This window comes from Candidatus Binatus sp., assembly GCF_030646925.1.
Classification (GTDB): domain Bacteria; phylum Desulfobacterota; class Binatia; order Binatales; family Binataceae; genus Binatus.
The window spans coordinates 56,730-99,980 of the sequence record NZ_JAUSKL010000021.1 but is presented as its reverse complement, the minus strand read 5'-3'; the positions used below and the strand labels follow the sequence as shown (position 1 = coordinate 99,980).

Below are 43,251 nucleotides of genomic sequence, written 5' to 3'. Positions count from 1 at the left end.
ATCCTGGAGCCGGCCAGCGAAGCCCGGGAATTTCTGACCCTTGCTGCTCTTGAAGCAAATCCCACCGTCGCATTGGCCAAAGGCTACCGGCGCGATCACCCCGCTTCCCGCGTCATCCGATCCGGGACAGGTATAGACGGCCGCGGGACCACCTTTCTTCACATCATCCGGAAGGCTGAAAGTGCTCACCATATAGCCATTCTTCTTGCCCTGCCGGTTCACATCACAGACATTTTGCTCGCCGGCGGTGCTCGAGTAGCTGAGCTGGAGACTGATGCTGTCGCCTTTCAGGATATCGCACTTGCAATAGGCGACTCCGTCATAAACGAAGCAACTCGCCGCGGCGCAGAGCGCGTACCGCTGATTTTTGCAAATCACGAAGGGCGGCTCTGTATCGAGAGACGGATCCAGGTGGAAGCCGAATGCTGATACCGCGGTAAAAAGTTGGACTACCACTATGAAAGACGTAGCTTTAAGGTACCAACGGATGATCCAGGATTTCATTTGTGAATCCTGATAGCAGATTGTGTAGGCGCGGCACCAGTCCGAGGGCGGTACGAAGCGCTCCGATCCTGCAGACCGCGGATCCGCACCAACGGTGCGCTTTGCGCTCGCGTCAAATTTTAAGACGCGACCGGCGCTGCCGGAGAATTTCGACGCGGGGTGGTGATTCGCGCCTGCGCGATGCAATCGCGAGTTCGCGATCGCGCGCGTGTTCGGCGATCCGCGCGGCCGCTTCGCGATGCGCAGCATGTACTCTCGCGAGCATCACGATGTCGCGATAGACCGCGACGGCCACGTCCAGCTGCTTCACACCGTCCGTGATCGGCTGGTGAAACGCCTCTGTCGCGAAATGCTGATTGCTATCGGCACGCGCTGAGAAAACGACGTCGGCGTGCTCGGAAAGCGGCTGCGCGCTCTCTGGCTCGAACTAGCCGGCCGCCGGTCGTTTTTGGCCGAGGAGGCGGACCTGCATCTGACCGACGAAGTTCTCGCGCAGCTTGAGGAGAGGAGGCAGGCGTATATCTGTTCGGTGATGACGATTTGGAACATAAGCCTACGGCGCAAGAGCTTGCTGAGGCGAGCGATGACGATCCCGTTCTGTGCATCGCATGCGAGGGGGTCATCCTGCAACTCTATTTTGAAGCGATCATCAGTCAAGTATCTTCGCGCCGGCATGTTGTTTGTCACCCTACTCGGGTTTGCGAATAAAACCTTCCCGCGTTAACACTCCACGCACCTTTTCGCTGACCGTCATGATATTTCCTTGCGGAAATGGAATTTGCACCAAACCTGCGATGTTTGAGAATTCCTGGCAACCCTCTTCGCGCAGTATGATCGCCTTCTTGAAGCCTAGTCGGCCTTGAAAAAGTCCAGCCTCGTGAATGACATTCTCGCGCGCGTAGAGTTTTTCGTCTGCCTGCTTTGAGCGGCGGCTACATTGGTGAAAACGTCATCCGAATATAGAATGAACCGCGCGCGGGCTAGACAGAATTTGAATCCGTCCATTTCTAAAGTTCGAAATGGGTAAACGATCATACAATAGCTTCGTCGTAGCTACGCGAAGCTCGACCGAGGGCTCTCGAAGCTCATCTCGGGAAGAGAAAACCGTCAAACCTTGAATCTATTGGCGTCCCCGACGGGATTTGAACCCGTGTTACCGACGTGAAAGGCATGTGTCCTAGGCCGAGCTAGACGACGGGGACGTTGAGGCCGAAAATACGAACGCGCGCGATGCGCGCGCCGGACAGCCGAACTGACCCGGAGCGTCAGGAAGAAGGGCGCCGGCAAAGAGGCCAAACTCTGTTACACCGAGAGCGTGCTGATGGAGAATCGCAACGGCATCATGATCGATCTGCGCGTGGGTCAGGCCAGCGGCCGGGCCGAATGCGAGCAGGGGCTGGCGATGCTGCAAGCGGTTCGCGGCGCGCGCCGGATCACGGTGGCGGGCGACAAGGGCTACGACACTGCGGCGTTCGTGGCGAGCTGCCGCGCGCTCAATGTCACTCCACACCTGGCGCGCAATGAGCGGCGGCCGGGTGGCTCGGCGCTCGACCATCGCACCACCAGTTGGCCGGGCTACGCGCTCAGCCAACGAGTGCGCAAGCGGGTCGAGGAGATCTTCGGCTGGATCAAGACGGTCGGCAACTTCCGCCGCACCCGCTATCGGGGCGTGGCGCGGACCAGCTTCGCCGCCTACCTGGTCGGCGCCGCCTACAACCTGCTGCGAATCGCAAAGCTCTGTCCCAGCGGATGAATCGAGTTGCCAGCGAGCCGCACCTGCCATGGCCAACCCGGTAACTACCCGGCTCGCGACCTCAATCCTCACTTCCCACCGTCATCAGACCAAGCCCAGCTCGTGATTCTGCCCTTTCATCAACAGCCTGCTAGAGATTGGCCGGCCGGTGTTTGATTCGATAATCGACGGGACCTAGTTAGGACGCAGGAAAATGGCTTTACCTAGGAAATCTTGGCTGCCCGTAGGACCTCGTGGGGCATTGGATAGACGTCTTGTTGAGTCACGATCTCGGCGGTGCCGCCCTTCGACAATTGTAAGTCAAATCGACGGCCTATATCGCCGCTTGAGCTGCGGAGTCGTCGACAAACGAGGTCCGCTAACGCAGGATCTTCAACAGCAACGATCACCTGGCGGTTTGCCTTTCGAATAGCAGCTAAAATCTCAACGAGATTCAGCGCCCGATAATCGTCGACGTGTTGAACCGGATCGTCGAGTAGCAATGACCGCCAGTGACACCACGGCCTAGATAGGTGGATAGAGAGAAGGAACGCTAGACCGGCAGCTCGTCGTTGCCCACTACTAAATAAGAATTGCGGGTTGTGTCCATCGCCTACTACGAAATTGAGAGACGCCCGCACTCGTCCGCCGAAGTCAACTCCAATTTCTGTCCATTCTGCATGAGGCCTTAAGCGCCGATACAATTCTTTCAGCAGCGGCATGACCGTATCGAATTGCTCGGTCAGGATCTCGTTAGCTACGGTCTTAGCAGCTGTTTCGATTTGCCGGGCAGCTTCGAGCGCTTTTTCGGTCTCGGTAAGTTTCGCAACTTCCCGCTCCAGCTGTTCGCGCAACGTCGCGATTCGTGCTTCCTGCGTTCTCACACGGTCTACGGCACTGGAGGCCTCCAGAATAAAAAGAGCATGTTCCAGTTGGGCGAGTTTTTCTTGGTCCCCTAAGATTAAACTCTGAGCGCTTGCGGGATCACCAGGGGGACCACTGAAGCCATGCCGTTCATAGGTCTCCCGTACGAATGCGATCTCTCGTTCCATTGCAGAACGACGGCTATTTACTTCGGCAACACGGTTTTGGGCGCCGATCAGGGCGCCGTCAGCAGCAGCTGCGGCGGAGCGAGTCCGCGCTAGAGTGGCCGTCGTGGCACTCAGCTTTTGCCCGCGAACAGTCAGGAGTTGCCCAATGGCCGACAAAGCAGCGGAAAATTCGTCTGCTGTACGCGGAGCCTTGCAGAGTGGGCAGCATCCATCTTGGAGACCGAGCGCCGATCCATGTTCCAGAAGTGCCGCCAAGTGTGCCGCATATTGGTCATTTTGGCGTTCCGTGGCATCTAGTTGAGCCGCTTGGAGTAGCAGCTGATCGCTTAACTGTTTTTCGCTGGAGGCTTTCGCTAATGCTGCTTGGGCGGCCTCAACGTCGGTCGCAGCATCGGGGGAACGAAAATGCTGCAGCTCCGGCAAAAGAGCCTTGGCCCGCTGGAGGGCTGTTTCGATTTCTTGCAACGCTGTCTTTCTCGTTGCGATGAAATTTCTGACGGCCTCGGTGCGTTCCTTAAGGGCCGGCGGGAAAGAAACGCCTATCGAGTCTAAGACCTTAAGAGCGTCAGAGACATTTGACGAGGAGCGTTCAACTATGCTTCGTGTCTCAGTAAGTGCTTCCAGCGCTCTTCCCAATTCGCCTCTAACATTCGCGACCCGCTGGTCCTGTCGCTCCTTCGCCATCTTGGCCGCGTTGAAAATGGCGGTCGTCCGTGCTGAGTAGTCCGGTCCGGTTATACCGGCAATCGCAGTCCTCACCGCAGTGAAGCGAGCCTGCTCCGGCAGATCGAGACTTAACGCCGAAATTAACTCGTCCCGAATGAGCGTAGTTTGCAATAAGTCTACCAGGGAGACATTTGCAAAGGGTTTAGAGAGTCGCGCCACGATTTCCTCGGGCGCAGGGCTGCCACCTTGCTCGCGAGTACGAGTCACTTCGAATGGTTCCGCATTGTCATCGATGAAGCCCACAGACACGTAGTGCTTCACTGCCTTGCCAGCGCCTACCCACCAAATATGCTCGTCGAGACCGCCGTCGCGTGCATCTCGCACCCTAAACTTATTGATTGTGCCTGTCAGAGCGAAGTCGATGGCGTCGAGGACGGTGCTCTTGCCGGCACCATTACGACCAGTCAGCACGGCGAAGCCAGATGGCAAGTCAAATCGGACCTTATCTCGGAAGCCTCTGAATCCAGCAATTTCGACGTACTGGAGTTTCATTTGGATGCCGTAAGTAAAGGCACAACTTCCGCTGGCTTAAATCGATCGTCCAGTGCAGCCTCTGTCGCGGCAGGAGCGATTGTCGCTATGCGCTTCCGGAGGCGCTCAGTTAGATCCTCCATTCTCAGCATAGGCTGCTGTTGAAGCGGAAGTATTGGCAGCAAGGCTGTTACCAAATCTTCGCGGCCCGGCAAATCACAAGCCGCGATCTTGCGGGTGCGCTCGAGGTTCTCTGCAATCCATTGAACCTCTCTGCGCTCACTGTCGCTAGGGGCTGAGGAGCAAAGGAAAATGGAGTAAAAATTCCACGCTTTGTCCCCAGCCTCTCGAAGATGTGGAGCATACTGAGTCAAGAGTGCTGTCTCTACATTTCGCCAACGCGCGAGAAGGGTTGCAACGTCGTCGAATACACAGGCGAACCCCATAACCACTTGATCCTCAAAACAAACAGCAGAGACGCTTGAAACTAGCCAGGTTTGGTAGCCAGCCTCCTGCAGTATGCTCTGCACCATTTCTTTGATGTCGGTCATAACCCCAGCTCACTACGTGCCTGATCAAGCGTAAGCCACGCCGACCCGCCGCCAGATGGTGTTCGCACAATACTATGGCCGCGCCCCGCGGCAACAATCTTCGCAGGAACCGCCAAATCTATCGCCCCGGCGCATACAGTGATGTCCGCTTGAGAAACAACAGGGGATTCTTTGTAGCGTTCTCGCACTGTCGCCAAGTCTTGCCCCGCGCCATGCACGATTCGAATAGTCTTGCCTCCGTAAACGTACCACGAGCCGTCTCTTGTGGCACTGGCATGGATCAGCAAGAGATGGAAGAAGGCAGCTTGTGCCGCCTCGGGCGGGGGCTCCTTTTTTTGGGCCGCTCGGTAATAGGGATGGCCCTCTACATCGCGGCGGAGGTTGTAAAGAGCGTCACCCCCCATTTCTATATGGGGCTGGACAGATGACGCAGAGTAGCTACCGCCGCTGCCCTGGAACAATGGCTTTCCCAACTCGTAGAATCTTTTTACCCATGTCTTCGAGAAGGCGGTACGCAGCTCCTCGAGAGCTTTCCCACCATCAGCTTGTATATGCTTGAATTTGATGCCGGCGCCCGTCAGCCTAGTCCAGAGCATTGGCGCTTTGGCTTGTAAGTCGGTGGAGCTTAGCGGATCGATAACTGTGACGGAACCAAACGGCGTGGTCGCCATAGCGTCCGCAAGGACATCATTGAGATAACCCCAATCCGTCCAGAATCCGACGAGCAACAAATCTTTTCCCGGCAGGTTCAGCTTCATCCAGTCCGAACATGACTTAACCCGCTGCTTGACAGGGTCCAGTGACAGTTGACCTTGCGTCCAGAGTGTCTGTTCGCGAAATCGCGTGAGGCATCCATGGAATTTCAGCAAAGGCGCACTTTCAGCAAAGTATATAGCGTCCTGAGCCGTAAGCGCGCCCCGCATCGCGACCTTTCGCGAGCACGCCCAATTCTCAATCAGAGGATCAAAATTTGCTGACAAAGCGGCTGCTGCTGCGCGACAGATGAGAAAATCGGCCACTGCCGCATGACCTGTATTTGGTTCTCCGACTAGTTCATTCCACGGAACGAGACTACCAACAAAAACGCTCTCGAATTGCCCGGTCCCGAAAAAGTGCCCGGCCAACAAATCGACATCGTCCCGCAAATTCGCCGGAAGTTCCTCTATGCTCTTGTACTTGTCGTAGCAGTGCCGCGAGACCTTAACTGCTGACATCAGATTGCTCGGGTCGGGAATTGATAGACCGGCACCACAAAACAGAACTAAGCGGTCAGCCTCGATGCTCCCGAGCAAGTATTTCAGAGTGTTCGCGTTCAAAATCATGTTGCCCAAGTTCCCAAAACCCCTCGAGCTTGAACAAACCCCTGGTAGCGGCCTTGGCGCTGTTCCGCTCTAGCCACCACCGCTTCCGAGCTGAATGGTAGCACTCTATGGACTGCGTGTCACCGTTTTTGCGTTCATGATGTACGGCTTAGTTGTCGGCTGCAGCAGTGTGTGGCACTTCGGTTTCTGCGACGATGGGAGTCAAAAGACTCTCAATGCGGTGCACTGTCGTGGTTATTCTGGCACGGATTCCGCGTCCGCTGCGTTTTCTGCCGCTCCAGGCGACTCCTCGCCCGGTTTCTCCACGAAGACGCCTTGGAGGAATGCCCGCAATTGCCCATGACCTGTGAAAAAGGGGTCAGAAATATGCGTGCGAACCGTAAGCGAGCGCCCTTGTTCGCTGTTCTGCTGACAGTATTCCTGCTATGTAGTCGGTCGACGACCACCGCTTCAGATTGGGGTAGCTGTGCCAGCGATCTCGACGACATTCATTCGGCTTCGGACGCTGCCGCTGATGCAGTTCGTGAAGCCGAACAGGCACAGGACGACGTGGAATCGAAACGGTCGGACACTCCTTTCAATATCCCCGCGTTGTCGAGGAGAGGGAAATGTTGACTGGCTTCACAATACGACATCATGATCGCGAAGCAGATGCCCGACGGCGAAGCCGGAGTCCCCGTGGTGCTTCATCGGGCCCACGAGTGAAGTGCCGCGACCGCATCCAGGAGAAAGCAATCTACGACTCTCACAAGACGCAATCACTATAATCCGCAGATGCTGTCGCGTCGGTTCGCTGACGAGGACGGCGCACTTTTTTTCTTCGACAAAGCCAACCCTCAAAAAGGCGTCCAGTTTACTCGACCGTCGAACTTGTTTGTGAAGCGGCATCTTTACAGCTCTGAGAGAAAAGATGGGAGCAAGGACGCGTCGCTCGAGTCAGAGTTCAGGGATTTAGAAGGTCTGACGGACCAAATCATTAGAAAAATAATCGAGGCGGCCAGGAGAGGACAGTTGCCAGCTTTGAGTTCCGAGGAGCGGCGGACATGGGATTTGTTCTTCTACTATCAATTGAAGAGGTCTCCAGAGGCGATTGAAGCACTTTTAGGCGACTTTGATTTCGATTCCGCAGTCCGGGAAAAGTTCGAGCTCTATGAAAAATACTTCGGTCGTCCCATAAGTCAAAAGATGCGCGACGATGTTCAAAGTCCGGCGGCGCTGAAACGGCTGAGGCAATCTGTGATTGTGCAGGTAATGCGCTATCAAAGCCCGCGGGTGTTAAAAGCCTTGGGCGAAAAAGGACTGGGAATCGTAATCATCAAGAAGGCTAGAAAGAGCTTCGTTCTGGGGAGTCACGCTATGGTTAAGCTCACTCCCCCAGAGAAGACTCCGCTTTCCGATCCGCGTATCGAGTGGTGGCTTCCAATTGCGTCCGACGTCACGGTCTCGATCATGGCTTCGCCGCCGCCAGAAAAGCTAGTCGATAGTCCGGATGATCGGCATATTCGGTCACTGAACAAATTGGTTTTCAAGCAAAGCCGAATCATCGCCGGCCGGTCGAGGGCATTGATCGCTTCCTTGGCGGGGTGCGACTAACGGAGGAAGCGCAAAGCCTGTTCACGGTCCAGCTATTTGGCTGGCTTCACGCCAGACTCGAACTACTGTGTCCGCTTCTTTGACAAATCTCTCAACTTCGGACTCGGTCAGTTTCGACAATTTCACGATAGGTTGCGCTGCGTGAAGGAACTTCGAGGAATCGAATCCTGGAAGTTTTGAGACGGCAGAACGGAACGCTTGGACAGCATCAACTGGAGCGCCGTTTTCTAAGTTGACGTTAAATGCACCTTGCAGATCTCCGCGCGAGGCCCAGAATATTGAGCGCTTCGTGCCATTCACGTCAGCCCTGAAAGCCAGGCCCACTTGACCCGGCCTAACTTCATGGCCTAGTTCAACCAATAAATCGATCAACAATTTGAACAATTGACGACTATGCTCATCCGGACAGTTCGCAAGTGCTTCTTCAATCGTGACACTTGCAGGAGCAGCTGCCGTGGATGTCTGTACAAACTCACCATGACGCTGCGGTGCTAGTATCTCCAAGTCTCCCAATTTGTAAGTGCGAAGTTCCAGTGCTTGAAGTTTCAGCCCAGGTCCGCGGCTTGAAACATATGCGATTATTTTTTCTAATTGCTCATTCATCTCATCAACAGCGATGAACAGATTGAAGATGCCGGATCTCAAGTTCGCTGTCACTATTTCACGGAACCCGTCGGGCAGCGGCTCGGAAGTTTTGAGGCGCCATAGCTCGGCGATGGGTTTACCTTCCTTCGCCAGGAAAAGAGCGTCTAGCTGGTCGTACGAGATCGTCCACAAGTAAGCCGCATACTCTAGAATTTGTCCAATTACCTTACGCCGCACTTCCGGATTTTTAGCGAGTTTAGTTTCCACGATCAAAACGTTGCCTTCGATATCGACACCCAGCAAATCGGTATAGCCGGAGCCGGGGTTTGTCTGTGCTTCCCCAGACGCGCCAGAAGAAAGCTCAGGGCCGCGTTCCACACGGTAACGCTCCTCGGAGGTTAGAGACGCAATGAGCCAGAGCCGTCTCTCGCGTTTCGGGCTCCAGTGAACGGATCCCCTCTGCCCTCCAACTGATGCATTTTTGCGCCGGCGGAGTAAAACGCCGGTATTTCGCGCCCTCGTGCGGAGAGTGCGAAAAGGGGTTTCAGATAGGGGGAAAGCGCACCGGGTGAACGGCGGGCGGAGAGGAACCCGACGACATCCGCGACGACACGGGCGATTGGCGATTCTCCAGTCCCCTTTGAATGCGATGAAGCCGCGCACACGCGCCAATTTCGCGCACTCCGGCGGAGAATGCTCAACCTCGAGGACTGGGTGGCGGAGAGGGGGGGATTCGAACCCCCGAGACCCTTTCGAGCCTACACGCGTTCCAGGCGTGCGCCTTAAGCCGGGCTCGGCCACCTCTCCGCGCGCGACAGATTATGCATCAGCGATTCGTGCGTGACCACCCGGCCCATCTGGCGCGCCAATCGCGATCGAATCGGCCCCCGGCAACGCGATTGCGCGATCGGCGACCAGAACATCGAAGAGACCGCGCATGTCCGATCCGCCGATTCGTAAAATCGCGCTTGATTGCTTTCAGCAGGGCAGTCTATAGAAAGCATCGGAGGCTAGTCGCCAAGACAGCTCACCACGAGGAGAATCAAGCCGATGCTGCATACGCCGATCTGCGATTATTTTGGAATCAAGTACCCGATTCTGCTGGCCGGAATGGGCGGAGTCGCGATGCATAAGCTGGTCGCCGCCGTCTCCAACGCCGGCGGATTGGGCGTGATTGGCGCCGCCTCGCTCGGACCGGAAGAACTCCGCGCCGAGATTCGCGCCACCCGCGCGCTGACCGACAAACCGTTCGCCGTCGATTTGCTCGCGCCGATTCCCGACATGATGCGCCCGCACGTGCCGGTCATGATCGAGGAGAAGGTCAAGGTCTTTGTCGCGGGACTTTCGGTACCCCAGGAATTCGTCAAGACGATGCACGACGCGGGCATGAAGATCGTCGTGATGTGCGGCAAGGTTCATCACGGGATCAAGTCGCAGGACGCGGGCGCCGACGTGGTCGTCGCGCAGGGCACCGAGGCCGGCGGCCATACCGGGGAAATCGGGATGCTGTCGCTGGTGCCGCAGATGATCGACGCGGTGCGGCTGCCGGTGCTGGCGGCCGGCGGAATCGCCGACGGGCGGCAAATCGCGGCGGCGCTCACGGTCGGCGCGCTGGGCGTCGTAATCGGCACGCGCTTTATCGCGACGCCGGAGGCGCAGGCGGCGCAGGGCTATCGCGAAGCGATTCTCAAGGCGCACGAAGACTCGACGCTTCGCACGCGCGCCTACACGGGCAAGACATGCCGCGTGATCCGCACCGAGTATGCGCTCGAATGGGAGAAGGATCCGTCGAAGATTCAGCCGTTCCCCGCGCAGGCGCAGACCTCGACGCGCAACGGCGTGATGAACTATACCGGGGTCGGGCGCGGCGACATCGACCCGAAACGCACCTTCATGCCGACCGGCCAGGGCGCGGGATTGATCCGCGAGATCAAGCCGGCGGCGGAAGTCTTCGCCGATCTGCTGCGCGAGACCGAGGCGGCATTGCGCAAGGCGCAGGAATTGATCACCGGCGATCCTTCGCGCCAGCATTCGGCTGCGCCGCCGAGATGAAGTTCAGGATGCGGGCTTGGTCGCGAATCGCGACCGTACGCGGGACCGACGGCGAAGGTGAAGATGACAGAAGGGCGGTGACAACATTCAGTGATCAATCGGTCGACCCGGCACCCTCACCTACCCGCCGCCGAGCGGCGGGCCTCCTCTCCCGTAACGTAACGGGAGAGGTAAAGGACGGCGGCCTCCGCTCAGGGTTTGTGAAGATCTGTCGGGCGGCCGATCTCACCACCGTCGTCATTCTGAGGCGAAGGCTGCGCAGCCGAAGAATCCCGAATCTTTTTCTTTGGCTGGCATTGCTTCGATGATCGTTCGACTCCGGCAGCCTCCCCCGTTCGACTTCGCTCAGGGCTTCGGCTCAGATGGCGGGAGGGAAGCGACGGCGCGTGCGGCCAGGGAGAATGATCAGCTCTGGCTGTTTTTCAGAAATTCCACAGGCTAAAGCCTGTTGCCACAATGAAACGGCCGCGGGCGGCCTCCGCTCAGGATGACGGCGGGGCCAGCGCTTAGGTTGAGGAGCCCGGGTGATCCGCACCCTCACCTACCCGCCGCAAAGCGGCGGGCCTCCTCTCCCGTAAAGTAACGGGAGAGGTAAAGGACAGCGGCCTCCGCTCAGAGTTTTTGAATTTTTCGTAGATGAGTGAGAGCGCTCGCCTACAAAAATTCACAGACTCTCAGGATGAAGCAAAATAGGCGCGCCATTGGATCGTTGACTCGGGACGGAAACGGCTCGGGCCTCCGACGCGGTCGTCATCGAAGAGGTAGTCATCGGAGCGGCACCTTTCTTTCCGCAAAGGGTGTCGTTCACGTCGCACTGGGGCGTGATACCTACAGTGCGCTGGCGCGCATTCAGGTCGAAGATAGCTGTGTTGGTCTTGTCATTCGGCGCACATCCACATAGCTGACTCGCGCAGCAACTGCATCCGACGGCAGCTTCCAGCTTAGCTATCGCCAAGATACCTTTGGCCGGGCAGCTAGTCAGGCCAGAGCAGGCTACCGAAGTAAGATTGCGGTCGTTGCATTGGCCGGTGCATAGAGTGGCGTCGCAAGTGTAGGCCGATTCGATCCCGCCTTTGCCTTTGCAGCTATAAGCGTCGCAGATCGCCTTACAATCCGTGCCGGCCGGCACTGTCATCGTGTCATTGAATAGCGGACACCCGTTGGCGCCTGGCGCGTCAGGAATGCAAGCCGTCAAAGGCGGGGTAGTAGCTCCATCTGGATTAAAGGCTGCGGACCATACCAGGTCGCCGCCGAGAGTGCATTCAGTAGCAGGATCGTCGAGAGTCGTGCCTACCTGATAAAGGCCGTCGTAAACCGGACAGGAGCATTGCACGATACCTTTGGCGCCGGTCTTCTTGCACGGCGCGGTCATGCAGCCGGCGTAAGGAGCCTGCCCGCAATTCGTCAGGCCGAGCCCATTTGAAGGTACGCAGTCGAGGCTGAAGGTCGAGATCAAGTCGGCGCCGGGAATCAGCTTCTTTTGATTGATCGCCTGGCAGACAGGCGCCTTGTTGACGTTCGCCGCGCCGGAGCATCCACTCCCGTCAGCGCCGCAGGTCTTAACCGTGGCCTTGTACACCTTGTAATTGAGGATCGCGTTGATATCTACAAAGTAGGCGCCCCATGGGACCTCGAAGCAGTTGCAGTTAGCATAGCGACCGTCGGGGGTGAGCGTACAGGATAAGTCCTCGGAGCCGGTGCTGGGACCTGAGTAATAGCAGAGCGCATACGGTCCTCCTTTGCACCAGACGAAGTTCGTAGGCTCCACCAGGATGTCTCCATAGGCTGGGATCGGAACGCAATTGGCTGCACCGGGAGTGCATGAGCAGTTCGTCCCAGTGCATCCTGCGGTCAAGTAAGTCGTGGCGCGCTTCGGATTGCTCCAGAACTTGTACGAGTTGGGAATGAAATGGATTCTGCCGACTGAGCAGTCGGGTTTGACTGCAGCGGGCACGGTAACCGCATCGAGCGCTGCCAAGGTGCTACTGTTGAGCGCGTAAGTAGCGGGCAGGTCCTCTGACATTGCTTTCGATGACAGCGTTGCGAGAAGGCAGACAACGAGAATCCAGGCGCGAAGAATAATCGACACAGCTATTCCCCCTTGCGGCTTCGTGAGTATCGCTCGATGCTAGCAGCGCTTCGCGATGCTCGCTATTTAATTGCAGTCAGACGAAGGATCTCCGCTGTCATCTTTCGCTCCGGATTGCTTTCCGGAATCTATTGCGGGCATCCTGCGCTCGAAATGACGGAGAAGAGTTCGATGAAGCGGCTGCACCCTCACCTGCCTCATCGCTCGGAACGGAGGGACGCGAAGTAGCGGGCGATCCGGCACCCTCACCTACCTCGTCGCTGGGGCGACTCGGCCTCCTCTCCCGTAAAGGAACGGGCGAGGGATAGGAAAAAAACGGCCGGCATCTTGCGATGCCGACCGTACTATAATTTCAGCAAAGATCGGGATTCTTCGCTTCGCTCAGAATGACAACCCGTTCAACCGATCTGGTTCCCTACCACCGAGACGAAGCTGACGCATCGACCCGGCGCGCCGCCGAGATTGTGCGTCAGTCCGAGTTTGGGATTGTTGAGTTGCCGCGGACCGGCCTCGCCGCGAAACTGCAGCCACATCTCGTACATCATGCGCAGTCCCGACGCGCCGATCGGATGCCCGAACGACTTGAGCCCGCCATCCGGATTGACCGGCAGTTTGCCCTCGAGATCGAAGAAGCCTTCCATCACGTCCTGCCATGCCGTGCCGCGCGGACTGAAGCCGAGATCCTCGCACAGCACCAGCTCGGTCGGCGTAAAGCAATCATGCACTTCGGCCATGCTGAGCTGCTGGCGAGGATTGGTGATGCCGGCCTGCGCGTAGGCATCCCTGGCGGTCGCGACGACTTCGGGGAAAGTGGTGAAATCGTATTCCTGCGACAGCGGCCCTTCCGCCGGTCCTGCGATGAACGACAGCGCCTTGATGTAGATGGGATTCTTGCAGTATTTGTGCGCATCCTCGGCCCGCACTACGATCGCCGCCGCCGAGCCGTCCGAGACGCCCGAGCAATCCATGATTCCGAGTGGGTCCGCGATTTTGGGCGAGTTGCGGATCGTCTCCATCGAGACTTCTTTCTGGAACTGAGCCTTGGGATTTTTCGCGCCGTTCTTGTGATTCTTCCACGCGATGCGCGAGAGCACTTCCTTGCCCTTGTCGGCGTCGAGGCCGTACTTCTTGAAGTACGCCGGCGCGAGCAAGGAGAACGAGGCCGGCGCAGTCATCGTGCCGTGCGTGCCGTCGTTGGGCGGAGCGTTCGACACCAGGCCGGAGTAGCCCGAGTCCTTGAGCTTCTCGACTCCGATCGCCATCGCGATATCGAACGCGCCCGACGCGACTGCATAGCAGGCCTGCCGCAATGCCTCCGAACCGGTCGCGCACATATTCTCGACGCGCGTCACCGGCTTGTACTGAATTTTGAGCGGCTCGGATAGCGTGAGCCCCGAGACGCCCGACGCCATCGTGCCGAGCCAGTACGCATCCACGTCCTTCGGCTCGAGTCCGGCCGACTCGTACGCCTGGTAGGCGGCATCGACCAGCAAATCTTCGGTGCCCTTGTCCCAATGCTCACCGAACTTGGTGCATCCCATTCCGATAATCGCGACGCGGTCTTTAATTCCTCTGCTTGCCATGAACGATCCTCCTGGATCCTTAGCCTGCTGGGGCCTAACGCGTAGGGCGTGCCTTCCAGAAATAGTTGTTAACGCCGTCGGCAGTAAAGAGCCGGCGAAAAGTCATTTCGACCCGATCGCCGATTGCGACCTTATCCGGCTCGCAGTCGGTCATCTCGCACAGAAAGCGGCCACCGCCGTCAAAGTCTATCACCACGTTAACAGTCGGCGGGTTGAGAGAATAGGCGAGCCGATCGATCGCGTAGGTGGCGATTTTGCCGGTCCGATCGGCGAACGCATACGGCTCCATCTTGCGCGACTGGCATTTCACGCAGACCAGTTGCGGCGGCAATTGGGGCGTCCCGCAAGCGGTGCATCGCGAGCCGATAAATCCAAACTTCCATTTCTCCGAGCGCATCATCGGCGGTCCCGCGGGACGGTCGGGATCGGGCCGCCGCGGCGGTTCGGTCGGCAGAATCTCACGCCACTTCAGGTAGGCGGCGTAAGTCACATCGCCCTTCGATTCGATCATGCGGCCCACTGAATGGACCGGCTTGAAGCTCGCCGCCGCGGGCGTCACCCGCAGCAGGATCGCGTCGGCGCCGTCGGCCACCGTCGCAACCAGGATCAAGTCGCCGGCCTTGGCCAGTGGCAGCACGCTCGCAAGCATCAGTCCCGGATGAGCCGCGCCGGTCTGTCCGACGGTCAACGCCAACGAATCGGCAAACCTGGCGGGATCGAGTTTGAGCGCGCGCGAGATTTCATCAGCCGCACGCGGATTGGGAGCATCGAGGATAATTTTCGCGATATCGCCGGCGGCGACCTTCGCCTTCTCGAGGATATTCTTGATCACGTTGCTGAGCAGCGGCGAGTAGGCCTGCGTCAGCGCGAATCGCTCCTCCCACGAATGCGAGAAGCGTTCGCCCGGCGCCCGCCACGAATCCAGGAATTCGCGGGTGAGCGAGGTGCTCGCGACGATTTCCGCGAGCAAGTTATCGTTGCCGAGCACGAAGGCCGCGGCCCCGTCGCCAGTGGTTTGCTCGGCTTTGCCTTCGGGCGCGGCGAGCCGGCAATCGCCCATCGTGACCAGCACGCGCTTGGCGCCGCCACTGACCGCGTCGGCGCCTTGCATCAGCGCGGAGATTCCTGCGCGCACCGAGCCGGTCGAATCCGAGGCGCGAATCTCACCGGGCAGCCGGGTCGCGGCGCCGATAATCGCAGCGTTGAGTTTTTCCGCATACGGCGGCGTCGAAGTCGCAAAGAACAGCGCCTCGACGTTGCCGCCCGGCGCCGCCTTGAGCGCATCGCGCGCCGCCTCGACCGCCATCGAGACGCTATCTTCGTCGAAGCTCGCGATTGCGCGCTCCCCTTTGCCAGCAGCCGTGCCGAGGACTTGCGCGATCGCCGAGCGCTTCAACCGCCGATACGGAATGTAGGTACCGTAAGAGACAATTCCAGCCATGATGCGCACTTTAAGTCCGATATGCCGATGCGGTCAACCGAGCCGCATCGACGCATCGAAGTTCTCTGGCAATGGATCTAATCCCGCCGGCCTTAGAGCGGCTTGCGCGGTCGTCTTAGTTGAGTGGCGTCTTCGGTGAAATAGGGTCCTCGGCCTGGGCGCCGCGAAGACCACAATCCTGTGTTCGTCCCGCAGCTAATCCCGCTTGCGCGCGTTCGCGATCCAGGCAGTGAGCGCATCGACGGTGGTCGGGAAGGCCAGTTCGCTCCATGGGATTTCGTCGGGCGCGAAGAACTGAACTTCGGTGGCCTCCTCGGACGTCATCGCAGGGTAGTCGAGCGGCCGCGCGAGATAAACGACCAGCGTCAGCGACGGATTCGCGGTGTCGCCTAAAACGCCGAGCACGGACCCGAGTTCGACGCGCATCCCGACTTCCTCGCGCGTCTCGCGAAGCGCCGCGTCGGCCGCATTCTCGCCTAAATCGACGTAACCGCCAGGGAAGGTCCACTTGCCGCGCGCCGGTTCGATGCCGCGCCGCAGCAAGAGAACTTTGCCGTGGTCGATCACCAGGCATCCCGCGACCAGCTTCGGACCTGGAAAATGTACGAAGCCGCAGGCGTCGCAGACTTTGCGCGTGACGTTGTCGGGCAGGATGAGTCGCGGCGCCATCGATCCGCCGCAGAGCGGGCAAAAGCGCACCTTGGCCGGATAGTCGCGCTGCAAGCGATGATTGGGATGAACCGGCGCCTTACTCATTGCCTATAGCCACATCGATACTCACGCGGTGAGGCGTCTGACCAGCGCTTCGCCGATCAGCAGGATCATCGCCGCGATGATCAAAAATCGATTCACCGATTCGCGGCGCTCGACCGTGGGGCGCGCCATCGCGACTTCCGCCGCAGTTGGATTCAGCCGTCCGCCGGTCGCCGACGCCAGATGCTCGAGCAGTCCGTAGTTCGGCTCCGGCCGCGGCAATTCCGCATTCACCGCCGGACTCACGGTGTAGGCAAGCGGCGGAAATTTCTTGTCCTTGCCGATCGGCGAGCGAACTTCGAAATAGTAATTGCCGGGCATCGGCGCGTCGATCGATCCGGCAAATTCGCCCGGCACCTGTTCGGTCAGCGCGGATTCCGATTTGCTGTTGTCCGGCCGAATCACGAGCACCGTCGCCAGATGCGACGCGCTGGCGGCCTCGGCGCCGTAGTCAGTCAGCTTGATGTTGATGCGACCGGCCTGGTAGCCGAGCGCGACGTCGATTTTGGGCTCGGCGACGGTCTGCGGCGTCATCCATCCCAGCAGGCGGTTCCACACCGGCTGAAAAACGTTGCCGCTCACCCACGTCCCCGACCATCGCCCGCTCGCGTCGGTAGTGACCGCGAGCGCTTTGCCCGCGCCGTATTTCCAGCTTGCGATCAGCGGCTCCTGCGTGCCCGCGCGATCGACGAACATGCTCATCGTGGCGCGCGGCTTGATCTCGGTCGAGACGTAGCCCTTCAGCGGCGGCATCTGCTGTCCCGCGAGGTCCTTCAGGATTGGATCGGGCTTCTCGGTGCGCGGCGTGAATTCCTTTTCGACCATGGTGACCTCGCCGCCGTGCGCGCGAAAATCCTGGACGAACAACTGCGGCAGATTCTTCGGACTGTCGGTCTGGTAGTATGCGCCGCCGCCGTACTTGGCGATCGATTGCAGCAAATCGACGTTGGCTTCGCGCCCGACCGCGACGGTCGAAATCGTTGCGCCCAAATCGTGATGCATCCGCGAAACCAGGTCGTAGTACATCTCGGCCGTGCCGCCGGTCTCGCCGTCGGTGAGGATCACGACGTGCTTGGATTGCGCGCCGCTGCCGCCGAGCGTGCGCTCGGTCTCGCGCAGCGCCGGAATCAGAAAAGTGGTGCCGTGCGCCGAAAGCCGGCTGACCATCTGGTCGAAGACGGCGCGATTTTTCCCCATCGATTGCAATGGCACCACGACGAACGGCTGCGAATCGAAGCCGATCACGCCGATCAAATCCGAGTCCTTGATCGATTTGGTGACGGTGAGCGCGGCGGCTTTCGCGTAGGTCAATTTGTCGTTGCGGCCCATCGAGCCCGATTTGTCGATCAGCAAAATCAAAGCGCGCTCTTTTTCCTTATGCTGCGGTGGTTTCATCGTGACCGGCATCACCGCGGCGAGCGGGCTGGTCGCGTATCCGCCGAGGCCAAAACTCGAATCGCCGCCGATCATCGCGAGCGAACCGCCGCGATCGACGTACGCCGCGAGCGCGTTCTGTGCGGCCGGCGCGATTCGTTCGCTCGGCACATTGTTGATCAGGATCGCATCGTAGCCCGCGAGACTGCCGTTCCACTCCCCGCTCGCGAGCGGTACGATCGTCGGCTCGAGTCCGCTGCGTTGCACCACCGTGCTCAGATAATTCGCGTCCTTCGCGCTACCGGTGAGAATCAGGATTTTGCGGCGCGCGCCCACGCCCACCCATCCCTTCAGCGAGTCGTCCTGAAAGTACGCGTCGAAAGCTGCGTTGTCGGGCTTGAACGCGGCGCTGTAGGAAGCGAGGCCGGCGGTTTCGGTCCGCACCGGAAAATCAAGCCGCTCCGAGCCCGGATGCAGGGTCACCTTGCGCTCGGCGATCGGCGCGCCGTCGCGAGAGATCGTCACCTTTCCGGTCACCGGCGCGTCGTTGAGATTCTCCATCGTCACGCCCAACTCGAACGGCTCGGCTTTTTCGAGCGCGGGCGGCAACGCAAGCTCGGTCATCACGACGTTGGGAATCGAGCGCGCGCCAGGCGGCGTGAAGATGTCGAGGCGGATTTCGGCAGACAGAATCGCGCTGATCGCGCGCTCTGCATCGCCACGATTTTGCCATCCGTCGGTCACCAGCACGGCCGGCCCGCCGTGCGCGTCGGGGTCCGACGCGAGGCGATAGAGCGCGGTCTCGAGATTGGTCGCGGTGGGCTCGCACGCATTGCATCCCGCGCCGCGCACCAATGCGTTCTCGACCGACGATATCGAATCGTGCGCGACGGTGTTGGCAAACATGAAGGCGGGATCGCCGCCGCGAAGTCCAAGCTGGTCGCGCAGCAGCGTGACCGTCCACGCGCGCATCGCCGGCGTGATACTCGCGCTCGCATCGACCACCGCCGGCCGCGCCGCGCCCTCGCTCCGCGTCACGCGTTCGGGACTCGCGAACGCGAGCACGAAGAGCGCGAGGACGATCGCGCGAATCAGCGGTGCGAAGATGCGCCGAAGCTCGCGCGCGTTGACAAGCCCCCACGCGAGCACGATCGCCGGCAGCGCCAGCAGGTACAGCGCCTGCGGATGCGCGAGCGTGAGATCGTGCGGTAGCCAGGCCGGCGTCAACTGCTATGCCTCCAGCATCCGGCGCCGCCGCCGATACACGACGATGGCTTCCAGAGCGGCCAGCGCGATTATCGCCGCCAGCACGTATCCGGTCAGCGGAGATTTTTCCATCACCGGCGCCGGCGATGATGACGCGCTCGCCGATTCGACTTTCAGCGCAGGCGTGCTGGCGAGATCGGACACGGCGAGATCGTCGAGGTTAACCGCGCGCGGAGTTTTGGCCGCGCCCGGCCCGATCATCTCGTACACACCCTGCTCCGAAACTTCGGTGAAGAGCGTGCCCGGCTTGGCCGCAACTTTTTTTCCCGATGGCAAAATCACTTGCTCGACGCCGGCCGGAACCAGCCACGGCTGTCCGGTGCGATTCTCGACGCTGCTGCCGCCGAGGCCCGCGAGGTAGCCGATCGCATTGAGCGTCAGGATCGACATCGGCAGGTTGCGCTTGCCGAGATACGGGAACGGATTGAAGCCGGTCGCGACGAAGCGGTGCCCGCCGCGCTCACCCTTCAGCATCAAGGCGCCGCCGTCGCCCGCGATCACTCCGCTCATCCACGGATGCGCCCCGAAATATTCGCCGCCGCGGAGACTTAAGAGCCGGAAGTTCACCGAATCCGTCAGCGGGCCGGTCTTGCCCCATCCTGCGATCGCCACTTGCGCGGCCGGCGTTACCGCGAGTCCGAAGATCGGGTCGCCAGGCGGCGGCATCACGATCATCGCGTTGACTGCGGGCAATTCCTTGGGCGTGGCGTATTCGAAAATTGCCAGATCGACCGTCGCCAGATCGTCGGGGATGTACGCGTCGGGCGTGCGCGCGGTGGCCGCGACTCCGGGAATCGAATTCAATCCGTTCGCGTCGGCCGGGGTCGGACTGATGAACAGAATCGAAACTGCCTTGATCGATCCGCCGACGGCGTATGCGACGTTGTCGAGTGGCAGCGCGTCGGCTGGCATGAGATGGGCTTCGTATACCCTAGCCGGCGGCAGACTCTGAAACTCGAGCATCCCGGTTTCGCGCGCACCGAGCGTTTCTTTCGCGCGCGCGATTTCCTTGCCGTCCCCATTCAGCACAATTTCGAGGTGGCGCGTCTCGGGACCGAAATTCGCCGCCGTGAGACTCGCATGAAGTGCTTCTGCGCCAAGCGCTTCGCGCCGCAGCGTAAACGATCCGATCGCGAGATTCGCCACCGCGTCGCCCACCGCGATCGCGTGGATTCGCGGCGGCACAGGGGCTTCGAGCGCGTTGGCGCCGGCGAAGATAACTTTGGACACGTGCGATTCCGCCGCGAGGTTCGCGAGAAAACTCGCGAGCGTGGTCTGATCGTTGGGTGAGTCCACCGGCTTGATCCGCGTGAGCGCGCGCTTCGCTTCAAGCAGCGATTTGTAAGCGGGCGCGATTCGCCGCGGCTGCGGCGCGGTGACGTAGATTGAAATTTCGCCGCCGCCATCTTCAGCCGCGAGCGCCTGGTAGAGTTTTTCGCGCGCGATGTAGAAGCGAGTCCGGCCGGCCGGCGTCATCGCCTGCATCGCCGCCGAGTTGTCGATTACGATCGCGATTGGATTGCTCCGATGCCACACGAACGGACCCGCGAGCGCGAGCACCGCGAGCATCAGGATGAAAGCCTCGACGAAGAACATCCAGTCGAGCCGCGGCCATCCACCGAAGCGCTCGCGGCGAAAGCCGCGCAATGCACGAAACGCGAGCACACTCGATACGGTCACGCGCGACGGCCGCTCCTTGGCGAGGTACGCGAGAATCAGCGCCGGCACCAGCGCGAGAAATACCAGCGCGCCCGGATAAAGCAGTCCCATCGCAATTACCCGCTAATGCGCAAGGCCGAGATCGCTCGCCGCGCGGAGAAAAAATTGCTGAAAGTCGGCGTCGGTGGTGTAAAGCGAGTAGTGCAAGCCGCGCTTGAAGCAGAACGATTTGATCTCGCGCGTGAGCCGCAGCATCGTCTCGCGATACTGGTTGCGCTCGCGCTCACCGATCGAGACGCGGAGCCGCTCGCCCGATTCCGAATCGACAATTTCGACGTCGCCGTCGAGTCCCTGGCCGTTGATTTCGCGGCCGCCGAGAATCTGCACCGCCGTCAGATCCATCGAAGCCGCGTTGAAGAGTCCAAGCCCGCGCGTGATCGAATTGAGCAGCATCAGGAAGTCCGAAATGACGAACACCTTGCCCGCGCGGCGGATCGCCACCAGCTCGTGTGCGAGCGCGGTCGCGAAATCAAACTGTCCGCCCGGCTTCAAACCATGCACCCGCCGCGCAAGCTCGACGATCCGATGCTGCCCGTAGACGAACGACGGATTGACCGGAGCGCCAGTGCCGCCCAACACCCGCAGCATCACCCGATCGCCGCTGGCGAGCGCAACGTACGCGACCGATAGCGCGGTCAGAATCGCGGATTCGAATTTGCGATCGCCGGCGGGAAATCCCATCGACGCGCTCGCGTCGAGGAACACATAGGTCAGCAGATCCTCTTCTTCCTGGAACAGCTTGATGTAGAGTTTGTCGGTGCGCCCGTAGAGGCCCCAATCGATATAGCGGAAGTCGTCGCCGGGCGAGTACTGGCGGAAATCGCTGAACTCGAGCGACGAGCCGCGCTTGGGCGACAGATGCATCCCGCGGCCCATCCCGGCGTATTGCTGGCGGGTCCGAATTCTGAGCTTCTCGAGCCGGGCGAGAAAGCTCGGCGTCAACTCGTCTGGCAATCCGAACATCGGCTACGCGCGCGGCTTGCGGAGCCGCTTCATCACCTGTTCGAGGATCGATTCGGAACTGACGTTTTCCGCTTCAGCCTGGAAGTTGCGCAACAATCGATGGCGCAGGCACGGCACGATCGCATCGTCGATATCCTCGTAGCTGACGCTCACGCGCCCCGCGAGCAGCGCGTTCACTTTGGCGCACAGGATCAGCGCCTGCGCGCCGCGCGGACTCGGTCCGAAGCGCAGGTACTGCGATACTTCGGGAATCGCGCCCGGCCCGCCCGGCGTGCATCCGCCGATCACGCCGATGATGTAGCGCTCGAGCGGCTCCGCGACCATCACCTCGCGCACGAGGCCCTTCAGTTCCTCGATCGCACCGGGCGCGGTGTTCGCATCGAATATTGGTTGAATCTGGCTGTGCGTAGTTCCCGTAGTCCGCGCGAGAATTTCACGCAACTCTTCGGGCTTGGGCGAGCCCATCACGACTTTGAAAATAAATCGATCCATCTGCGCTTCAGGCAGCGGATAGGTGCCTTCAAGCTCGATCGGATTCTGCGTCGCCAGCACGATATACGGCGCCTCGAGCGGATAGGTGGTGCCGAAGACGGTCACCTGATGCTCTTCCATTGCCTCGAGCACCGCCGACTGCGTTTTGGGCGTCGCGCGATTGATCTCGTCGCCCAGCACCACGTGCGCGAAGATCGGTCCCGGCTTGAACTGGAATTCGCGATGCCCCTCGACTTCGGTCAGCACCTGCGTGCCAATGATGTCCGACGGCATCAGGTCGGGCGTGAACTGGATTCGCTTAAAGCTTAAGCCCAGCGTTTCGCTCGCCGCCTTGACGAGCAGGGTCTTGCCGAGTCCCGGCACGCCTTCAATCAGAATATGACCGCCGCAAAAGAGCGCCGTCAGCAGCTTGCGGATGACATCCTGATGACCGACGATCACGCGCGAGATTTGCGCCTCAGCGTGCGAAAAGACCTTGCGGAACTGTGCGACCCGCTGATCGGGCGATACTTGTTGAGCAACCGCTCCCATCCGTTCTCCTTTACCCGTTAACGAATCATGTCGCGATAGCGCGGCGGCACCAACTGGCGCTCGTCCGGCGGCGCGTTGTCACTGCTCGGCGCGAGCGGCGCGTTGACGTAGGCGGTCGAGGCCCGCGGCCGTTCGGTATCGAGCACGGTTTTGCCGCCGTCGCCGGAGGCGGGCGCGCCCGGCAAGCGGAACATCACGTAGCGCGCATCCTTGATATCGACCGTCGCGCCTTTCTCACCCGGCTTCAGATATTTCTGATAGTTCCCGGCCGCCGGCATCTCGCCGAGATGAGTATCGCCGAGATTCGAGCCGCGATCGCGGTTGTCCTTGTTGTCCTTGGGATTGCCCGCGCTCGCGACGTTGCGATCGCCGTTGGCGCCCGGCTTCGGGACATCGCCCGGCTTGTTTGGATCGGGCTGGCCGCCGCCTGGTCGATTTTGATTGTCGCCGGGCTTGTTGGCGTTGCCTTTGTTCTTGTCCTCGCCGGGTTGATTGTCCGGCCCAAGATTCTTCGCGTTGGCAGTTTCGATCTGCGCGTCGGCCTTGGCGAGATTGTTCTGCAGCTCGATACTCTGCTGATCGCGTTTGTCGTTTTTCCCGTTCTGATTATTTTTGCCGGCGCCTTGCCCCTTGTCGTTCTTCGCCGATTCGGATTTGCCTTCGCCCTTGCCGCCGCCCGTCCCGGATTGTCCCTTGCCGGCTTCGCTCTTGCCTTCTCCAGTCTCGCTTTTACCTTCGCCGCTGCCGCCGCTCGCTTTGCTCTGGCTTTGATCTTTGCCGTTGCCTTTAGCGGACTGCGATTTGGATTGGCCGGTACCCTGGTCCTTGCCGTTTTGACTATTGTGGCGCTTCTCGTCGGCGTGCGCCGCCTGCTGCATCGCTTCCTGGATGCGCTTCTTTTTCTCTTCGGGTGGCAGCTTGGGATTCTCGAGCGCGTCGGCCGCTTCGCGAATTTTCTCCGCCAACGCCGAGTCGTCCGTAGATGTGGCGGTGCGCGCGATCTCTTCTGCAAGACCGCGCAGCGTGCCCGCAAGATGCTGCTCCGGCGACGGCGCGCGTACGAGTCCGAGCGTCGCGAGCATCATCGCGAGCGCAACCACGCCCGCCAGCATCGATGATCGCTTGAGCGGCTCGCCGACTTCGAGCTTGAACTCGCGCGCAGGATCGAAGCCCTCGAAATACATGATCGCGCGCCGCCACAGAACCGGGAACAGCGGGGTGCGCCGCGCTCGCCCGCTCTCCATCGCGGCGGGGTTGGCGAGGTTCGCGAGCGTGGTGATCTGTTCCTTGCCGGCGAGGCGAAGATCGAGCTCAGCCGCGGTGGCGATAAAATCGTCGGCCTTCCGATACGCGCGATAGGCCATCGCGGCGCCGGCCAACAGCGCCGCGATTCCCGCGAGCACGAACGCGGCCCTAAGCGCCTCTTCGCGATCGGGCGACAGTGCGTAACCATAGCGCGCCCACGTCAAATGCCCGATCGCGCCGAGCAGCAGGCCGATCGCGATCGCAGCGATCGCGGGCCCCAGCGCCGCCAGCATCGTCCGAATCGCGGCGAGGCGCGCAATCCGGCGACTGCTCTCGCCGATTATCTCGACCGGATTCGCCACGTGGATAAAGTTATATCGAAGCTGGCGCGAACGCGACTGGCTTATCGACGCTCGACAGCGCCGGACTGTGCTGAAGCCTTCCTGATACTCGCAATCGCGCGGCGATGCTGATCGAATGACTTCGAGAATTCGTGCGTGCCATCGTCGCGCGCGACAAAATACAAAAAATCGGTCTGCTGCGGATGCAGCGCCGCCTCGATCGACTTGAGTCCCGGATTCGCGATCGGCCCCGGCGGCAAGCCGGCAAAATCGTACGTGTTGAACGCCGACTCCGTATGCACCGCGCTCACCGCCGAATCGCTCTCGTCGCCGCTCAAGCGGTACTCAGCCGTCGGATCGGACTGGAGCGGCATCTTGAGCCGCAGCCGGTTGTAGAACACGCCCGCGATCACCGGCCGCTCCTCGGGCGCCTTCGCCTCCTTCTCGACGATCGACGCCATCGTCACCAGCTCGCGCGGAGTCAAATCCAGCTCGAACATCCGCTCCTCGACCGCCGGCGTCAGCACCCGGTAGAACCGCGTGAGCATCGCGGCCAGCACCTGGTCGATGGTCGCGTGCGGCGAGAATCGGTACGTCGCGGGGAAGAGATACCCTTCCGCGCCGAGCGGCCTGAGACCGAGCGCGCGCACCAGTTTTCCGTCGCGGGCCGCCCGCTCGAATTCCTCCTGGCAGACCAGTCCAGCGCCTGCGACCTTCTCGGCAATCTGATGCACCGTCAGGCCCTCCGGAATCGTCACCGTAACGATCATGAAGTCGCCACGCACCAAATGCCCCATCACGTCGGAGATTCGCTCGCCGCCCTTGAATGCGTAGTCGCCCGGCTTGATGCGCCGCGCGGTGCCGCTCAGATGCCCGTAGAGTTTGAGCGCCCACGCGCTCCTGACCACGCCCGCGTCGGCCAGCTTGCGCGATATCCGCGCGAATGGCTCGCCCTTTTCAATCGAGACTTCTCGTTGTGTTGCGAATCGCTCGGTCGGACTCCACCAGCAGTATGAGACGATCGCGAAGCCGGCGAGCGCGACCAGCGCCGTCGCCGCTACCAGGGTCTTCCTGCTGGATAGTGTGAGCATCGCGATGCACTCGGAGTTGTCGCGCCGACTCGTCGAAGTCGAGCGCCACCGCCAGATTCCATGCTAGCACGGAAATTCAATCGACCCTCGCTCACGATTTCTTCGCGGCGCGCGCCTGCAGCCATCCCTCGAGGATCACCGTCGCCGCAATTGCGTCGATCGCCGCCCGCTTCGAGCCTCGCCTGATCGGCATCGTTTTGAGGCGCTCCTCGGCCTCGAAGCTGGTCAGGCGCTCGTCGAACATCTCGACCTTCACCCCGAGCGCTCCGGCAATCCGTTCGCCATAGGCCCGCGCCGAGCGCGCCGCCTCGTTTTCGCTACCGTCCATGCTGAGCGGCAGCCCGACGACGACCGCGTCCACCGCGCGCCCCGCGAGCATCGCCACCAGCGCGTCAAGATCGCGCTTGAACGAACTCCGGTCGATGGTGCCTAGTGGATACGCACCGTTGCCGTCCGTCTCCGCTATCGCGACTCCGATTCGCCGTCGTCCCAGGTCAAGCCCGATCACCATCGGATGCTCAAATTTGGACACGACTGCTTATCATAACTTTCCATATAACACTCAAACAGTTGCCTCGTGCTCTGGATAACCGGCTGTGCATCGAAATGATTCGGAAGTGTTGCGTTGACTATCCAAATGACTTAACTTCGCCTGCGTGTATTCTCGGGGGAGAATCGAACCGGCCGTGCCTCGTGCAATAACGGCCATTATCGTGGCTTTGCTCGCTACGATTGCCTCTGTGCATCTTTTTTTCCAGGCAAATCCTCAATCTATTTCGCCTCCGCTCGACCGGATGGAGGCTGGCCGCGACTACGCCGACAGCTACGAAGACTCCGAGTACGTCGATCCCGCCCCGCCTTCCATCACGATTAGCACGACGCTCGAGCGGACCGCGCCGATCGAGAGTTATCTCCGCGAAGCCGGCCTGGAGCGGGACGAAATCCGCGAATGGTCCGCTCCCTTCAAGCGCGCCAGCCAGAATAGCCTGTTTCAGAAGGGCCATCCCCTGACTATTTATAAGGATCCCGAGTCGGGCGAAATGCGCGGCCTGAAATACGACCTCGACGACCGGATGGCCGTCACCGAGGCCAGCCTCGGTGCAGGCATCATCAAGGCGACCGTCCAGCCGATTCAGTACATCACCAAGCCCATCAACCTGACCTTCGCCGTGAAGGATAGTTTCCGTCGCGCCGCCGCCGAAAATGGGATTCCCGCGCCGATTATCGAGTCGCTCGAGGATGCTTTCGCCGACCGCCACGACCTGGCCCGTCTCGCCCCCGGCGCGGCCGTCAAGCTGATCTATCATGAGAAGGTCAGCCGCGACGGCACCTACACCCAGGCGCAGGAGGTCGAGGCGGCGCAGATTCGCTTCGGCAGCCGCACGCTGATGGCAATCTCGTTTCGCGACGAGCACGGCCGCCCACATCTATACGATGAAAAGGGGCGCGTCCTCGGGCCGCAGTTCCTGCGCTTCCCGGTCAATTTCAAGTACATTTCGTCCGGCTTCAGCTTCCACCGTTACCATCCGGTGCTGCACGCTTTCAGGCCGCATGTCGGCGTCGATCTGGTCGCGCAGCTCGGCGAGCCGGTCAAGGCGGTCGCGGACGGCAAGATCGAAAGCGCCGGATGGGCGGGTGAGCTTGGCAACTGCGTTCGAATCGGGCACGCGCACGATATGGTGAGCATCTATGGCCACCTTTCGAAGATCAGCCCGGGCCTGAAACCCGACAGCTACGTTCACGTCGGTCAGGTCATCGGCTTTGTCGGCTCGACTGGACTCTCGACCGGTCCGCATCTGCATTTCGCGATGGAGAAGCGGGGCGAGTACGTCAATCCGCTGAACGAGAAGATAGGTGAGAATCACCCCGTTTCGCCTCGGATGCAGGCGCTCTTCAACAACATCAAGGGCCGCTACCAGTCGATGCTCGCCAAGCTGCCCGACCTCGGCAGCCGTGACGTCTCGGCGGACAGCCGCAAGCCCGCGATTTCCAAGTTTGGCGACCTTTATCACGTGTCGATAAAGCGCCTGAAGAATCGGCGTTCGTCGCGCTCGTCGGCCCGCGCCGAGGCTCGTCGCTCGGTTCGCAATGTATCCGACGTCGAATTCGAGGGCGCCCTCTAATACCGGTACCCCACGCGGCAACCTCGCCGATCCGGTTAACGCAATTGGCCGCCTCAAGTGGCGCTCATTCGCTTCGATCCAGGCCTTGCCAACGTGAATACCGACTTCTTCGCGAGTCCGACGCCGCGGGCGATTGGGCATCGTGGCAGCGCGGGTACCCACCCCGAGAACACCCTCGTCTCTTTTCGCGCCGCGATCGATGCGGGCGCGCCGTACATCGAGTTCGACATTCACATGACCCGCGACGGCGAAGTGGCCGTCAGCCACGACGACAATCTAATGCGCATGGGCGGCGACGATCGCTTTATACGCGCGATGACTTACACCGAGCTTGCAAAAGTCGACGCCGGAAAGAATTTCTCGCTCGACGGCGCGAGGTTTCCTTTCCGGAACCAGGGCGTGCAGGTACCCCGCCTCGAGGAGGTGCTCGCGACCTTCCCACAGATCTGCGCCATCGTAGAGGTCAAGCAGGTGGCGCCGAGCCTGGTCGAGCCAATGCTGGCGGTGATCGATAGCGCCGGGATGCGCCGACGGGTGCTGGTCGCGAGCGAGCATCAGGAGCCGCTCGACGAGATTCGCCGCCTCGCGCCCGATATCCCGACCAACTTTTCCTACTTCGAGTCGGGATTCTTTCTGCAGGCGATGGCGTCGCGCGACCCCAACTACCGTCCGCCCGGCGCCGCCCTGCAGATTCCGCGTCGTTACGAGTCGTGGGATCTGGTCACCGCCGAGAGCGTCGCGTTCGCGCACAGCCTCGGCCTCGAGGTCCACGTCTGGACCGTCAATGACCCGGCCGAAATGCGCGAACTGCTCGACCTCGGCGCCGATGGACTCATCTCGGATTATCCACGCCGCGTGCTCGACGTGATTCAGAGCCGCGTCCGTCCGCGCTGACGGCGTTCGCGCGACGCTTTCCCGCCCCGCATCCGCTTTGTTAGCATCGGGGCGCCGCATCGCGAAAATATTGGAGTGAAAATCGTATGAAACTCGACACTGGTCTCTCGACCCGCCATTTGCGCGAAGTTCCAGCCGCCGCCCGCGCCGCCGAAGACGCAGGCTTCGACGCGTTGTGGATTCCCGAAGCCGGCAACGACGCCTTTCTGGCGTCGGCGATCGCCGCCGAACACACCAAGAGCATCAAAGTCGGCACCTCGGTCGCGATCGCGTTCCCGCGAAGCCCGATGATCACTGCCGCCAGCGCGTGGGACCTGGCCGGGCTTTCGGAAGGCCGCTTCATCGTCGGCCTTGGCACTCAAGTGAAAGGCCACATCGAGCGCCGCTACAGCACCAAGTGGGAAGCGCCGGTGCCGAAATTGCGCGAATACCTCCAGTCGATGCGCGCGATTTTCAAGTGCTGGTCGGAAGGCGGCGCGAAGCTGTCCTACCAGGGCAAGTTCTACCACTTCTCGCTGATGACGCCGTTCTTCACGCCGGCCAAGCATACCTTCACGAACATCCCGATCCATATCGCCGGCGTGAACGAGCACATCATTCGGCTCGCCGGCGAATTGTGCGACGGCCTGCACGCGCATCCGTTCAACTCGCCCAAGTATCTGCGCGAATACGTGCTGCCTAACGTCGAGAAGGGACTCGCGAAATCCGGCCGCTCGCGCAACGACTTCACGATACAGACGACCGCCTTCGTGATCGTCGGCCGCAATCAGGACGAAATCAAAAAGAACCGCGAAGCGGTGCGGCAGCAAATTTCGTTTTACGCATCGACGCGCACCTACAAGATCGTGCTCGATATGCACGGATGGGGCGACGTGGCGCAGCGCCTCAATGAGAAAGCGGCCAAGGGCGAATGGGCCGCGATGGCCAAAGAGATCACCGACGAGATGCTCGACGTGTACACCGTGTCCGGCACCTTCGACGACATCCATGACAAGGTGATGGCGCGCTACGACGGATTGCTTGACCGCCTCGCTTTTTATATTCCCTATCGCCCGGGTACCGACGACGCCGAATGGCGCAAACTCGCCAAACGTTTCAATGGATAAGGTTCGCGGCGCGCGCCGACACCATGTATCGTCTTCCTGAACAAGGAGATCTCTCGATGAGCAAATTGATCCTCAAGAAAATGGCGCTGCTTGCGAGCGTTGGAATATTCATGCTGGCCGGCGCGGTTCGAACCATCGCCGCCGACGCGCCGCCCGCCGCCGGGGCCACCACCGCCACGATGGAAGAGCCCGGCACCAAGGCCTTTACGATAGTTTCGGTAGAAGCCAATGACGTCAAATTCTGGCTGCCCAGCACGATCACCGTCGATCAGGGCGACAAGGTAAAGCTCACGCTCAAGAACCAGGTGCCGGGCTCGTCGAATCAGCACGGCTTCACGATCCCCGGCTACAACATCACGGAAGTCGTGGCTCGCGGCACGCCCAAGACGATCACGTTCGTCGCGGACAAAACTGGCGTCTTTCCGTACTCATGCCAGTTGCATCCGGCGCACGTCGGCGGCCAATTCGTCGTGAACGCCAAGAAGTAATCCGGGATTTCTCACTGCGTTCGAAATGACGGATGGCGAGCCGAGGTCACGGGCGGCGCTCGAGATCGAGAAAATCGCGGGCGCGATAGAGTGCGGCGATCGATTTCGCATCGACGATGTCGCCGCGGCGAATCATCTCGAATGTTTCGGTAAAGGGCACTTTGCTCACCCGAATCACTTCGTCGTGATCGAGCACGCCCACGCCCGCGGATAGTTCGCGCGCGAGATAAACTTCGATCCGCTCGTCGCAAAAACTCGGGATCGTGACGATCGAGCCAAGGCGATCCCAGCGCGCCGCGGCGACGCCGGCCTCTTCGCCCAATTCGCGTTGCGCACAGGCGAAAAAATCCTCGCCCGGATTGCGGCATCCGGCGGGAATCTCCCACATCCACGCGTCGATCGCGTAGCGATATTGACTCAGTGTCGCGATATTCATGTCGTCGTCGAGCGCGACGATCGCAGCAGCGCCCGGATGCCGAATCACGGCCAGATCGACTTGCACGCCGTTGGGCAGCGACGCGCTTTCGACGCCAAGATCGACCACGCCTAGTTTCAGAATCGGACGACGTTTCGAATTCATCGTGCGATCAGGATGTGGGAGCCATCGAGTTCGCGCAAGCACCGAGCCTGATGATGCCGCCCCTCTTTGTCATTCTGAGCGCAGCGAAGAATCCCGGATCCTTTGCTCCGCTCGGTCCCATCGACCTCGCTGGCATTGAGATCCTTCGACTCCGGCAGCCTTCGCTCGGGATGACGGAAGAGAGGGCAACATCGCTTGGAATGTGGAGGGGAGAGTGTCTTGCCGCAATCGCGCGGCTTGATTGCGAGTGCTTCGCAAACGCGCCACTATCGCGCTGAATCAAAGGCGCGCGCTCATCATTCGATCAGCATGACGACAGCACTGGTGCGGATACCAATATACTTCGACTACGCATCGACGCTCTGCTACATCGCGTGGCGAATCGTGCGCGAACTCGAAGGCGAGCTTGGTTTCGAGGCGCTCTGGAAAGGCGTGCCGATCGCGATGCGGGATCATCGCGCGAAGCCGGGGCGCGTGCTCGGCGATCGCGAGCGCGAGAAGGTGCTGATGGTCGCGGCTGAGACGGGTATTGCCGTGGCGCCGCCGAAGAGCTGGATCGATTCGAGCGCGGCGCTGCAAGGTTCCGAAATCGCGCGCGACGCCGGCGTGTTTCGCAAATATCACGAGGCGGTGTTCCGCGCGGCCTTCGAGCAAGGAGTGGACATCGCTAATGCGGACGTGCTCGACACGATCGCGGAGCGGGCCGGGATGAATCGAGCACGGTTTCGCGCGACAATTTCGAGCGGCGCGATGACTCCGCGCATCGAATCGCACAAGCGCGAGGCTGACGAATTCTCGGCGCTCGGCTATCCAACTTTCATCCTCGGCGAATTCCCGTTGATTGGGATTCAGCCGATCGAATCGATGCGCCTGCTCATCGGGCGATTCCTCCGCCAGCGGAGCCAGGAACCGCAGGCGTAGCGTAGGCAGCCGCCGGTCGGGCGAAGGCTCGCGCAATTGAAAAATCCCGAACGGCTCGCGCTCGCGTATCTCAAATTTTTCGGCACGCCGATGTGCATCGCGGCGATAGTAGCGGCGCTGGTCGCGTTCACGCGCGCGCGAGCGGGGCGATGGGAAGAAGCGGCGCTCGCCGGACTGATCGCGATCGCGTGCGGCGCCGCCGGATTCGGAATCATCTGGTGGGTGCGATTCGCCGCTCATCCGCCGGACGCTAACGAACAATTGCGCGCGCAGCATCCTAACGAACCGTGGATGTGGCGCGAGGACTGGGCTGCCGGCGCGATGCGCACTTCGAATCGCCGCGACGCGCGCCGCTTCCTGATCTTCGCCGCGGCCTGGTGCCTCGCGACATTTCCGCTGTTCGCCATCGTTCCTCATCAAGCGATTCGCACTCACGGCTATCCGCCAATGCTCGCCCTGATATTTCCGGTCGCCGGAGTCGTGATGCTCGCATGGGCGATGCGCCTCGCGCGCCGGGCGCGCGAATATGGGGAAGCAACATTTACGATGGCGTCGATACCCGCGCAGATCGGCGGCTCGCTGCTCGGGAAAATCGACGCTGAGCGGCCGTTATCCGCGGGTCGCGCCGCGATGCTCGAGCTCGCGTGCGTCGCGCGCACGATGCGCGGCACTTTTCACCACCTCACTATCTGGGATCGAGTATTGTGGCGCGCCGAGCTCAGTACGATCAGCGACTCGGCGGGAGCGATTCCGGTCGCTTTCATCATCCCGCCGGATTGCCTCGCGAGCGACGATCTGAATCCGCGCCGCAGGATCGTCTGGCGTCTGAGCGCCCGCGCGCCCGGACCCTATGGCGGCTTCCGCGCCGAATTCGAGGTGCCGGTCTTCAAAATCGGGGAGAACTACGCCTCGGCCAGCGCCTCCCGAATCGAGCGATGAAACTGTTCGAGCGCAGTTTCGTAGCGCCCGTACATCACGCCGTCGATCGCGCCGATTCGAAGTTGCGCTGAATGCCTTCGCCGATTTCGAAATCCCGCGCGACCACGCCGAGCACATCTCCATCGTGCGCGCCCAATTTAGGGGACTGATATACTTGACACACAACGGTTGTGTGTGTAGTATCTAACATATGAAGACGCCAAGGACATTGATTGAAGCGATTCGATACTTCGTGGATGGGGAAGTTTGCCGTAACTATCTGGCCGAATGTCGCTGGCCGGATGGCGTAAGCTGCCCGCGCAAAGATTGTGGATCAAAAGAAGTGTGGTTCATCCGCACGCGCGCAATCTGGCGCTGCAAATCATGTCGCAAACAGTTTTCGGTCAAGGTGGGGAGCATCTTTGAGGATTCCCCTATCACATTGGATAAGTGGCTCCCTGCCGTCTGGCTACTCACTTGCTCGACAAAGGGCTATAGCTCCCATCGGCTGGCAAAGGCTTTGGGAGTCACACAGAAGACCGCATGGTTCATGCTTCATCGTATCCGGCTTGCGTTGCGGGCGGGTAGCTTCGAGACGCCCATGTCAGGGCCGGTTGAAGGGGATACTACTGGCATCGGCGGACTAGAAAAGAACAAGCATCGTAGCAAGCGACTACATCGCGGAACGGGCAATGTCGGAAAGGCGGTTGTCTTTGGCTTGCTCGCACGGCATGGGCAGATTCGAGCGAAGACCGTAGCGAATGAGCGAGCCGAAACGCTTCAAGATATAATTCGCTATAACGTCGAGTCGGGCGCGATTATCTATACCGATGAGGCGGCGGCATTTCGTGGCCTGAATGCGGACTACGCGCACCAAGTAATCAACCACTCCGAGGAGTACGTTCGTGGCGCGGTCCATACCAATGGGATCGAAAGCTTCTGGGCGAATTTTAAGCGGACGATTTACGGTACGCATCATTTCGTGATGCCATGGCAGCTTGATCGTTATCTGGACGACGCAACATTTCGTTTCAATCAACGCACGGTTAGCGATGGTGAGCGCTTCATGGTCGCTCTGGCACAATCCGATGGGCGTAGGCTGACCTACAAAGAGTTAATAGGCAAAGAGGGATAAGCAAATGGTAGAAACAGAAGTCAACGGTCACACCTCCGACAACGGACCGCGAGTCGAGGGTGAAGCTGATGTCATAGAAATGCTGGGGACATACGAAGATCAGCAAGTCACAGGCGAACTTTACGATTTTGGCTCGCAATTGGTGCGCGATGCTCTTGATCGTGTGAACTGGCTAGATACGAAAGCGGGCATTTTCGCAGGCTTTAGTGGAGCGATGATCGTCGTGGTTGTCTCAACGTTTGCAAGTTGGAGAGACTTAGTAAAAGACTGGCCTATCGCACCGATTTTTTTGTTCCTTGGAATCGTCCTCTTGCTTCTCGCGGCGGGTTCGGCACTTTGGGGACTGCGCGTGCGAACCTTTGAGGGATTCCATGAGAAAAAGCTGTGGTTTGCAAGCGAGTACTTTCAGCATCCCGATCAGTTGCGACGCTACTATCTGATCGGAATGTACCGAACGGTTGTTTCGCATAATAGAATCAATGAACAAAAAGCAACCGCGCTCAGAGTTACGGAGCGACTAGTAATTGCGGGAGCCTTCTTCTTGGCACTCCCGCTACTACTCGAAACCTGGCAGTTGGGGGTGGGAAAAGAATTAGCCTCCCTTCTTAATTATCCTCGGGGGTGGCGGCTTTAGGGGTGGCTTTTGAGTATTGATTGATTTGTTCTCATGCCTAGGGGGTGGAGGCTTCAACGGCGGCGGCAACGGTTTTTCTGCCATGGGAAAGGGTTCTCCGATGAGAAAATCGAGACTTATTTCAATGCCCAAACTTAGGGATGCGCTCCGTAAAATTGCGTCCGTTCCCAAAAGCGAGATCGATCACAGGCTTGCCGAGGAACGAAAAGCCAAGAAGTTGCGGCCAAAACACTAAGGTGCGTCATCGTGAGTGCAACGTATCATGAGAAAGTCTTGTGCGTCAACTATATCAATCCCCAATTTAGCGAGTACGTCGCGCTCCCGCGCCGCGTGCTCAGATGACGTGTAGGCCGACGGGACGTTGCGCGTGAATCGCTCCGCCATCGGCGGAACGCCGCGATCATGGACAACTATCGACTGGCGCGATGCATGGAATTGGGCATGTGCAGACGCGCGCCTGCGCGTGATCGACGGCCGCGCGCGCCTTCTCGAACTCGATGAGCATAGACGTGCCGCGAAAGAGGAAACACGGCAGCTCTTTCACGACGTGGTCAGGATGCGAACACCCCTGACTCTCAAAGCGCGCATCACTCGGCGGGTTGACGCTGCTTTACAAATGCTTCTTACGGCCATCCGCAGGATCGGTAAAGGCTCTGGCAAGAGTGCTTCTCGTCTTCGCAGGGGTGCGCGCACCGCCTTGCAATCATCTTATGCTGCAGTTCCCTGCTGGATCATGCCAACTTGGCGGATCGTCATGACCCCGATCTTGGTTTCATATCAGCATCACAGCCAGAGGGTGCAGCGGTGCTCGGGGCTCAAGAGGATGAGGAAGTCGAATTTGAACTCAGCGGTAAGCCGACTCGCTGGATGATTGTCAAAATCGAGAAGGTGAACGGAGTTCCTCATGCGGCCAGCTGACCACGAGGTGAACCGTCGAGCGCACAGAATGCTTTTTCCTACAGTGCTCCATAGCGTTGGGGAACAGTGTCCGGATCAGGCGTTACTCGCACATTGTGCCGGAGCCCTGCAACTCGGGCGGCAGCTATGCGGCAAGACGAGCAATACGCGGGCTCGTCTGTCAAGCGAATCAGCGAGTTCATCGGCGGCGCCGCGCCTGGCCGGATGGTTCCAAGCGGGCATCGTCAGCAGCTTTTCCATACTGGTGAAGTCGAGTATGAGTCGGAATGAGGCAAATCAAAAAACATGAAACGCAGCAGCAAGCGAATTCTCACCACGCATACCGGCAGTCTGCCGCGACCCGCAGGGTTGCTCGGGTTGCTGATGGCGAAAGAAGCGGGCGAACCTCTCGATCGCGCGGTGTTCGACGAGGCGGTGCGTGAGGCGGTGGCGGAAGTCATCCGCAAGCAAACGGATGCGGGCGTCGATGTAATCAACGACGGGGAGATGAGCAAGCCCGGCTACTCGACCTACGTCAAGGACCGGCTGAGCGGTTTCGAGGGAGTGAATCCGGGGATGCTCGCGGGGACCCTCGGCGACATCAAGGAGTTTCCGGAGTTCGGCGCGCGGATGTTTGCGCAGAGCCCGGTGGCGAGCATGAAGATGCCGGCGTGCGATGGGCCGATTCGATACCGCGACACGCGCGACCTCGATACTGACATCGCGAATCTCAAGCAAGCGGCGACCGGCGCGAAGGCCCAGGAGCTTTTCATGAGCGCGGCATCGCCGGGAGTGATCTCGGTGTTCCTGCCGAATCAGCATTACGGGAGCCATGAGGCGTATCTCGCGGCGCTGGCGGATGCGATGAAGACCGAGTACGACGCGATTTATCGCGCGGGGCTGTTGCTGCAAATCGATTGCCCTGACCTGGCGATGAACCGCCATATCCAATTCGCCGACCGCAAGACGTCGGAGTTTCGCAAGAGCGCGGCGATGCACGTCGAGGCGTTGAACCATGCGCTGGCCGACGTTCCCGCCGAGGCGGCGCGGTTGCATCTCTGCTGGGGCAACTACGAAGGACCGCATCATCGCGATGTGCCGCTGAACGAAATCGTGGACATCGTGTTGAAGGCGAAGCCTGCTGGAATTTCGTTCGAAGCATCGAATCCTCGGCACGAGCATGAATGGAAGGTGTGGCAGAACGTTAAGCTGCCGGCGGGCAAGGTGCTTATCCCCGGCGTGCTCGATTCCTCGACTAACTTCATCGAGCATCCGGAACTGGTTGCGGAACGCATCGTCAGGTTCGCGAAAGTGGTCGGCCGGGAGAACGTGATCGCAGGGAGCGACTGCGGATTCTCGACGTTCGCGGGGTTCACGGCGGTGGAGCCGGCAATCACGTGGGCCAAGTTGAGATCGATGGCGGAAGGCGCGCGGATTGCATCGCGCGAGCTCTGGCGAACGCCGCGCGGGGCGGCCTCTACTGCCAAATCAAGGAAGCGCGCGGCGCCGAAGCGGACGAAATCCCCTGCGCGACGCGGCAAGTGAGTATCGTCGGGTAGCCCGAGATGTATCGATACGTAATCGCAGCACTTATCGTCCTGGCGCTGCTCGGGCTGATCGGATGGGAGCGCTATCGGCAGGAAGCGGCGGAGCAGCGCGAGCAGGCGCGCATCGCCGAGCTCAGCGAACAGGTTCGCAAACTGCGGGAGGAGAACTCGCAACTAAAAGCCTCGCTGGAGAAGGTGCAGTCCGAGGAGGCCCGCCTGGTCACCGCGAACGATCTGCTCACCAAGACCATCGAGCAGGCGCGGGTGAGCGGCAAGATGCCGGAAAAGATCCCCTACCCGCCGAAGTAGGCAGCGCGCTTTTGACTTCGCGAAACCGCCTGCGCTAGAGATACCAGCAGTCCGCGATCGAATCTCCGATCGCCTGCAAGCGCAAGCGGGAGTCTTCATATGCGCACACTCGAAGGGAAAGTAGCGGCGGTAACCGGAGCCGGGCGCGGAATCGGTCGCGGCGTCGCGAAGGCGTTGGCCGCGGAAGGTGCGGCGGTCGTCGTCAATGACGCTGGAGTGACGGTTGACGGCCGCAAGGAGCCGTCCTCGCCTGCCGAGCAGGTGGTCAGCGAGATCATGGACAGCGGTGGAGTTGCAGCGGCAAATACATCGGATATCGCGACCGTGCAGGGCGGCGAGGGTCTGGTCGAGCAGGCGATTCGCGAGTTCGGCAAGCTGGACATTCTGGTTAACGTCGCCGGCATCCTCAGAGACAAGATGATCTTCAACATGACCGAAGAAGAATGGGACGAGGTCATCCGCGTTCATCTGAAGGGCCATTACTGCACGATGCGGCCGGGCTCGGCGCATATGCGCGAGCGCAAGCAGGGACGCATCATCAACTTCTCATCGGGTGCGGCGCTGGGCGCTCCGGGCCAGCCCAACTATGCCGCCGCCAAAGCTGCGATCCTGGGTTTGACCTATAGCAGTGCTGTTGCGCTGGCCAAGTACAACATCACCGTCAACGCGATCATGCCGGGCGCCTCGACCCGCATGACCGATTCGATCCCGCAGGGACGAATACCGGGGATGAGCTTTCCGCAGAGCAAGGACGCAGCCCACACTATTCACGATCCTGCCAACGTGGCGCCAGTTGTAGCGTTCCTCGCGAGTGACGAGGCGCAGTACGTCAACGGACAATGCATCGGCGCGATGGGCTATCGCATCACGCGCTACTCGCACATCGTGCCGGAGCGCGTGCTCATCGGCGACGGACCGTGGACGGTCGAGCGCCTGTCGAAAATGTTCAAGTCGGCGCTCGGCAGCGATCTGCAGATGCCGCGGATGCTGTAGCTCGCCGGCCTAGTCGAACATCAGGACGGTGCGGGCGACTTCGCCACGCTTCATCGCGGCGAATGCGTCGTTGACGTCCTCGAGTTTCGCGCGCTTGGTAACCATGTCGTCGAGATTGAGGCGCCCCTGCAAGTAGAAGTCGATGTAGCGCGGCATGTCGATCCGAAATCGATTGCTACCCATCATCGAGCCTTTTAAAGTGCGCTCGGTGAGCAGGCGCGGCCCGTCGATTTCGACTTTCTGCCCGACCGGGATCATGCCGATGATGACCGCGGTACCGCCGACCTTGGTCGAATCGAAGCATTGCTCGGCGAGTTTCTTCAGTCCTACCGCCTCGAACGCGTAGTCAACGCCGCCGCCCGTCATCTTGCGGATTTCCTTGAGCGCGTCGGTGTGCGACGCGTCGATGGTATCGGTCGCGCCGAAACGCCTGGCCATCGCAAGCTTGTTCTCGAATTGATCGATCGCGATGATGCGGCGCGCGCCGCCGATCTTCGCGCCCTGGATCGCCGAGATGCCGACGCCGCCGCACCCGAAGACCGCCACCGTGCAACCCGGCTCGATCTTCGCGGTATTCAGCACGGCGCCGACGCCGGTGGTCACGCCGCATCCGATCAGCGCGGCGCGATCGAGCGGCATCTCGTCAATGATCTTCACCAGCGCGTTCTCATGCACCAGCATTTTTTCCGCATAGGTCGAGAGATCGCTGAACTGGCGCACCGGATTGCCGTTTTGCGAGAGTCGCGGCTTGGCATCCGCCGCGCGCTGCGTTGCCTGCCGATTCGTGCATCGATTGGGATGCCCCGACATGCACTCCTCGCAGTAGCCGCAGAACACCGACGGACATGAGATGACGTGGTCGCCCGCCTTGAGATAGCTCACCGACTTGCCGACCTTCTCGACGACGCCGGCGGCCTCGTGGCCGAGGATCGCGGGCGCAGCATGCGGATAAAGCCCCTCGACGAAATGCAGATCGCTATGGCATACGCCGGTCGCGGCGGTGCGCATGAGGACCTCGTGATCCTGCGGATCGTCGATATCGACCTGCTCGATCGTGAGCGGCTGGTGGGGACCATGAAATACGGCGGCCTTCATCGGTAATCTAGCTCCTTTCGCAATGGCGCGATCGCATCCTCTCTAATGCTACTTTCCGCCGTGCGTTTGCAAACGCAGACTCTGACTTCTCTTCTATCTCGGGATGACGGGCAGCAGGAGGAAGGACGTCATATCGGCTCGATGAAACACGGTCTGGCGCGCCGGGATTCCTTTCGTGCCTTCGCCGAATGCCTCGCCGGTGTTGAGGTTCCGGTCGAACCGCGGGAAGTTGCTGGAGCTGATTTCGACCCGAATGCGATGACCCGGCAGGAAGACGTTGCTGGTGGCCCACAAATCGATCGTGAAGAGGTACGGCTTGTCAGCTTTCATCATCTTTGGCGCGCTCGCGGATTCCCGATAACGCGCGCGAATGATGCCATCGAGAAGATTCTGCGCGTAGCCGCTCGGATGCACGTCCACGAGCTTGGCGGTGAAGTCGGTATCGATAGCGGACGACGATGCCCATAGAGCGACCTTCACCGGCCCGGTAACCTCGAGCGGTTGCTCGATCGGCTCGGAGGTATAGACCAGGACATCGGGACGTTCTTCGGCCGGCCGTTGATCCTGCACCCCGATATCAATTGTAAGGTTGTTGCCGCCTAGTGATGGAACCGGATCATTCGGGTCGTAGGTGTAGGTGTCAGTTGGTTCGGTGTTCGGCGGCACGGTGGAAAGCGCACCGTCACCACTTAGAGTGTTGGCGCCCTTCTGGCTGTGCAGGAAATAACGAACCTCGCGCATGTTAGGCGGCGGCCAATCGGATAAGCTTTGCCAGCGGTTCTCGCCCAGCGTGAAGATCGTCACTGGCGGCTCGTCGATGATTCCGTTGTCGATATCCTTTAGCCAGTAATCGAACCATCGGAGCAGAGTTTCATTAAGGTCGATCAGGGCGGACGGACCGAAATCGATATCGCCGGTGCCGCGCGAGCTTGGCACGTTGTAAGGGAGTAAGTGGCCCCAGGGGCCAATTATAAGTCGTTGTCCGCTGCGCGCCTTCTCGGATCGGCTGTCGTCCTTGATGCTGCGATAGGCGCTCATGCCGCCTTCGCCGAAGATGTCATACCATGAGGTAACGTGCAGCATCGGTACGCTGACGCTCGCGGCGTGGCGGTTCACGTTGGCGCGATACCAGTATTCGCCATCGTCGGCATGCGCGATGTGATCGGCCAGGTAGGGCGCAGCTTCTTTCAGTAGCTCGGCCCAGTCCTTGATAGGGAGGTGGCGATACCACTTATCGGTTAGGGGAGTGAAGGCGTTAAAGCCGAAACGAGTTTGCCTTATGACAGGAAACTCCCCTCCTTCGACATATTCCTTTGCACGCTCGAACAGGTCGTTCCGCTTTGCTCGCTTCAAGGTATTAAGTCCCTTGAACAAGGCATAAGGGATCATCCATCCCCACATAGCAACTCCGCCGGTATGATAGATCCAGCTAGCGTGATAGTCCGACGAGGCCGAGACGGGAGCCATCACCTGCAGTGACGGCGGCATAGGATCGTTGCAGGCTATCATGTACTGGGTCAGTCCGAGATACGACTGGCCGGTCGTTCCTACCCGGCCATTGGACCATGGCAGCCGTGCAGCCCATTCGACCGCATCATAGCCGTCGGCGACTTCCTGGAAGATGGTGTCGTACTCGCCTTTGGACTCGAAGCGGCCGCGACAGTCCTGCATCACGGTTACGTAGCCGTAGCGGGCAAACAGATAGCTCGGGCCATTAGGGTCGTCGGTACCCTTCTTGTTGTAGGGAGTTCGGCTGAGCAGGACCGGAAAACGTCCGGGCGCGTCGGGCCGTATCACGTCCGCGAAGAGCGTGACTCCGTCCCGGGCATTCATCGGAACATTTTTTTCGGTCACTACTTTGTATGCTTTGCGCGCCTGAACAATCACGATGCACTCCTCCTCGAGCTAACTAATCAAGTTTTCACCACTAAGGCGCCCGGGCGCCAAGTTCCTTTGAAAGTATCTTCTCTACTTTAAGTGCCTTGGTGTCCTGGCGATAAGAATTCCTTCTTATGGCTTGGCGTCGAGCACTCCTTTGCCGGTTGCCGGATCGATCGGGACCGACAGATGCTCGTGGAAGATGAGCCAGTTGCCGCCGACCTTGCGATAGGCCTCGGTCAGACGGGCGGTCTCACTGAGTTTGCCCTTGTCGCCGACGAACTCGATATGAACGACGCCGTGCGCGATACCCAGATCGCCGGCGGTCTCGACCACGAAGTTCGACACCTTCACGTCGAAGGACCGCGCCCTGGCAAATACTCCAGTCCAGGTTTTCCGCCATGCGTCGGCGCCTTCGAGTTGAAAGGGCATCGCGTCGTCAAACACCAGCAGGCCGTCGGTGACGTAATTGCGCATCATCGCGTCGATGTCTTTGGCGTTGATCGCGTCGATCACATGATCCTCGACGGCGCGGATGTCGGCTCGATCGTCAGCGCGAACCTGCGCAGCGAGCATCAGGGCGATCGCGCAGGTGAGGAGTGCAAGTTTGAGCGATAAGCGTGTCGCGATCATTTCAATTTACTCCCGCGTTGGAATCGTGCCAGGCGCGCGTTAATCTAGCCCCGAGTAAAGTCCTGCCGTCTTGCCCTCGTCAAGGCGAGCGTGTGAGGATCGTGCCGGTCGTTCATACAGGAGATATTGTGAAAGCGCTGGTTATCGGCGGGACCGGACCGACTGGTCATCTGATCGTGAACGGATTGATCGGGCGCGGCTACGCGGTCGCGATGCTGCATACCGGGCGGCACGAGGTCGATGAAATTCCGCCCGCGGTCGAGCATATCCACGCCGACCCATTCTCCGAGGATGCGCTAAAGCAAGCGCTCGATGGACGCAGCTTCGATCTGACGCTCGCCGCGTACGGACGGCTGCGCCGGATTGCGCTGGTGATGCGCGGCCGGACCGGCCGCTTCATCTCGATCGGCGGCGCGCCCGCATATCGTGGATACATGAATCCGACGGTGCTGGAAGTTCGCGGGATGCCGATGCCCACCGCCGAAGACGCCGAGCTGGTGCCGGTCGAAGAGGAAGACGCGAAGGGCTGGCGCGTCGCGCAAACCGAGCGCGCGGTTTTCGAGATTCATCCCGACGCGACGCACTTCCGGTATCCGTACCTGTATGGCCGCTATCAGATCGGACCGCGCGAATGGTGCGTCGTGCGGCGAATTATCGACGGCCGCCGGCGCATCATCGTGCCCGAGGACGGCCTCTCGCTGAGTCACGCCGGCTACGTGGAGAACGTCGCGCACGCGGTGATGCTGGCGGTCGATAAGCCGGAACTGTCGTCGGGGCAAATCTACAACTGCGGCGATGCGCATCAACTGACGATCCGCCAGCGGGTCGAAATAATCGCGGAGGCGCTCGGCGCTGAGATGGAGATCGTCTCGATGCCGTGGCAGTTCGCCGTCCCGGCGCGTCCGATGCTCGCGCAGCCGCGGACCACGCATCGCGTGCTCGATCTGAGCAAGATCAAATCGCAGTTGGGCTACACCGATTTGGTAGCGCCCGCAAGCGCGCTCGCGATGACGGCGCGCTGGCTGAAGGAGCATCCGCTTGCACCAGGCGGGATCGACGAGAAGATCCTGCAGGATCCCTTCGACTACCGCGCTGAAGATGAACTGATCGCCGCATGGAAGGCGCTCTGCGCGAAAATGCCCGAAGTGAAATTCGACCGGGAGCCGGGATACACCGCGACCTACAGCGGCCCCGGCGGACGACCTCGATCGAGCAAGTGGTCGTGACACAGACGGCCGCGACCCCGGCGAATTTTTGCTCCGCGCTAATCGGCAGCGGCGTCGGTAGTGGCGGGCCGCGATGCCTTGTCGTTGCGGAAATGCGGAATCACGTATTTGCCGAACAGATCGATCGCGTGCATCGTCTTCGCGTGCGGAATCGACCAGAACTGCATCATCGCGAGGAACTGATCGAGTTGCGCCTCCTTCTGAATCCGCTCGAGCTGCCGGATGACCGTGTCCGGGCTGCCGCAAATGCACATCCCGTTGTCGATCAGCGAGTCGATCGTCACCTTGGACGGATCGAGGCCTTCGTATTGAGTCGGTAGGTCGGGTACCTGGCCGCGAGCCAGATCCTGTGGATCGACGCCAGTCTTTTTCGCCTCGAGCACCGTCGAATTCACCCG

Annotated in this window: 35 protein-coding genes, 2 tRNA genes and 3 pseudogenes (1 of these 40 cut by a window edge); 16 read left to right on the top strand and 24 right to left on the bottom strand. The window is 60.3% G+C overall.

The genetic code is table 11. The features are described from left to right. The 3 genes and pseudogenes from Q7S58_RS02800 to Q7S58_RS02795 all read right to left on the bottom strand — a co-directional run. Nucleotides 1-753, bottom strand: a pseudogene (locus tag Q7S58_RS02800) (hypothetical protein); the annotation flags it as partial. A gap of 439 nt (nucleotides 754-1,192) precedes the next feature. Continuing rightward, nucleotides 1,193-1,426 (bottom strand): annotated as a pseudogene (locus Q7S58_RS22010) (TIR domain-containing protein); the annotation flags it as partial. Nucleotides 1,427-1,628: 202 nt separating this feature from the next. Continuing rightward, nucleotides 1,629-1,706 (bottom strand) — tRNA-Glu (locus Q7S58_RS02795). Nucleotides 1,707-1,756: 50 nt separating this feature from the next. On the opposite strand from Q7S58_RS02795, the gene Q7S58_RS02790 reads away from it, so the two are divergent. Next, nucleotides 1,757-2,257, top strand: coding sequence for a transposase (locus Q7S58_RS02790; protein ID WP_304820582.1), 501 nt, complete (start codon nucleotides 1,757-1,759; stop codon nucleotides 2,255-2,257). Nucleotides 2,258-2,460: 203 nt separating this feature from the next. Here the strand turns inward: Q7S58_RS02790 and Q7S58_RS02785 are convergent, their stop codons facing one another. The 3 genes from Q7S58_RS02785 to Q7S58_RS02775 are packed head-to-tail and all read right to left on the bottom strand — an operon-like array spanning nucleotide 2,461 to nucleotide 6,367. Then, nucleotides 2,461-4,506 carry an AAA family ATPase gene (locus tag Q7S58_RS02785; RefSeq protein WP_304820578.1) on the bottom strand — a complete coding sequence of 682 codons (2,046 nt, stop codon included), beginning with the start codon at nucleotides 4,504-4,506 and terminating at the stop codon, nucleotides 2,461-2,463. Beyond that, nucleotides 4,503-5,036, bottom strand: a complete 534-nt coding sequence (locus tag Q7S58_RS02780) for a hypothetical protein (protein WP_304820576.1) — start codon at nucleotides 5,034-5,036, stop codon at nucleotides 4,503-4,505. The genes Q7S58_RS02785 and Q7S58_RS02780 overlap by 4 nt, the downstream gene beginning before the upstream one ends. Continuing rightward, nucleotides 5,033-6,367, bottom strand: a complete 1,335-nt coding sequence (locus Q7S58_RS02775) for a hypothetical protein (protein ID WP_304820574.1) — start codon at nucleotides 6,365-6,367, stop codon at nucleotides 5,033-5,035. The genes Q7S58_RS02780 and Q7S58_RS02775 overlap by 4 nt, the downstream gene beginning before the upstream one ends. 756 nt (nucleotides 6,368-7,123) lie before the next feature. On the opposite strand from Q7S58_RS02775, the pseudogene Q7S58_RS02770 reads away from it, so the two are divergent. Then, nucleotides 7,124-7,951: pseudogene (locus Q7S58_RS02770) on the top strand (DUF4238 domain-containing protein); the annotation flags it as partial. Nucleotides 7,952-7,972: 21 nt separating this feature from the next. Here Q7S58_RS02770 and Q7S58_RS02765 read toward each other — a convergent pair. Together Q7S58_RS02765 and Q7S58_RS02760 are read right to left on the bottom strand one after the other, a co-directional pair. Continuing rightward, nucleotides 7,973-8,914, bottom strand: coding sequence for a hypothetical protein (locus Q7S58_RS02765; RefSeq protein ID WP_304820572.1), 942 nt, complete (start codon nucleotides 8,912-8,914; stop codon nucleotides 7,973-7,975). Between the two features lie 337 nt (nucleotides 8,915-9,251). Further along, nucleotides 9,252-9,343: transfer RNA gene (locus Q7S58_RS02760), tRNA-Ser, on the bottom strand. 243 nt (nucleotides 9,344-9,586) lie between these two features. On the opposite strand from Q7S58_RS02760, the gene Q7S58_RS02755 reads away from it, so the two are divergent. After that, nucleotides 9,587-10,588, top strand: coding sequence for a nitronate monooxygenase family protein (locus tag Q7S58_RS02755; RefSeq protein ID WP_304820570.1), 1,002 nt, complete (start codon nucleotides 9,587-9,589; stop codon nucleotides 10,586-10,588). Nucleotides 10,589-11,252: 664 nt separating this feature from the next. Here the strand turns inward: Q7S58_RS02755 and Q7S58_RS02750 are convergent. The 11 genes from Q7S58_RS02750 to ruvX form a co-directional block, all read right to left on the bottom strand. Then, nucleotides 11,253-12,356 (bottom strand): hypothetical protein, encoded by a 1,104-nt coding sequence (locus tag Q7S58_RS02750; protein ID WP_304820568.1) that lies wholly within the window; start codon nucleotides 12,354-12,356, stop codon nucleotides 11,253-11,255. Between the two features lie 719 nt (nucleotides 12,357-13,075). Then, nucleotides 13,076-14,260: an acetyl-CoA acetyltransferase gene (locus Q7S58_RS02745; protein WP_304820566.1), complete on the bottom strand. Its 1,185-nt coding sequence runs from the start codon at nucleotides 14,258-14,260 to the stop codon at nucleotides 13,076-13,078. Between the two features lie 34 nt (nucleotides 14,261-14,294). Continuing rightward, nucleotides 14,295-15,701 (bottom strand): OB-fold domain-containing protein, encoded by a 1,407-nt coding sequence (locus tag Q7S58_RS02740; protein ID WP_304820564.1) that lies wholly within the window; start codon nucleotides 15,699-15,701, stop codon nucleotides 14,295-14,297. Nucleotides 15,702-15,896: 195 nt separating this feature from the next. Then, entirely contained in the window at nucleotides 15,897-16,457 is a 561-nt protein-coding gene (locus tag Q7S58_RS02735; protein WP_304820562.1) for an NUDIX hydrolase, read from the bottom strand. A 21-nt stretch (nucleotides 16,458-16,478) separates the two neighbouring features. Next, on the bottom strand, nucleotides 16,479-19,055 hold the full coding sequence (locus Q7S58_RS02730) for a VWA domain-containing protein (protein ID WP_304820560.1): 2,577 nt from the start codon (nucleotides 19,053-19,055) through the stop codon (nucleotides 16,479-16,481). Between the two features lie 3 nt (nucleotides 19,056-19,058). Then, on the bottom strand, nucleotides 19,059-20,864 hold the full coding sequence (locus Q7S58_RS02725; RefSeq protein WP_304820557.1) for a BatA domain-containing protein: 1,806 nt from the start codon (nucleotides 20,862-20,864) through the stop codon (nucleotides 19,059-19,061). A gap of 12 nt (nucleotides 20,865-20,876) precedes the next feature. Further along, a complete protein-coding gene (locus tag Q7S58_RS02720) occupies nucleotides 20,877-21,776 on the bottom strand; it encodes a DUF58 domain-containing protein (RefSeq protein ID WP_304820555.1) in 900 nt (299 codons plus the stop codon). A gap of 3 nt (nucleotides 21,777-21,779) precedes the next feature. Continuing rightward, nucleotides 21,780-22,799, bottom strand: a complete 1,020-nt coding sequence (locus Q7S58_RS02715) for a MoxR family ATPase (protein WP_304820553.1) — start codon at nucleotides 22,797-22,799, stop codon at nucleotides 21,780-21,782. A gap of 17 nt (nucleotides 22,800-22,816) precedes the next feature. Then, nucleotides 22,817-24,406 carry a hypothetical protein gene (locus Q7S58_RS02710; protein ID WP_304820551.1) on the bottom strand — a complete coding sequence of 530 codons (1,590 nt, stop codon included), beginning with the start codon at nucleotides 24,404-24,406 and terminating at the stop codon, nucleotides 22,817-22,819. Nucleotides 24,407-24,447: 41 nt separating this feature from the next. Further along, nucleotides 24,448-25,476, bottom strand: coding sequence for an endolytic transglycosylase MltG (gene mltG / locus Q7S58_RS02705; RefSeq protein ID WP_304820549.1), 1,029 nt, complete (start codon nucleotides 25,474-25,476; stop codon nucleotides 24,448-24,450). A 91-nt stretch (nucleotides 25,477-25,567) separates the two neighbouring features. Then, a complete protein-coding gene (gene ruvX / locus Q7S58_RS02700; protein ID WP_304820547.1) occupies nucleotides 25,568-26,008 on the bottom strand; it encodes a Holliday junction resolvase RuvX in 441 nt (146 codons plus the stop codon). A 262-nt stretch (nucleotides 26,009-26,270) separates the two neighbouring features. On the opposite strand from ruvX, the gene Q7S58_RS02695 reads away from it, so the two are divergent. From Q7S58_RS02695 to Q7S58_RS02680, 4 genes are all read left to right on the top strand, one after another. Next, a complete protein-coding gene (locus Q7S58_RS02695; protein ID WP_304820545.1) occupies nucleotides 26,271-27,599 on the top strand; it encodes a M23 family metallopeptidase in 1,329 nt (442 codons plus the stop codon). A 57-nt stretch (nucleotides 27,600-27,656) separates the two neighbouring features. Further along, nucleotides 27,657-28,493 carry a glycerophosphodiester phosphodiesterase gene (locus Q7S58_RS02690; protein ID WP_304820543.1) on the top strand — a complete coding sequence of 279 codons (837 nt, stop codon included), beginning with the start codon at nucleotides 27,657-27,659 and terminating at the stop codon, nucleotides 28,491-28,493. Nucleotides 28,494-28,579: 86 nt separating this feature from the next. Further along, entirely contained in the window at nucleotides 28,580-29,599 is a 1,020-nt protein-coding gene (locus Q7S58_RS02685) for a TIGR03617 family F420-dependent LLM class oxidoreductase (RefSeq protein ID WP_304820541.1), read from the top strand. A 56-nt stretch (nucleotides 29,600-29,655) separates the two neighbouring features. After that, a complete protein-coding gene (locus Q7S58_RS02680) occupies nucleotides 29,656-30,087 on the top strand; it encodes a cupredoxin domain-containing protein (protein WP_304820539.1) in 432 nt (143 codons plus the stop codon). A gap of 46 nt (nucleotides 30,088-30,133) precedes the next feature. On the opposite strand, the gene Q7S58_RS02675 is transcribed toward Q7S58_RS02680, so the two are convergent. After that, on the bottom strand, nucleotides 30,134-30,667 hold the full coding sequence (locus Q7S58_RS02675) for an NUDIX hydrolase (protein WP_304820537.1): 534 nt from the start codon (nucleotides 30,665-30,667) through the stop codon (nucleotides 30,134-30,136). A 309-nt stretch (nucleotides 30,668-30,976) separates the two neighbouring features. Here Q7S58_RS02675 and Q7S58_RS02670 point away from each other — a divergent pair, with 309 nt between their 5' ends. From Q7S58_RS02670 to Q7S58_RS02635, 8 genes are all read left to right on the top strand, one after another. Further along, nucleotides 30,977-31,588: a DsbA family protein gene (locus tag Q7S58_RS02670; RefSeq protein WP_304820535.1), complete on the top strand. Its 612-nt coding sequence runs from the start codon at nucleotides 30,977-30,979 to the stop codon at nucleotides 31,586-31,588. 36 nt (nucleotides 31,589-31,624) lie between these two features. Then, on the top strand, nucleotides 31,625-32,527 hold the full coding sequence (locus tag Q7S58_RS02665) for a hypothetical protein (protein WP_304820533.1): 903 nt from the start codon (nucleotides 31,625-31,627) through the stop codon (nucleotides 32,525-32,527). 208 nt (nucleotides 32,528-32,735) lie between these two features. Next, a complete protein-coding gene (locus Q7S58_RS02660) occupies nucleotides 32,736-33,641 on the top strand; it encodes an IS1595 family transposase (RefSeq protein WP_304820531.1) in 906 nt (301 codons plus the stop codon). Between the two features lie 4 nt (nucleotides 33,642-33,645). Then, a complete protein-coding gene (locus Q7S58_RS02655; RefSeq protein WP_304820529.1) occupies nucleotides 33,646-34,275 on the top strand; it encodes a hypothetical protein in 630 nt (209 codons plus the stop codon). Between the two features lie 741 nt (nucleotides 34,276-35,016). Beyond that, nucleotides 35,017-35,193 carry a hypothetical protein gene (locus tag Q7S58_RS02650; RefSeq protein ID WP_304820528.1) on the top strand — a complete coding sequence of 59 codons (177 nt, stop codon included), beginning with the start codon at nucleotides 35,017-35,019 and terminating at the stop codon, nucleotides 35,191-35,193. A gap of 285 nt (nucleotides 35,194-35,478) precedes the next feature. Beyond that, entirely contained in the window at nucleotides 35,479-36,717 is a 1,239-nt protein-coding gene (locus Q7S58_RS02645; RefSeq protein ID WP_304820526.1) for a cobalamin-independent methionine synthase II family protein, read from the top strand. A 20-nt stretch (nucleotides 36,718-36,737) separates the two neighbouring features. After that, nucleotides 36,738-37,028: a hypothetical protein gene (locus Q7S58_RS02640; RefSeq protein WP_304820524.1), complete on the top strand. Its 291-nt coding sequence runs from the start codon at nucleotides 36,738-36,740 to the stop codon at nucleotides 37,026-37,028. Nucleotides 37,029-37,127: 99 nt separating this feature from the next. After that, the gene (locus Q7S58_RS02635; RefSeq protein ID WP_304820522.1) at nucleotides 37,128-38,021 is read left to right on the top strand and encodes an SDR family NAD(P)-dependent oxidoreductase; all 894 of its coding nucleotides are present in this window, start codon (nucleotides 37,128-37,130) and stop codon (nucleotides 38,019-38,021) included. Between the two features lie 9 nt (nucleotides 38,022-38,030). Here the strand turns inward: Q7S58_RS02635 and Q7S58_RS02630 are convergent, their stop codons facing one another. The 3 genes from Q7S58_RS02630 to Q7S58_RS02620 all read right to left on the bottom strand — a co-directional run bounded on the left by Q7S58_RS02630 (nucleotide 38,031) and on the right by Q7S58_RS02620 (nucleotide 41,627). Next, nucleotides 38,031-39,116 carry a Zn-dependent alcohol dehydrogenase gene (locus Q7S58_RS02630; RefSeq protein WP_304820520.1) on the bottom strand — a complete coding sequence of 362 codons (1,086 nt, stop codon included), beginning with the start codon at nucleotides 39,114-39,116 and terminating at the stop codon, nucleotides 38,031-38,033. A gap of 93 nt (nucleotides 39,117-39,209) precedes the next feature. Beyond that, nucleotides 39,210-41,003: a CocE/NonD family hydrolase gene (locus Q7S58_RS02625; protein ID WP_304820518.1), complete on the bottom strand. Its 1,794-nt coding sequence runs from the start codon at nucleotides 41,001-41,003 to the stop codon at nucleotides 39,210-39,212. A gap of 123 nt (nucleotides 41,004-41,126) precedes the next feature. After that, the gene (locus tag Q7S58_RS02620) at nucleotides 41,127-41,627 is read right to left on the bottom strand and encodes a nuclear transport factor 2 family protein (protein WP_304820516.1); all 501 of its coding nucleotides are present in this window, start codon (nucleotides 41,625-41,627) and stop codon (nucleotides 41,127-41,129) included. 128 nt (nucleotides 41,628-41,755) lie between these two features. Here Q7S58_RS02620 and Q7S58_RS02615 point away from each other — a divergent pair, with 128 nt between their 5' ends. Continuing rightward, a complete protein-coding gene (locus tag Q7S58_RS02615; RefSeq protein ID WP_304820514.1) occupies nucleotides 41,756-42,853 on the top strand; it encodes a hypothetical protein in 1,098 nt (365 codons plus the stop codon). Nucleotides 42,854-42,891: 38 nt separating this feature from the next. Here Q7S58_RS02615 and Q7S58_RS02610 read toward each other — a convergent pair whose 3' ends face one another. Beyond that, a protein-coding gene (locus tag Q7S58_RS02610; RefSeq protein WP_304820512.1) for an LLM class flavin-dependent oxidoreductase crosses the window boundary here: on the bottom strand, nucleotides 42,892-43,251 show its 3' portion. Its footprint extends 801 nt past the window's final position; the window shows 360 of its 1,161 coding nt (coding positions 802-1,161); its start codon lies beyond the right edge, outside the window; the stop codon is at nucleotides 42,892-42,894.

What these genes read in the sequence shown, in the direction of transcription:
- Q7S58_RS02745 (WP_304820566.1), bottom strand. Translation starts at nt 14,260, where the DNA reads ATGGCAAGCAGAGGAATTAAAGACCGCGTCGCGATTATCGGAATGGGA.
- Q7S58_RS02740 (WP_304820564.1), bottom strand. Translation starts at nt 15,701, where the DNA reads ATGGCTGGAATTGTCTCTTACGGTACCTACATTCCGTATCGGCGGTTG.
- Q7S58_RS02735 (WP_304820562.1), bottom strand. Translation starts at nt 16,457, where the DNA reads ATGAGTAAGGCGCCGGTTCATCCCAATCATCGCTTGCAGCGCGACTAT.
- Q7S58_RS02755 (WP_304820570.1), top strand. Translation starts at nt 9,587, where the DNA reads ATGCTGCATACGCCGATCTGCGATTATTTTGGAATCAAGTACCCGATT.
- Q7S58_RS02695 (WP_304820545.1), top strand. Translation starts at nt 26,271, where the DNA reads ATGGAGGCTGGCCGCGACTACGCCGACAGCTACGAAGACTCCGAGTAC.
- Q7S58_RS02630 (WP_304820520.1), bottom strand. Translation starts at nt 39,116, where the DNA reads ATGAAGGCCGCCGTATTTCATGGTCCCCACCAGCCGCTCACGATCGAG.
- Q7S58_RS02675 (WP_304820537.1), bottom strand. Translation starts at nt 30,667, where the DNA reads ATGAATTCGAAACGTCGTCCGATTCTGAAACTAGGCGTGGTCGATCTT.
- Q7S58_RS02780 (WP_304820576.1), bottom strand. Translation starts at nt 5,036, where the DNA reads ATGACCGACATCAAAGAAATGGTGCAGAGCATACTGCAGGAGGCTGGC.
- Q7S58_RS02680 (WP_304820539.1), top strand. Translation starts at nt 29,656, where the DNA reads ATGAGCAAATTGATCCTCAAGAAAATGGCGCTGCTTGCGAGCGTTGGA.
- Q7S58_RS02685 (WP_304820541.1), top strand. Translation starts at nt 28,580, where the DNA reads ATGAAACTCGACACTGGTCTCTCGACCCGCCATTTGCGCGAAGTTCCA.
- Q7S58_RS02635 (WP_304820522.1), top strand. Translation starts at nt 37,128, where the DNA reads ATGCGCACACTCGAAGGGAAAGTAGCGGCGGTAACCGGAGCCGGGCGC.
- Q7S58_RS02715 (WP_304820553.1), bottom strand. Translation starts at nt 22,799, where the DNA reads ATGGGAGCGGTTGCTCAACAAGTATCGCCCGATCAGCGGGTCGCACAG.
- Q7S58_RS02725 (WP_304820557.1), bottom strand. Translation starts at nt 20,864, where the DNA reads ATGGGACTGCTTTATCCGGGCGCGCTGGTATTTCTCGCGCTGGTGCCG.
- Q7S58_RS02785 (WP_304820578.1), bottom strand. Translation starts at nt 4,506, where the DNA reads ATGAAACTCCAGTACGTCGAAATTGCTGGATTCAGAGGCTTCCGAGAT.
- Q7S58_RS02645 (WP_304820526.1), top strand. Translation starts at nt 35,479, where the DNA reads ATGAAACGCAGCAGCAAGCGAATTCTCACCACGCATACCGGCAGTCTG.
- Q7S58_RS02670 (WP_304820535.1), top strand. Translation starts at nt 30,977, where the DNA reads ATGACGACAGCACTGGTGCGGATACCAATATACTTCGACTACGCATCG.
- Q7S58_RS02640 (WP_304820524.1), top strand. Translation starts at nt 36,738, where the DNA reads ATGTATCGATACGTAATCGCAGCACTTATCGTCCTGGCGCTGCTCGGG.
- Q7S58_RS02655 (WP_304820529.1), top strand. Translation starts at nt 33,646, where the DNA reads ATGGTAGAAACAGAAGTCAACGGTCACACCTCCGACAACGGACCGCGA.
- Q7S58_RS02620 (WP_304820516.1), bottom strand. Translation starts at nt 41,627, where the DNA reads ATGATCGCGACACGCTTATCGCTCAAACTTGCACTCCTCACCTGCGCG.
- Q7S58_RS02720 (WP_304820555.1), bottom strand. Translation starts at nt 21,776, where the DNA reads ATGTTCGGATTGCCAGACGAGTTGACGCCGAGCTTTCTCGCCCGGCTC.
- mltG (WP_304820549.1), bottom strand. Translation starts at nt 25,476, where the DNA reads ATGCTCACACTATCCAGCAGGAAGACCCTGGTAGCGGCGACGGCGCTG.